Annotated in this window: 26 protein-coding genes; 9 read left to right on the top strand and 17 right to left on the bottom strand. The window is 72.4% G+C overall.

The features are described from left to right. Nucleotides 1-178: 178 nt before the first annotated feature. From AB0G04_RS42455 to AB0G04_RS42445, 3 genes are all read right to left on the bottom strand, one after another. Nucleotides 179-502, bottom strand: coding sequence for a transcriptional regulator (locus AB0G04_RS42455; protein ID WP_360995865.1), 324 nt, complete (start codon nucleotides 500-502; stop codon nucleotides 179-181). Next, nucleotides 499-969 carry a hypothetical protein gene (locus AB0G04_RS42450; protein ID WP_360995862.1) on the bottom strand — a complete coding sequence of 157 codons (471 nt, stop codon included), beginning with the start codon at nucleotides 967-969 and terminating at the stop codon, nucleotides 499-501. The genes AB0G04_RS42455 and AB0G04_RS42450 overlap by 4 nt, the downstream gene beginning before the upstream one ends. A 96-nt stretch (nucleotides 970-1,065) precedes the next feature. Further along, entirely contained in the window at nucleotides 1,066-1,440 is a 375-nt protein-coding gene (locus tag AB0G04_RS42445) for a hypothetical protein (protein ID WP_360995859.1), read from the bottom strand. Between the two features lie 39 nt (nucleotides 1,441-1,479). Between AB0G04_RS42445 and AB0G04_RS42440 the strand changes: the two genes are divergently transcribed. Then, nucleotides 1,480-1,944 carry a GNAT family N-acetyltransferase gene (locus AB0G04_RS42440; protein ID WP_360995856.1) on the top strand — a complete coding sequence of 155 codons (465 nt, stop codon included), beginning with the start codon at nucleotides 1,480-1,482 and terminating at the stop codon, nucleotides 1,942-1,944. A 63-nt stretch (nucleotides 1,945-2,007) separates the two neighbouring features. Here the strand turns inward: AB0G04_RS42440 and AB0G04_RS42435 are convergent, their stop codons facing one another. Genes AB0G04_RS42435 through AB0G04_RS42425 form a run of 3 tightly spaced genes read right to left on the bottom strand, consistent with a single transcriptional unit; the run spans nucleotide 2,008 to nucleotide 5,185 of the window. Beyond that, nucleotides 2,008-3,948: an ATP-binding protein gene (locus tag AB0G04_RS42435; protein WP_360995853.1), complete on the bottom strand. Its 1,941-nt coding sequence runs from the start codon at nucleotides 3,946-3,948 to the stop codon at nucleotides 2,008-2,010. Between the two features lie 8 nt (nucleotides 3,949-3,956). Beyond that, a complete protein-coding gene (locus AB0G04_RS42430) occupies nucleotides 3,957-4,499 on the bottom strand; it encodes a D-alanyl-D-alanine carboxypeptidase family protein (protein WP_360995850.1) in 543 nt (180 codons plus the stop codon). 47 nt (nucleotides 4,500-4,546) lie between these two features. Continuing rightward, a complete protein-coding gene (locus AB0G04_RS42425; protein ID WP_360995868.1) occupies nucleotides 4,547-5,185 on the bottom strand; it encodes a response regulator transcription factor in 639 nt (212 codons plus the stop codon). Between the two features lie 39 nt (nucleotides 5,186-5,224). Between AB0G04_RS42425 and AB0G04_RS42420 the strand changes: the two genes are divergently transcribed. Further along, nucleotides 5,225-5,521 (top strand): hypothetical protein, encoded by a 297-nt coding sequence (locus AB0G04_RS42420; RefSeq protein ID WP_360995848.1) that lies wholly within the window; start codon nucleotides 5,225-5,227, stop codon nucleotides 5,519-5,521. Here the strand turns inward: AB0G04_RS42420 and AB0G04_RS42415 are convergent, their stop codons facing one another. Further along, nucleotides 5,522-6,865 (bottom strand): SMI1/KNR4 family protein, encoded by a 1,344-nt coding sequence (locus AB0G04_RS42415; protein ID WP_360995845.1) that lies wholly within the window; start codon nucleotides 6,863-6,865, stop codon nucleotides 5,522-5,524. A gap of 111 nt (nucleotides 6,866-6,976) precedes the next feature. Between AB0G04_RS42415 and AB0G04_RS42410 the strand changes: the two genes are divergently transcribed. Genes AB0G04_RS42410 through AB0G04_RS42395 form a run of 4 tightly spaced genes read left to right on the top strand, consistent with a single transcriptional unit; the run spans nucleotide 6,977 to nucleotide 9,972 of the window. After that, entirely contained in the window at nucleotides 6,977-7,873 is an 897-nt protein-coding gene (locus AB0G04_RS42410) for an LD-carboxypeptidase (protein WP_360995844.1), read from the top strand. Between the two features lie 24 nt (nucleotides 7,874-7,897). Then, nucleotides 7,898-8,053 (top strand): hypothetical protein, encoded by a 156-nt coding sequence (locus AB0G04_RS42405; RefSeq protein ID WP_360995842.1) that lies wholly within the window; start codon nucleotides 7,898-7,900, stop codon nucleotides 8,051-8,053. A gap of 39 nt (nucleotides 8,054-8,092) precedes the next feature. Further along, nucleotides 8,093-9,526, top strand: a complete 1,434-nt coding sequence (locus tag AB0G04_RS42400; RefSeq protein WP_360995840.1) for an FAD-binding oxidoreductase — start codon at nucleotides 8,093-8,095, stop codon at nucleotides 9,524-9,526. Nucleotides 9,527-9,546: 20 nt separating this feature from the next. Continuing rightward, a complete protein-coding gene (locus AB0G04_RS42395; protein WP_360995837.1) occupies nucleotides 9,547-9,972 on the top strand; it encodes a cupin domain-containing protein in 426 nt (141 codons plus the stop codon). 44 nt (nucleotides 9,973-10,016) lie between these two features. Here AB0G04_RS42395 and AB0G04_RS42390 read toward each other — a convergent pair whose 3' ends face one another. From AB0G04_RS42390 to AB0G04_RS42375, 4 genes are all read right to left on the bottom strand, one after another. Continuing rightward, nucleotides 10,017-11,117: a hypothetical protein gene (locus tag AB0G04_RS42390; protein ID WP_360995834.1), complete on the bottom strand. Its 1,101-nt coding sequence runs from the start codon at nucleotides 11,115-11,117 to the stop codon at nucleotides 10,017-10,019. A 104-nt stretch (nucleotides 11,118-11,221) separates the two neighbouring features. Next, nucleotides 11,222-11,551 (bottom strand): hypothetical protein, encoded by a 330-nt coding sequence (locus tag AB0G04_RS42385; protein WP_360995831.1) that lies wholly within the window; start codon nucleotides 11,549-11,551, stop codon nucleotides 11,222-11,224. A gap of 338 nt (nucleotides 11,552-11,889) precedes the next feature. Beyond that, nucleotides 11,890-13,431, bottom strand: coding sequence for an amidohydrolase family protein (locus AB0G04_RS42380; protein WP_360995828.1), 1,542 nt, complete (start codon nucleotides 13,429-13,431; stop codon nucleotides 11,890-11,892). Nucleotides 13,432-13,815: 384 nt separating this feature from the next. Further along, complete coding sequence (locus AB0G04_RS42375; protein WP_360995826.1) at nucleotides 13,816-14,277, bottom strand: hypothetical protein; 462 nt, start codon at nucleotides 14,275-14,277, stop codon at nucleotides 13,816-13,818. Between the two features lie 153 nt (nucleotides 14,278-14,430). Between AB0G04_RS42375 and AB0G04_RS42370 the strand changes: the two genes are divergently transcribed. Continuing rightward, on the top strand, nucleotides 14,431-15,210 hold the full coding sequence (locus tag AB0G04_RS42370; protein WP_360995823.1) for a hypothetical protein: 780 nt from the start codon (nucleotides 14,431-14,433) through the stop codon (nucleotides 15,208-15,210). A gap of 254 nt (nucleotides 15,211-15,464) precedes the next feature. Continuing rightward, a complete protein-coding gene (locus tag AB0G04_RS42365) occupies nucleotides 15,465-15,956 on the top strand; it encodes a transcriptional regulator (protein WP_360995820.1) in 492 nt (163 codons plus the stop codon). A 142-nt stretch (nucleotides 15,957-16,098) separates the two neighbouring features. Here AB0G04_RS42365 and AB0G04_RS42360 read toward each other — a convergent pair whose 3' ends face one another. Together AB0G04_RS42360 and AB0G04_RS42355 are read right to left on the bottom strand one after the other, a co-directional pair. Then, nucleotides 16,099-17,007 carry a TSUP family transporter gene (locus AB0G04_RS42360; protein ID WP_360995817.1) on the bottom strand — a complete coding sequence of 303 codons (909 nt, stop codon included), beginning with the start codon at nucleotides 17,005-17,007 and terminating at the stop codon, nucleotides 16,099-16,101. Between the two features lie 282 nt (nucleotides 17,008-17,289). Next, nucleotides 17,290-18,057, bottom strand: a complete 768-nt coding sequence (locus tag AB0G04_RS42355) for an RNA ligase family protein (RefSeq protein ID WP_360995815.1) — start codon at nucleotides 18,055-18,057, stop codon at nucleotides 17,290-17,292. Between the two features lie 108 nt (nucleotides 18,058-18,165). Here AB0G04_RS42355 and AB0G04_RS42350 point away from each other — a divergent pair, with 108 nt between their 5' ends. Further along, nucleotides 18,166-18,948 carry an SAM-dependent methyltransferase gene (locus tag AB0G04_RS42350; protein ID WP_360995811.1) on the top strand — a complete coding sequence of 261 codons (783 nt, stop codon included), beginning with the start codon at nucleotides 18,166-18,168 and terminating at the stop codon, nucleotides 18,946-18,948. An 89-nt stretch (nucleotides 18,949-19,037) separates the two neighbouring features. Here the strand turns inward: AB0G04_RS42350 and AB0G04_RS42345 are convergent, their stop codons facing one another. From AB0G04_RS42345 to AB0G04_RS42330, 4 genes are read right to left on the bottom strand one after another with little or no spacing between them, the layout of a single operon-like run. Next, nucleotides 19,038-19,256, bottom strand: coding sequence for an MbtH family NRPS accessory protein (locus AB0G04_RS42345; RefSeq protein WP_360995808.1), 219 nt, complete (start codon nucleotides 19,254-19,256; stop codon nucleotides 19,038-19,040). A 44-nt stretch (nucleotides 19,257-19,300) separates the two neighbouring features. Continuing rightward, on the bottom strand, nucleotides 19,301-20,530 hold the full coding sequence (locus AB0G04_RS42340; protein ID WP_360995805.1) for an MFS transporter: 1,230 nt from the start codon (nucleotides 20,528-20,530) through the stop codon (nucleotides 19,301-19,303). Next, nucleotides 20,527-40,473 (bottom strand): non-ribosomal peptide synthase/polyketide synthase, encoded by a 19,947-nt coding sequence (locus AB0G04_RS42335; protein ID WP_360995802.1) that lies wholly within the window; start codon nucleotides 40,471-40,473, stop codon nucleotides 20,527-20,529. Before AB0G04_RS42335 ends, AB0G04_RS42340 begins: the two co-directional genes overlap by 4 nt. An 11-nt stretch (nucleotides 40,474-40,484) precedes the next feature. Then, entirely contained in the window at nucleotides 40,485-44,777 is a 4,293-nt protein-coding gene (locus AB0G04_RS42330; protein ID WP_360995798.1) for an amino acid adenylation domain-containing protein, read from the bottom strand. Between the last annotated feature and the right edge of the window lie 60 nt (nucleotides 44,778-44,837).

Genomic DNA, 44,837 nt, shown 5'->3' with positions numbered 1-44,837 from the left:
ACACTATCACGTTTACACTTTTTCCATACACGACGCTCTTCCTATCTGTCTCAGGCGCCTCAAGACAGCGGTACGCCACAGCCACCCCCGACCGGCTGTGCAGTACCGCTGCCTCAACCACTCTGAGGCAGCGGTACTGCACAGCCGGGCATGACCGGCGTGACGTACGGGCGGCGGGTCAAGGGACCTGGTCGGGGAGGACGGCCAGGCCGGAGCGGGCGACGATCTCCTGGAGGGCGGCGACGTGGCCGGCGAACGCCTCGTGCCCGTGGGGACTGAGCTTCACCGACGTCCGGGGGCGCTTGCCGATGAAGGCCTTGCGGATCTCCGCATAACCGGCCTCCTCCAGCGTGGTCAGCTGCTTGGACAGCGCCGAGTCGGACATCTCGAGACTGTCCCGGAGGAACCGGAAGTCGGCCCAGTCGGTAGCGGCGAGCAGGCTGACCAGGGACAGTCGCGTCGGCGCGTGGATCAGCTCGTCGAAGCGGGGTTCGATGCTCACCGCGAGCCCGCCAGCGGCCGGGACAGCATCAGCTTGCGCAGGTGGGACATCAGGCGGGGTCCGCCGAAGGTCATGGCGGCGGCGACCGGCAGGATGGCCAGGGTCGCCGGGTACGGCACCGACAGCGCTTCGAGGGCGAACCCCAGCCCGACCCCGACGGCCACGAGACCGGCGGCGAAGCCGAGGATGGTGGCGATGCCGCGGGGGCCGATCAGGGTCTGCCGCACCTGCACGCGGGACTTGCGGACGAGGGCCATGATCACGGCGCCCAATCCTAGGGTGTAGACGAGTGTGGCGACCGCGATCACCCAGCCGATCCGGGTCTCGACGGCGGCCACGAACAGCAGCATGAGCACACTGACGGACACCCAGAACCAGGTGGGCACCAGGTTCGTGTCGACGACCTGTTCGCGGCGGGCTCGCATCTCGGCGAGGGCGAGTTCGGCGTCGATCGGCGGGATCTCCATGGGTTCCTCCTCAAGAAAGCACTTGCCTACTAGGAAAGTACCCCTCCACTTTCCTAGTAGGCAAGTACTTTCCGTGTCAGGAATCAGCGACCGCGGTCAGGAGATCAGCGACCGCGCCACCAGCACCGCCGGCAGCGTGACGACGAGCGCCGCGAGAAACGCCAGGAAGAACCGCAGGCGCAAGGTGCGGCGCAGCTCGTCACGGCGTTTCGCCCTCGTGGCTCGGAGCAGCCTGGACGCCAGGTACAGGTACGAACCGACGAGGGCGAACAGCGCCGGAGTCGCCAGCAGGGCACTGACCAGACCGGAGACTCCGCGCCAGCCCTCGTCACCGCCGCAGCTGACGACCCGGCGGCCGCTCACGCAGCGCGGCAGGCTGATGTCGTGGAGGACATCGGCAACCGCCCAGGTGAGGACCGCAACGGCGACCACGGCGATGGCACTGAACAGGAGAATGCTTCGACGGAACACGATCGTGATCCTGCCTCGGCGGCCGCGTAGAGTCGATGGGTGGACGACGGTGAGTCGGTGCGGCTGCGCCCGGTCGACGTCAGTGACGTCGAGGTCTTCTACCTGCAGGAAAACGACCCCGAGGCGCTGCGCCGGGCGAATTGGACAGCGCGCGACCGGAAAGCCTTCTTCGAGCACTGGGAGCGGCGCGTCCTCGGCGACTCCACCGTCCGGGTACGCGCGATCGTCGCCGGCGACGAACTGGCCGGCAACATCGCGGCCTGGTGGCAGGACGGCCGGCGGCTGATCGGCTTCTGGCTGGGCCGCGAGTTCTGGGGGCGCGGCATCGGCACACGCGCGCTGTCACTGTTCCTCGCGCCCGGCGAGGAGGAGACGCGCCCGCTCTATGCCGAGGCCGCGGTCCACAACGTGGCGTCGGTCAGAGCCCTCAAACGGCACGGCTTCGACGAGCTGGAGGTCGTCGAGGACGGGCCGGACGAGTTCGTGGTGCTGAAACTCGGTTAACGGCTTCGACGAGCTGGAGGTCGTCGAGGACGGGCCGGACGAGTTCGTGGTGCTGAAACTCGGTTAGCGGCGCGGCACCCAGAACTCGACCTCGGTGCCCTGTCCCGGTGCGCTGTGGATGGTGGTGGTGCCGCCCAGGTCGTTGATCCGGCCACGCATCGACTGGGCCACTCCGAGTCGTCCGGCATTCTCGGCCTCGGCGAGGCGCCCGGGAGTGAATCCGGCTCCGTCGTCACGGACGGTCACGCGTACCCCATCGCCTTCGTCCTCCAGCAGGATCCAGACGCGCGCGCCGTCGCCGGCGTGCCGGCGGACGTTGTCGAGGGCGGCAAGTACGGCCGCGACCAGCTCACCGCCGGTTCTGCCGGGCAACACCACCGCGGTGGCCGGCGCCGACAACTGCACTCCCGGCAGGGCGAGAGCCGCGGTCAGATCAACGTCCTCGGATTCGGTACGGGTGAGCGACCCCCCACCCCGCAGCAGGTTCCGCAGCGCCTGCTCCTGCTCGCCGGCGAGTGCCGCCAGTTCGCTGCCCGCCTCGCCGCGCTTGACCATGGCGAGCACCTGGAGCACACCGTCGTGGATGGGCCGGGCCAGCCGCTCGCGTTCGGCCTCGGCCGCCTCCCTGCGGATCTGCTCGGCCCGTTTGCGTTCGGCCCATCGCTCGGCCAGGTAGTGCGCCACCCCGATCCCGGCCACCCCGGCCGCCACGCCGAGCAGCACCTGCGCCGAGGTGGTGATGTTCTGCGCCGGCAGCAGCAGGCCCGAGTACTCACCGGGGCGATCCTGATAGGCGACCTGGACGGTCCGCAGCCCACCGTCCATCAGCACCGCCGCCAGCGGCCCGAGCACCGCCGGAACCGCCCCGCGCGGCGCCAGCGACGGAGCGATCGCACCGAACACCGCCGTGCCCGCGGCCGTGACGAGTACCAGCAGGACCATCCCGGGGACGACACTGCCCTGATCGACGAGCTTCTGCGGATTCCCGGTGGTCGCCGACCAGGCGATGTAGATGGCGACAGCGGCGCCGGCGCTGAGCACCACGCCACCGGCCACCCGCCACCGGGTCGCCGCCACGACCGCTCCGATCGCCACACCGGTGAGAGCGCCGATCCACCGGGCCGGCCCGTGGAACCCCAGTACCGACACGGCCAGCAGCATCGGTGCCGAGACGCCGACCAGCACGGCGCCCGCGGTCAGCGCCCCGGCCAGCGCCCACAGCCCCGCGACGGCGGCGAGCACCGCGGCTGCCCCGAGCCCGGCGACGCCGACCACCGCGGTGGCCGCTCCCGGATGCCGTTGCAGGGCCGACCCGTTGACGTCGAGCAGTTCGGCGAGCCGTTCGGTGTGCAGCAGCGCGAGCGGAATCTCCAGGAAGACCGCCGCACCCGCGGTCAGGATCAGGCGCAGCCGTCGCCAGCCCCACCACGGCTCACCCACCGGGGCCACCGCCTCCGGATCGCCGTACCGCAGCTCCGACAGCGCCGGAACCAGCGCGGCGGCACCGGCCAGGAGCAGGACCACGCGCCACACCGGCAGCGATTCCACCGGCATGAGCCAGGTGGCACCGCGCAGCGCGGCTGCGAACAGCACGGATCCGGCGGCCAGTCCGGCCACGGCCGACCCGGGACCCGGCCGGTGGCGCAGCAGCAGACTCTGGGCGCAGCCGAGAACCCCGGCCACCGCCAGTGGGTACGGCGCGACGGTCACGGCCAGATAGACCACACGCGGGAAGACAAGTGCGGTGATCTCCTGCACGACGAGCGGGGTGACGAGAAGCCCGGCCGTCGCGAGCAGGTACGGCCACCAGCGCACCAGCAGCAGTGCGGCGACGGTGGCGGCGACCGGGGCCGCAGCCATCACCCAGCCGAAGGAGTGGAACTCGGGACGGCCCGGGGTACTGATCAGCGGCATCGGACCGAACGGATCCCGCGGTGATGCCGCCACCACGATCAGCAGGGCTCCCCCGAGTCCGGCCAGCGCGATCCGCCACCGTGCATCCATGGTGGTGATCATGCTTGATCGACTGCGGCGCCGCTGACCCCGGGGTGCGGCAGCCGCCGGGGACGGCCCTCCGGGCGGTACTCGAAATGCCACCACTCGTTGTCGTACACCCGGTAGAGACGGTGTCGCGCCCCGTGTTCCTCCAGCCAGCGGGCGCCCTCACGGGGTCGTACGTCCAGGGCCGTGCCCGCGACGTGCCGCGACTCGTGCGGTGACAGCACCCAGCGGCGGGCCGCCTCGACCGAGCCGCTGCGGCGGATCTCCTCGGCGTACAGCACCGCCTGCCGGGCCGCCGTCCGGTAGCCGGAGGTGAGGCCGATCAGCTCGCCGTACCGCCACAGCGCCCGGGTGCGGGCCGCCTCGAACGCGGCCCGCGCCGACGGGTCCAGTCCGTCCAGGCTCTCGGCGGGGAACCGCAGCGCCAGCGCCCACCGGCAGGCGGTCTGCCGGGCGCGGCCGGGCGTGACCAGGCACGCGACCGGGGCGAGGGCGAAGGCGGTCATCCGGGTGATCGTCCGGTAGACCGGGTCACGGCGGCGTTCTTCAGGCATGAGAAGAACATCGCCGTTCGTGGATCAGCGGGCATGAGTACGCGTACTCAATCGGTGTTGAGTATTCCGTGTTCCATCGCGTAGCGGACCAGCTCGACGCGGTTGTGCAGCTGCAGTTTGCCGAGGGTGTTCTGCACGTGGTTCTGCACCGTGCGGTGGGAGACGACCAGGCGGTCGGCGACCTGCCGGTAGGTGAGTCCCTTCGCGACCAGGCGCAGCACCTCGGTCTCGCGGTCGGTCAGTTGCGGCTGCTCGTCGTCACGCCCGGACGGGGTCGCGGCCAGGCGGCGGTACTCGCCCAGCACCAGGCCGGCCAGCCCGGCGGTGAAGACGGCGTCACCGTCGGCGGTCCGGCGTACCGCGTCCAGGAACTCGTCCCGGCCGGCCGACTTGATGAGGTAGCCATTGGCTCCGGCCTTCACCGCGTCCAGGACGTCCTGCTGCTCGCCGCTGGCGGAGAGCATGAGGATGCGTACGCCCGGAACCGCCGCCAGCAGACCATGGATCACGTCGACGCCCGGCAGGTCGGGCAGCTGCAGGTCGAGGACGACCACCTCCGGCGCGGCAGCCGCGGCCACCCGCAGTGCCTGGGCACCCTCGCCGACCGCCGCAGTGACCAGATAGCCGGCCTCGGTCAGGTCCCGGGCCACGCCGTCACGCCACATCGGGTGGTCGTCGACGACCATCACACGTACGGTCACGCCGTCACGGTATAAGTTCGGGGCATGCATGTCCCGACCGCGGCGATCACCGCCGGTTCCCTGATCGGCGGCTGGCAGATCGCCCGCCGCACCGGTTCCCGTCCGCTCGGCGGCGCCGTCCTGGCCGCCGGGGGCCTGGTGGCCGGTCGCGAGTGGGCCCGGCGCACCGGCCCGATGACGACCGGCGCGCTGGTCGCCACCTATCTCGGCGCGTTCGCCGTCTCGCACCCGCTCGCGAAGCGGATCGGCCCGTGGCCGTCGGTGCTGGCCGTCGCGGCCGTGACCGCGGCCGCGTCGTGGGCCGCCGCGGACCGCTCCTGATCAGGGTCCCTCGAGGACGGTCCGGGTGATCCGGGGCCGGTCCCAGAGAGTCAGCAGCTCGTCGGCCAGGTCCAGGACCGGGATCGGGTGCGGTGTGCCGTTCACGTGGATACCGGCCGCCAGCAGGCTCCGCGGCACGGCACCGGCCGCCAGCAGGACCCGCCACTCCTCCGGCGCGAGCATCAGGAACTCCAGACCGGTCAGCCGGCCGATCTGCCGCGGGTCGGCAAGCGTGCCGGGGTAGGCGCTCAGGGTCCGCAACCGGGGCAGGCCGGCGACCGGTTCGAGGCTGAACGGCTCGCCGTCCCAGAACCCGATCTGCAGCACCTCCAGCTCCGGATGGGCGGCCTCGGCCACGCTGCGGGTGCTGTTGATGTTGACCCAGACCGACGCCGGCGACTCGCCGGTCACGGGCGGGGACGGCCGGGACGGCTTGCGGCCGGTGACCATGCCGGTCAGCGAGTCGGCGTGGAGGGCCGCTCCGGACATGTCCTCGTGGCTGATCAGAATGATCTGGCCGGTGTGCCCGGCGGGCCCGGGTGTCAGATCCACCGCGAAGCTGTCGCCGCCGCCGTTGCCGCCGAAGACGATCCAGCCGGGCGAGCCGACCAGGTCCTGCACGGCGTCGCCGGGGCCGGTCCGCAGGGTCACGCCCGCCGCGAACTGCCACAGTCTCTGCCGGGACGCCGCATCCGCGAAGGCCAGTTCCTCCAGGGGCACCAGTTCACAGCCGAGCACCTCGATGTGATCGCGATCGCCGTCCTCCCAGTGCGCACGGACCACCCGGTACACCGCTTTGAGCTCGTCGGGCAGCGCCAGGCCGAGCCGGGCCTCGGCCGCCGCGATCTCGGCCTCGGTGGCGCCGACGGCGTCCGGCAGCCGTTCCCGCAGGGTGCGCTCCAGCAGTCCGGGGTCGGCCGCCGGATCCGGCCCGCGACCGGGGTACGCCTCCGGGAGGCATCGCCACGGCTGCGGCACCGCGCCCTCGACCAGCAGCAACGCCCCCGGATAGGGCCCCTGCAGTCCGGCCTCCACCGCGGTCCCGGTGTCGAACAGGTGCAACACCGGACGGCCGGGGGTCTCCAGCAGGAAGCCGACGCTCTCCGGCCCCTCGGCGACGAGCACGTCCCGGACCCGCTGCACGGCGTCCCACTCGTCCTGCATGTCCTGGACCAGCATGGCCCGGCCGGCCGGCGGGGACCGGCGCGGCATCGGGACACTCCACGAGCCCACCCCGATCCGCCCGGCCACCCGGCCGCCCGGCTCGGACAGGGCCGCGGCGTTGCCCTCACGCACCACCCTGATCAGCGGCTCCCAGAGGGCGTAGTCGTGGATCGAGGACATCGTCGGCTCCCGGCGTCGGTGAACAGTGCGAGGGATTATCGCGACCCGTACGGTGTCGCGTCGCCCCCGGCCACCGATCACGGCCGGCGGGCGGCGCCTACGCTGCTGCAGATGATCGACGCAGTGGCGGTCCGGCCGCCCCGGCTGCGGGCCGGTGATCTGGTGGCGCTGGTCGCCCCGGCGGGGCCGGTGCCGCAGGAGCAGGCGGCCGGCGCCGAACGGATCCTGGCCGGCTGGGGTCTGCGGACGAGACGTGGGCGGCATTCTCTCGGCCGGCACGGTTTTCTCTCCGGTACGGACGACGAGCGCCTCGACGACCTGAACGCGGCCCTGCGGGACCCGGCGGTGCGGGGCGTGCTGTGCCTGCGTGGCGGTTACGGCAGTCAGCGGATCGTGGACCGGGTCGACTACGACGCGGTCCGCGCCGACCCGAAGGTGATCGTCGGCTTCTCCGACATCACGGCGCTGCACCTGGCCCTGTGGTGCGAGGCGCGGCTGGCCACCGTGCACGGTCCGGTCGGGGTGGCGCTGCGGGACGGCACACCGGCCGCGGAGGCGGTCCGCCGCACCATGATGACGACCGCATCGGTGGTGGTGGCCGCCGTGCCCTCGCCGGGCGGGTTCGCCGGCCGGGCGGAGGGCCTTCTGCTCGGTGGCAACCTGACCCTGCTCGCGGCGAGCTGCGGGACGCGGCACCAGCCACCCACGGCGGGGGCGATCCTGCTGCTGGAGGAGGTCAACGAGGCCGCGTACCGGGTGGACCGGTCGCTCGTTCAGCTGCGGCGCTCGGGCTGGTTCGACGGTCTGGCGGGGGTGGCCGTCGGGCATTTCACGAACTGTCCGGGGGCGGACGGGGTCCTGGCGGAGCATCTGGGCGAGCTCGGTGTCCCGGTGCTGTCCGGCCTGCCGATCGGGCACGATCTGGCACAGATCGCCGTACCCCTGGGGCTGCCCGCCCGGCTCGACACGGCCGCGGGCACTCTCACCGTCGGGGCTCTGGCCCGCTGACCACGCTACGCCGAGGATGGGCTCATGACGGATGAGTGGGTGGTGTGGCGGCAGGACGACAACGGCAACCGGTTCGTGGTGCGGCGGCTGGAGTCACGTGAGGAGGCCGAGGAGCTGGCGGCCGAGCTGGAGGCGCGCGGTCACAAGCAGCTGTACTGGGTGGTGACACCGGATCAGTAAATCCAGAACGGACAGAACCGCATATGTAAGGATAATTACATGCGGTTGTCTCGTCGCTCCCTGCTCAGTGCCGGCCTTCTCGGCGTGGCGGCCCCGACCCCAGGTCCCACCCCGGCACCGGGGCCCGGCGCGGCTGACTGGCGTGCCCTCGCCGACGGACTCGACGGCACCCTGGATCTGCCCGGCAGCGCCTCCTACGAGCAGGCCCGGCGGCTCTTCTCACCCCGGTTCGACCACATCCGCCCGCCCGCGATCGTGCACTGCGCCGGCCCGGCCGACGTCGCCGAAGCGGTCCGGTTCGCGGTCCGGACGGGACTGCCGATCGTGCCGCGCGGCGGTGGCCACTCCTACGTGGGCGCCTCCACCACGACGGCCGGCCTGGTCCTCGACCTGCGGGCACTGAAGGGTGTCGGCCACGACGCGCCGACGCGGACCGCGACGATCGGCGGCGGCACCTCGATTCTCGACGTCTACACCGGTCTCGGCGCGCACGGCGTCTCGATCCCGGCGGGCACCTGCGGGAGCGTCGGCATCAGCGGCCTGACCAGCGGCGGTGGAATCGGCGCGGTCACGTCCGCGTACGGCCTGACCTGCGACAATGTCGTGGCCGCCGATGTGGTCACCGCCGACGGCCGGTACCGGACCGTCGATGCCGCCCGGGAACCCGACCTGTTCTGGGCGCTGCGCGGCGGCGGGGGCGGGCAGTTCGGAGTGGTCACGTCGTGGCGGATCCGGACCCACCCGGCCGGGAACACCGGGACGTTCCAGCTTACGTTCCCGTGGACGGACGCCGCCGCGGTCGCCGCCGGCTGGCAGAACCGGATCGCGACCGCGCCGGACAGCAGGTGGTCGGCCTGCCAGTTCACCGCCGACCGGGTGGGCGCGCTGTCCGTACGCGTCGCCGGGTTCGTCCTCGACGGGGACGCCGCAGCCGAGGTCACCGCGATGACCGCCGCCATCGGCCGGACCCCGGCGAACACCGTCGTGGAGAACAAACCGCACACGCAGATCCTCCGGGAACGTGCCGCCGGTGCCGCCCGCGCCACCCACCTGATCGGCAGCGAGATCTTCCGGCAGCCGCTGCCGGCCGCAGGGATCACCGCCCTGATCGGCGTGGTGCAGGCCCGCGCCGCGAGCAGACGGCCGGGACTCGCCAAACTGAAACGGATGACCGGCGCTCCGGGCCGGGTCGCGGCCGGCACCACCGCATTCCCGTGGCACGGTGCCACAAGCATGCTGCAGTGGCTGGCCGAGCCCGCGGTCGCCGACCCGGCATCGGTCGCCGACGGGTACACCTGGATCGACTCCGGGCATCGGGCCGTGGCGCCCTGGTCGGCCGGGCGATACGTCAACTACCTGGAGCCGGGACCGGTTGATCCGGCGCGATACCACGGCGCTCACCTGGAACGACTGCGCCGGGTACGTGCCGCAGCCGACCCCAACCGGCTGTTCCGCGCCGCATACGCGATCTGACCGCACATAGGATCATGGCCATGGCTTCCGATCTCGTCGAACGTCTCGGTCTGCGGCCGCACCCCGAAGGCGGGTGGTACCGGGAGACCTGGCGCTCCCCGGTCAGCTTCGAACCGGACGGCTACGACGGGCCGCGGCACGCCGCCACCGCGATCTACTTCCTGCTGCACCCGGGTGAGCGGTCGGCATGGCACGTGGTCCGCTCCGCCGAGCTGTGGTTCTGGCACTCCGGCGGACCGCTGCTGCTGCGCCGCGGCGGTGACGGCGAACAGCCCGGCGACGGCGACGAGGTGCTGCTCGGGCCGGACGTGGCGGCCGGCCAGGAGCCGCAGGTGCTGATCCCGCCGGGAGTCTGGCAGGCCGCCGAGCCCGCCGGTGACGAACCGGTCCTGGTCAGCTGTGTGGTGGCGCCCGGCTTCGACTTCGCCGACTTCCGGATGCTCTAGCGCTACCAGCGAATGCTCCAGCGCTGTTTCCGGAGGCTCCAGCGCTACGGAACGGCGACCTTTGCGAACCGCCCCGGCTCGACGGTCAGGAACGTCTTCGCGCCGGGCAGGTGCAGCGGCGTGCCGGCGTACTCGCAACTGTCCGCGACCGCCAGCACGCGGCCGGTCAGCGGCTCGCTGCGCACCGCGACGCCCCACTCGGACAGCGAGAGCAGGCTGGCGCTGTCGGGGCTGAACGCCACGGTCCGCATCATCGGCGTGGTGTACTCGACGACGATCGACCGGTTGGTGCTGAGCTCGACGACGCGTGACCTGCGGTCGTTCGAGACGGCCGCGAGGTACTTCCCGTCGGGGCTGAACGCGAGCGTGCGAACGCCGCCGCCCGGGATGTACGGCTCCGCCTCCGGTTTCCAGTCCTCGGTCCGGAAGATCAGCACCTTGCCGCCCGGGCCGACCGCGGCCAGACGCGTGCCCTCGGCGTCGAAGACCAGCCGGCTGAGACCGTCGAAGTCGATCGAGAATCCGAACCGCTCCTGGATGTCCTTGACGTGACGGCCGGTGCGGACGTCCCGGATGCGCACCAGCTCGTCGCTGCCAGTGGCGACGTACCGCCCGTCCGGGCTGATCGCCACCGCATTGATGATCCGGATCTCATTCTTGCGGCCGGCGACCCCCAGGTCGTTCGGTACCGGCCACGCCCGGACCGTCTTGCCGGTGTCCACGTTCCACACCACGGCCGCCCGCACCGTTCCGGCGAGACTCGCGGCCGGCACCTCGCCGTGCGACACCATCAGCTTGCCGTCCGGGGTGAACACGGGCGAGGTGGTCATCCGGTTCAGATCGAAGGAGCGCCCCTTGCGGCCGGTGGCGACGTCGAACAGCGTCATGGCGTGCACGTCGACCACGAAGCGCCCGTCCGGGCTCGCCACGACCGGGTGGTCCTTCTCGCCGAACTCGGCCGGCACCACGCCCAGAGGCTGCCCGCACGGGTCCTTCTCCAGGCCGCCGGTCAGCCCGAACCAGTCGGTCGTCGCGCCGATCACGATCGTGCCGGCGCCGCAGCAGACGGCCGCCACGGTCACGATCGTGAGGAGCACCCGCCTCCCCCGCGACACCGGCTGCGCCGGCTGTCCCTCGGCAACCATGCGAAACTCCCCGTCTGCCGCGCGGTCACGCACCCATCGAAAACGGTCACCCTAAACCCACCGATTTCGTACGGTCGAAGCGCCCCCGGCAGAGGGTGTGGGACTCAGCGCGACCAGAACCAGCGGCGAGGGCCGCGGCGGCGCCAGGTCATCTCGTCGGCGATCATGGCACGGACGCTGGCGACCGCGATCGTCAACGCCTCCCGCAGGCCCGCGCACGTGCGGCAGTCCGGACCGCCGTCGCACTCGGTGCGGTGGTCGAGGGCGATGTCGGTCACCACCCGGTCCAGGGCGGCGCACGCGTAGGTACCCCGATCGTTCGGGTGCTGCCGGGACAGGATCTCCCGGAACGCGGCTATCTCTTCGTCATCGGTCGCGTACAGGTGTGCCGCACTCTCCACCTGGCGCAACGCGTCCTGAGCCGTCTCGTTCACGTGCAAGGCACTCCCCCAAGGCCCGTGGACGTGTGGACGGTGAACCTACCGCCGCATCGATCCGGCACACATGGGCCGGACAGCCGATCATCTCTGTCGAACACACGACTCCTCCCGGGTGAGCGCGCGAACCGTATCAGCATGCCGCGGCTCCCACCAGGCACGGGACCGGGTCGGCGACCCCCACTCTCCGTAACGTGCGACCGCGGCAGACCCGGATGCCGAGATCGTCACTCGGAGATCGACCCACACTCAGGACGCGTCAGCCCGAGGCAAGCCTTTTGAGTCACCCGGCGGCCACAGTAAGTCAGTGGGCGAATCGGTACCAACAGAGGTGGTCAGGCTGGGAGGCCGGACCGGACCGTGCCGTGACAAGGGCAGCCCCGGAAGGCAACGGGCACCGCGGTAGCCGGCTTCGGCCGTTCGGCCGCGGCCTCGATGTCGGCGAGCATTTGCCGGCGCCGGGACGGGTCGATGTGGCTGCCGCGGACGAAGACGCTGTCGATGCGTGTCGTGTTGCGGATGTCATGCAGCGGGCCGGCGTCGAGCAGCACCAGGTCGGCGAACGCCCCGCGAGTGATCACGCCTTGGTCGTAACGGCCCAGGTAGCGCGCCGGGTTCAGCGTTGCGGCGGCGAGGGCGTCGATGGGTTTCAGGCCCGCCCGTACGAGCAGCGCCAGCTCGTCGTGGAGGCTGAAGCCGGGCATCAGGTACGTGGTGCCGAGGTCGGTTCCGGTCATCAGCGGCACGCCGGCTTCGGCCAGGTCGGCGGTCAGCTCAAGGCGGCGCTGGAAGAGCTCTTGCGACTTGGTGACCGCGGCCTGGGTACGGCCGGGAAGGTACAGGTTGTCCAAGGCCCAGTCCCAGTATCCGATCATGTCGGCGCTGAAGTACCGGTAGCGGGAGTCTTGGCGGCGGATCTGCTCAGGCATGTCATTGGTTTCGTGCAGCACCAGCGTCGGCGTGAAGAACGTGCCGTTGCGAGCGATCCGGTGGAATACCCGCATGGCCTTGCGGCGGTCGTAACTGCGGGCCGCGGCGTACTCGTACGGGTGCATCTTGGTGAACCAGCCGTTGTAGTCGCCTGGACCGATGGGAACCGCGGCGACGGCCCGGCGCAGCCGGTCCTCCTCGCTCGACGTGGCGTACCACACCTCGAATAGGTGCTCGACCGTCCGCATGCCACGATCGCTGGCGTCGGTCAGCGCCACAAAGTCGGGCACGTGGCCGAGGAACGGTAGCCCGAGCTTGGCGGATTCGTCGGCGACGGCGAGGAACGACTCGCGGCTCAGCCGCGTGTAAGTCTTGATGAAGGCGGCTCCGGCGGCGTGTTCCTGCTGTACGGCAGATCGGGCCTGCGCGGGGTTCGCGACCGAGACGTGCACCGACCCGTCGACGTCCAGCCCGTCCCACAGCGAGGGCGCGCCGTCGATGATCCGGCTGCCGATCGACCACTGCGGGCCGAGGCGAGTGCCAGCGACGATCTGCCGCTGCCAGGTCGAGGCCGGACCGCTGCCCGACATCTGCCGGGTGGTGGTGACACCGTTGACCACATACAGCTCAGGATCGGTGTCGTCGATGCCTACGGCATGCGTGTGCATGTCGGCGAGGCCCGGGATGAGGTATTTCCCGGCGCCGTCGAGGACGGTGGCGTCGTGCGGGACCGGCACCCGCGGGGCCGGACCGGCGTCGAGGATGCGGTCACCCCGGATGAGTACGGTGCATCCGCGCCGGCTGCCGCCGACCGCGTCGATCACGGTCACGCCCCGGATCGCGATCAGTCTCCGGGCCGCCGCCCCAGAGCTCGCCCCGGCCGACAGTCCGAGGGCGGCACCCGCGACGCCGAAGGTTGTGCCGGTGAGGATGGTTCGTCGTTGCATGAGCCGCTCCCTGTCTGCGTGCACTCGGTCAGGGATGAGCCTGCCCGCCCGGACCGGCAGAATCAGGGGTGCTGCGTCCCGTGCCCGTGGGAGGGCTGGCACCACCCGCCTGGCCGGAGCCCTCTGGAGCCGTGACGACGCCGAACTAAGCAGGCATGCGCCCTGCCGGTCACCGCGGCGCGGAGAGGCTCCGATCGTGCACGCCGACATCGACCCGGCGGAGAGTGAAGGCGGACGGGTCGAACCCGCTGCCGGCCCTGCGCACCGTGGATGCTCGCACCCGCCCCGGCATGATCAGGAGAGATCATGCCGGGACGAGCATCTACTTCGGAATTCGCCAACAGAGTCCCGTACGGCCCGGGGCTCCTCGAACGCCTCGATCGGTCAGCGGGTGGTGGGCTTGTCGGCGCCCTTGTCCACGGCTGTCCGGCTTTCCTCGATGCTGACGACGAGTGCGTCCGCGTCCTGGCAGATGGTCTCGAACTTCAGCATCGCGGTCCGCAGTTCGGCGAGGTGACCGGCCTCCTCCGGCTCTCCGGCGGCGACCTGGGCCTGCCGCACCGGAACCTCGAGCACCGCGGCGGCGGCCGTGATGATCGTGCTCTTCGACGTCCTGCCGAGGGTCACGATCCGGCTGGCCGTGGCCACGTCGAAGTCGTAGCCACCTTGACCGAGAGTGGCCTGGTGGGAGATGCCGCAGGCCTCGGCGGTCGCCGCGTCCAAGCCGCTGATCGTCACCGCCGGGGCCGCGGTGGCGGCCGGGGCGACAGACTGTCCGCTGGTGGCGCAGCCGGAGATCACCAGAAGGGTGCTGGTGAGGACGGCCGCGGTGCTGGTTCCTCGCATGGCCCGGAGGCTACCCGGCACCTCCGGCCGCCGGGCCGCCCACATGGCGGGATGTGACGAACGTCGTCCGGTTACCGGTAGTGGCGGTTCCCGGCGTCCGTAGCGGCTCATCACGCACCGCTACCCCCGACGGCATGTGGTGGGATGGCGAACGTGACACTCGAAGCGCTGCCCGAGCCGCCCGCCCGCGCGCCCGACCTGACCGACGACTTCACCGGGCCGGGCCTGCGGGACGACCTCTGGATCGACCACTACCTGCCACACTGGAGCACCCCGGAGCGGTCCCGGGCACGCTACGACCTCGACGGTGCCGGACTCCGGCTACGGATCGACGAGGATCAGCCGGACTGGCGGCCCGAGGACGCCCCGCTACGCGTCTCCAACATCCAGACCGGCAACTTCTCCGGCGCCGCCGGGGAGAACCGCGGCACCCACCGGCACCGGCCCGACGGTCTGACCGTCCGCAGTCCCGGCGGCACCCGCCTGCTCTGGACACCGACGGCCGGCCGGATCGACGTGACCGTCACTGCCGGCACCGATCCGGGCAGCATGCTCGCCGTCTGGCTGGTCGGCAGCGAACATCTCAGCCCGCGCGACAGCGGCGAGATCTGCGTCTTCGAGATCGACGCCGAAGCCGTCCGCCGGCACGAACTCACCGCCCGCACCGGCATCAAGGCCCACCACGACGACCGTCTGCGCACCGACATGACCGAGGTCGTGGTGCCGGTGGACGCCGGGCGCCCGCACACGTGGACCGCGATCTGGGGACCGGACGGCACGGTCATCGGCTGCGCGGGCCGGGTGGTCGGCCGGTTCGGCCAGGCGCCCGGCTACCCGCTGATCCTGATGATCGATCTGTTCGAGACGGGTGGCCGCTCCTCCGGGTATCCGAAGACGGCCCGTATCCACGGCATCCGTGCCTGGCACGACTGACCGGCCCGCGCGGTGCCGGGGCAGGAGCCGAGCCGAGCCGGGGCCGGGGCCGGGCGGGGCGGGCTCACCTCCGCGGCGCGGCCCGCGTGGTGCCGGGAGTGCGTTGGACGTACAGGATGATGTGATTTGAGGGGGTTCGGCGGTTGGGGTGATGGACGTGACGCAGTGTGCGCGGACACGTTTGCAGGTGTGGGCGGCATTGTGGTGCTGGAGTTGGCAGGGGGACGGCACTCTCGGCGGAGGCGGGTCGCGGCATGGAGCACGGAGATCTGGTCAGGGCGGCCACCGCTGCGGTGGCGTTCGCGGTGATGCTCGCCGGGCACTACATCGGTGACCACTGGGTGCAGACCAGCGGACAGGCGTACGGCAAAGGCCTCGACCGGGTCGGCTGCGTTCGCAAGGTCGCGGTGTGGCAGTGCACCAAACACGTCATGTCATGGACGGCCACGACCACTCTGTTCCTGCTCGCCGCGGCGTGGTGGCTGCGCCTGCCGCTGCAGCCCGGATGGCTCGTGGCGGGCATCGCACTCAACGCCGTCACGCATTTCGCCGCCGACCTGCGTACCCCGCTGATCCGGCTCGGCCGCCTCCTGGGCCGTGGCGGATACCTCGACCATGTGGGCGTGGTCCGGCCGTCCGGTCCGGCGAACAGTGGCCCCGGCACCGGGCTGTTCGAGCTGGACCAGGCGTGGCACATCGGCTGGCTCGCGGTGTCCGCCCTGCTGATCGCCGGCCCTCCCGTCTGACCGCTCCCCACGCACCCACGGCCCACTGACGCGTGGTGACCTGCGGCGCGGCACCACACGTCACCACGCGAACGGGCGCTCCCTGCAGCGTGGTGACTCCCGACCCGTGGCGGACCGGCAGTCACCACTTCGGGGAGGATGGTCAGAAGACCATGCGGATCACGGCGGTCACGCCGACCGCGACTATCACCCCTCGCAGAACCGCGTCGGGGAGGCGCCGGCCGTAACGGGCGGCGACCACCCCGCCGGCGACCGCGCTGACCGCGATCAGCAGCGCGGGCAGCCACGACACGACTCCGGCGACGACGAAGACCACGGCGGCCACCATGTTGGCCACCCCGGCCAGGATGTTCTTCAGGCCGTTGACCTGCTGCAGGTTCGATGACACGAGCACTCCGAGCAGGCCCAGGAGCAGCACACCGAGCGCAGCGCCGAAATAGCCGCCGTAGACACCGGCCGCGAACACCCCAGCGATCAGCGCGGGACCGGCCGGACGGGCGGTGACCTGACGACGGCCAGCGGGAACGCCAACGGTGTCGGCATCGGCAGGGACGTCGGCAGCGGCAGGGAGGTCGGCAGCGGCAGTGAGGCCGGCATCGGCAGGGACGTCGGCAGCGCTTCCGGGCTCGGGCTCGGTGTCCGGCTGGTGGGCCACGCTGCGGGTGCCCCGGCTGCGCAGCACCCGCACGAGCCAGGGCTGGAGCACGATCAGAATGAGGGCACCGCCGATGAGGACCGGCACCACCGCCCGGAACGTGGCGTCCGGCAGCACCAGCAGCAGCGCCGCTCCGACGACACCGCCGGCCAGAGCGGCCGCACCGAGCGGAAGCAGCAGACGGCGGTGGACCGCGATCTCGGCGCGATAGCCGTACGCCGCCGCGAACGAACCCGGCACCAGGCCGACCGCGTTGGAGGCGTTCGCCACGACCGGCGGGTAGCCGAGCGCCAGCAGGACGGGAAAGGTCACCAGGGTTCCGGAGCCGACCAGCGCGTTGATCGCACCGGCCGCCGCGCCGGCCGCAAGTATCTGGGCGGCCTCGATGGGTTGCACAGGCTCTCGCCTCTCGCACGGGACGGTCGCCGCCGGCAACGGTCGCCGCCGTCCATGGGTTCGTGGTCGTCACCGAGCCTATGAGCAACGATCATGCCGGGACGGCCGCCCGGACCGCGATCCCAGAGCCTGGATGGTGTCAGGATCGCGGTGGGCGGCGGCGGATCGTGAGGACGAGCACCGCCGCCAGGACGGCCGTCACGGTGAACATGCATGCCAGCATGCCGATCAGTTGGATCGGCTTCAATGCGCCCATGCCGTCACCCTACTGTGGATCGCCGGTCACCTCGTGCGGCGTTTCAGGGTGCGCGTGTAGTCCTGGAAACGGGCCTTGGCGATCACCGACCGGCCGGCGGTACGGAGCACCACACCTTCGGCGCCGCCCAGGCCGGAGTCGTCGAGGGCCACGCGGGTACGCGGGAGCCGCTCGGCGAGGAAACCGTGCATGCCCTCGATCGTGGACGGCAGCGAGCCGGCGTCCACCGTGAACAGGCGCGGCGTCAGGTCGAGGCCGGTATCCCGCAGTTGCTCCTCGGTGAACCAGTGCTGCCCGCCGCCCTCGCGCCACGCCGAGATCCGCTGCGGCGCCCAGGTGAGCCGCTCGTCGAGGTCGTCGACGACGGCCACGTCGAAGAGCCGCCAGCCGACGGCGCCACGGGCCGAGTACTGCTTCGCCTGACCGCCGATCCTGCCGCCGTACAGCTCCAGGTAGTAGACCCGGATGTGGCCGGCAGGCGTCCCGGCCAGGCTCTCGGCGAGCGGCCGCAGGGCGGCGACGATGCCGAGGGCCGGGTTGCCGATCAGGTCACCCTGGGCGTACAGGAATTCCTCCCGCGATCCGAGCAGATAGGTGCCGTCCGGCAGCACGACGACCCGTGAGTTGGTGCCGTCGACCTTCTCGGTCCCGATGACGGGGCCGGCGAACGTGACCGGTTCCTCGACGAGGCCGCCGTTGCGGGGGTCGAGCGCGTGGTACGTGGGGATCGACGGATATTTGGTCAGCGAGTTGAGCGCGGCCAGGTCGACCGAGCGGACATCGAAACCGGACATGCCGGCGATGCTCTCAGGCGGGCGTCACGAACCGCGACCCGATTAAGTCCCGGCGACGGAGAGGGTGACGGGCCGCCCCCGGACAGGTCCGGCCGCTATCCTCTGTGGATGGCCGAGATCTTCGACACCGAACGGCCCCATCCGGCCCGCGTCTACGACGTGTTGCTCGGCGGCAAGGACAACTTCGCCGCCGACCGGGCGGCCGCGGCCGAAGGGCTGAAGGCGAACCCGAACGCGGCGACCGCGCCGAAGCAGAACCGGGCGTTCATGCGGCGCACCGTCCGGTTCCTGTCCGCCGCCGGGATGCGCCAGTTCCTCGACATCGGCACCGGCCTGCCCACCTCGCCGAATGTGCACGAGGTGGCGCAGGGAGCCGACCCGTCGGCGCGGATCGTGTATGTCGACAACGACCCGCTCGTGCTGGCCCACGCCCGCGCCCTGCTGACCAGCGCGCCCGAGGGGTGTACCGCCTATCTGGACGCGGACCTGCGCGATCCGGAGAAGATCCTGGCCGAGGCGCGGCAGATCCTCGATTTCGACCGGCCGGTCGCGGTGCTCCTCTTCGCGGTCCTGCACTTCCTGGAGGACGACGCCGATCCGTACGGCATCGTCGCGCGCCTGATGGCCGAGCTGCCGTCCGGCAGTCACCTGGTGATCTCGCACATCACCGCCGACCACGATCCCGAGTCGTGGGCCCGGTTCGCCGAGATCATGCGCCGGCAGGGCATCACCACACGCCTGCGGGACAGGGCCGAGGTCGCCCGGTTCTTCAACGGGCTCGAGCCGGTCGAGCCCGGTGTGGTGCCGATCCGGCAGTGGCGCCCCGAGGAGGAGACCGGGTTCACCGACGCGCAGGTCGCCCTCTACGGCGGGGTGGCCCGCAAGCGCTGAACCCCCGTCACGGCGGGGCGATGGACCCCGCCGTGACCGGAATGCCGCACCCGTATCGAAACGGGCTCCGGCACGTCGTCGGGCGCCGATCAGGCCGGCGTGGCACCGTCCATCTGCTCCCGCAGGCTGCGCGGACGCATGTCGGTCCAGACCTCGTCGACGTAGGCCGAGCACTCGTCCCGGCTGCCCTCCTTGCCGACGCGGTGCCACCCTGCCGGCACCTCCTGGCCCACCGGCCACAGGGAGTACTGCTCCTCGTCGTTGCGGAGCACCTCGTACCGGGCGTCGTCGTCCATGATCGTCTCCATCCGTGTGGGTGTTGCCTGACGGTGTGTGGTGCCTGACGGTGCGGTCATTCGGGCACCGGCTCCGGGGCCGGTTGCTCCCGGAGAAGGCCACGGAGCACGGGGCTGACGGTGGCGAACACCGTCGCCAGCGCCATGCCGGCGGCACAGACGAGCACGGCCGCCGTGCCGGGGACCAGCGCGGTGAGCACCCCGCCGAGCGCCGGCCCGAGCGCTCCGGCGAGCCCGGTGAGCAGCGCGAGCGCGCCGCTGAGCCGGCCCCGCAGCTCGTCGGGGGTGATCAGCACCTGCTGGGTCACGATGGTGGTGTTGGCGGTGGGCGCCAGCAGGGCCATCAGTGCGAACAGGCCGCCGATCACGTACCCGTCGCGGGTCAGTGCGGTCATCGGGACGAGGACGGTGAGCACCCAGAACACCGCGGCGACGGACACGTAGGGGCTGAGGAGCCGATGCAGGTACGGCGCGAGCAGCGCACCGGCCATCCCCCCGGCACCCAGCATGGCGGCCATCAGTCCGATCTCGTCGGGCGCGGCGCCACGGTGCTGCGCCAGGATGATCACCACCAGGTAGAAGGCGCTGAAGAAGAGGTTCAGCACCACGGCGTACAGGGTGGTGGACCGGATGACGCGGTGCTGCCACACCCACCGCAGCCCGGCCACCATCTCCGGTCCCAGCCGGGTCACCGGCTCCGGGGCCCGGGTGCGCGGCGGGACCCGGAGGAAGCTGAGCGTGATGAACGCGATCACATGGGTGAGCACGTCGACGGCGAACGGCAGGGCCCGGGCGACGGCGAAGAGGAAGCCGCCGGCCGCCGTGCCGGCCAGCTGTCCCAGTGAGGTGCGGGCCGCGTTGGCGGCGACCGCGGTGCCCAGCTGTTCCGTCGGCACCAGGGCCGCCAGGGTGGCGTCCTCCGCCGGCTCGAACAGCGCCGTGCACGCGCCGAGCACCGCGGCGACGGCCACCATGTGCGGCACGGTGGCCACTCCCGCCATCACCGCGGCGACCAGGCTCACCAGCGCGACGACCTGTGCCGCTTCGCAGGCCAGCATCATGCCTTTGCGGTTCCAGCGGTCGGCGGCCGCACCGGCTGGTAGCCCCACGACCAGCTGGGCCACCGCGATGGTGCTCAGCACCAGTCCGGACGCCGCCGTGGATCCGCTCATCGCGAGGATCAGCAGAGGAAACGCGATCGTGGTGGCGTTGTGCCCGAACTCGGCGCAGGCCTGACTGAGCCACAGCAGCCGGTAGTCCCGATTGCGGGACAGCCGTGCTGTCACCCCAGCCCCCGGCGGCAGTCGTCGGCGATTCCGCGCAACGCGCCGGCGAACGCCTCGGCCACCGCCGTCACCGCCTCGGTGTCGTACGCCTGGGCCGGGTAGTACCAGGTGAATCCCAGCTCGCCGCCGTACACGGCACCCACCACCTCCAGGCCGTGCGAGCGCCGGTTGCGCGGATCGTGGTCCTGCCCGGGCGCCGGATGGGAGTCGTGGTAAAGCGTGGCCCCGGCCTCCTGCGCCCTGGCATCCCACTGACCCAGGTAGTTGAAGACGGTCACCGGCTCCCGGTCAGCGGCGGCGAGCCGGTCACGCACCTCCTGCCCGCCGAGATGACGCAGCGCCCCGTATCCGAAACCGTTGCCGGGGATGGCCCGCAGCTGCCGGCGAACGGATTTGACCAGAGCCCGCCATTGCGGTTCGCCGCCCGCTGGTACCTCCAGGGTGACCGGGTACATCGTGGTGAACCAGCCGACGGTCCGGGACAGGTCGACGTCGCCGAGGATGTCCTCCCGGCCGTGCCCTTCCAGCTGAATCCGGACCCGGTCCGTTCCCGTCCACCCGGACAGCGCGGCGGCCAGCGCGGCCAGCAGCACGTCGTTGACGCGAGTGCGGTACACGCCCGGGGCCGTGCGGAGCAGTGCGTCGGTGTCGTCGGTGCTCAGCTGCATCGACACGCTCTGTACCGGCTGCGGTGGCGTCTGGACGGACTCCGCGGCCGGACGTGCGTCCGGGTCGGCACCGGCGGTCCAGTAGTCGACCTCGCCGTCGAAGGCGCCACCGGCCACGTGGTCACGCAGGCGGGCCGCCCATTCCTGGACGGAGGTGGTGCGGGCGCCCAGGTCGACCGGCTCGCCGCGGACCAGTTGCTGGTAGGCGGTGTCCAGGTCGTCGAGCAGGATCCGCCACGACACGCCGTCCACCACCAGGTGGTGCGCCAGCAGGAATAGGTACGGCCGGTGGCCGGCGCCACGGCCGAACAGCGTGGCCCGGAACAGCCCGCCCCGGTGCAGGTCGAACGAGGCGTGCAGATCGTCGGCGACCTTCTCCATCTCGGCGTGCCGTTGATCGTCGTCGTCGGCGGCCAGTTCGTACCGGCGCAGCACCGGCCCCGGCTGCGGGGGTGCCAGCTCCTGCCGCCAGCCGCCGTCGTCGTGCCGGAACACCGATCGGAGGGCGTCGTGCTGGACCACCAGCGCATCCAGAGCGGCACCGAGTGCGGTCTCGTCCACCCCGTCGGTCAGTTCCAGCAGTACCGCCTGGTTGAAGTGGTTCGGGTTGACCGTGTGGGTGTCGAAGAACCACCGCTGGATCGGGGTGAGCGTGACCTCCCCGACGACCGGGGCCCGGCCCCCGTCGCCGTCGCCCACCACCGCGACGGCCTCGGCGAGAGCCGCGATGTTCTGCCGGGTGAACAGGTCCCTGGCGGTCAGGTGCAGCCCGGCCTGCCGAGCCCGGGAGACCACCTGGATGCTGAGGATCGAGTCACCGCCGGAGTCGAAGAAGTTGTCGTGCACGCCGACCCGGTCGAGTCCCAGCACGTCGCTCCAGATACCGGCGAGCCTGCGCTCGATGTCGGTGCGGGGCGCGACGTACCCCGCGGCGGTCCCGGCCGTCTCCCGTCCGGGAGCCGGCAGGGCGCGGCGGTCCACTTTGCCGTTGGCCGTGACGGGCAGCCGTTCGAGCGTCACGAACGCGGCGGGGATCAGGTGATCGGGCAGGGTACGGGCCAGGAACGACCGCAACTGCGCGGTGTCCGGCGCCGGGGTGCCCGCGGCGGGAACCACGTACCCGACCAGGCGTTTGACGCCCGGCCGGTCCTCGCGCGCCGCTACCACCGCCTGGACGAGATCAGGATGGGCGGCCAGTGCGGCCTGTACCTCGCCGAGTTCGATCCGGAACCCGCGGATCTTGACCTGGTCGTCGGCGCGGCCGAGGAACTCCAGCTGCCCGGCGGCGGTCCAGCGCACCATGTCGCCGGTGCGGTACATCCGGGCGCCGGGTCCGTCGAAGGGGTTCGCGACGAACCGCTGGGCGGTCAGGCCCGGTCGGCGCAGGTATCCGCGAGCCAGCCCGGACCCCGCGACGTACAGTTCACCGGCGACTCCGGTAGGCACCGGCCGCAGGTGCCGGTCCAGCACGTACACCCGGGTGTTGGCGATGGGACCGCCGATCGGCGGCACCACGCCGTCCACGGGGAGCGGGCCGGTCCAGGTGGCCACCACGGTCGTCTCCGTGGGCCCGTACGCATTGATCATGCGACGTCCGGGCGCCCAGCGGGCCACCAGATCACCCGTGCAGGCGTCCCCGCCGACGATCAGCGTGGCCAGGTCCGGCAGATCGGCATCCGGCAGGGCGGCCAGCGCGGCCGGCGGGATCAGCGCGTGGGTGACCCGCCGGTCGGCCAGCACCTGCTGGAGCTGGTCGCCGACGAGCGGTCCGGGTGGCGGCACCACCAGGGCGGCGCCGGCGGGCAGGGCCATGCAGAGTTCGAGCACCGAGGCGTCGAAGCTGGGCGAGGCGAACTGAAGGACCCGGTCGCCCTCCCGGACGGCGAACTGTTCGATCTCGGCGGCGGAGAACCCGGCGATACCGGCGTGGGTGACGGTCACGCCCTTGGGCCGGCCGGTGGACCCGGAGGTGTAGATGACGTAGGCGGGATGGTCCGGTCGCAGCGGGCTGTGCCGGTCGACGGCGGTGACCCGGTGCGCCGGTTGCGCGGCGAGGGCGGCCACGACCGACGGATCGTCGACGACCACCAGGTTTGCCGACGCCGGTACCCGGTCGGCCAGGGCACGGCTGGTCAGCACGAGCATGGGCCGGGCGTCGCTGAGCATGAACTCGATCCGCTCCGCCGGATAGTCCGGGTCGACGGGCAGGTACGCCGCGCCCGCCCGCCCGGTGGCCAGTTGCGCCACGACGATCTCCACCGAGCGGGGCAGGACCAGCGCGACGATCGACTCGGGCCCGGCTCCCCGCTCGATCAGCAGGTGCGCCAGGCGGTTCACCCGTTCGTCGAGACCGGCGTAGTCGACCGTGCCGTCGTCGTGCAGGAGCGCCGGAGCGCTCGGGGTACGGGCGGCCCGGGCAGCGAACAACTCGTCGAGAGTGGCCGGCGGTACCGGGGTGCCGGTGTCGTTGAGCTCGACCAGCAGACGGTGCCGTTCCGGCGCGGGCAGCATCGGCAGGTGCGCCACCGGCCGGTCCGGGTCGGCCGCGATGCCGGTCAGCAGCTCGGTCAGGTGAGCGGCCATCCGCTCGACGGTGCCGGCGTCGAACAGGTCGGTGTTGTAGGTCAGTGCCACCTCCAGACCGGCGTCGGTCTCCTGGAACTCCATCGTCAGGTCGTAGGCGGCGGCGGTCATCGGCAGCTCGACCGGCTCGGTGCGCAGGCCGGGCAGTTCCGGTGTGCTCCCGGGAAGGTTCTGCAGCACCACCATCACCTGGAACAGCGGGGTACGGCTGGGGTCGCGGACCGGTTGCAGCTCCTCGACGAGCCGCTCGAACGGCACGTCCTGGTGGGCGAACGCGTCCCGCACGGCGCTGCCCACCCCACCCAGCAGATCGGTGAAGTGCTGTTCACCGGTCACCGTGCCGCGCAGCACCACGGTGTTGACGAAGAACCCGACGAGGTGTTCGAGCTCCGCACGGTCGCGGCCGGCGGTGACGGTGCCCACCGCCACGTCGGGCTGCCCGGACCAGCGGCTGAGCAGCACCTGGCAGGCGGCCACCAGGGTGGTGAACAGGGTGCCGCCTTGCTGCTGGCCGAGCGTACGCAACCGCGCGGCGACCTCCGGTCCGACCTGTGCCTCGTGGATCGCGCCTCGCTGGGTGTGCACCGGCGGGCGGGGCCGGTCGGTGGGCAGCTCCAGGGCGGTCACGCCGGCCAGCGTGTTGCGCCAGAAGGAGAGCTGCTCCTCCAGCAGGGCGCCGGTGAGCCGGTCCCGCTGCCAGGCGGCGAAGTCGGCGTACTGCACCGGCAGGGCCGGCAGTCGCGGCGGGCGGCCCTCGAGCCCGGCGGTGTAACACTCCGCGAGCTCGTCCAGCAGGACGCCGGTCGACCACCCGTCGGTGACGATGTGGTGCAGCACCAGCAGCAGCACATGGTCGTCGCCGGCGAGCCGGACGAGTACCGGCCGCAGCACCGTGCCGGCCAGGTCGAACGGGAGCCGCCCGGCCTCGTCGAGCACGTCGCGCAGCCGTTCGTCGCGCTGCCGGGCCGGCACCCCGGTGAGATCGACCCGCTCGCAGACGACCGGGTACGGGTCCCGGATCACCTGTCGGCCGTGCCCGCCGGCGGTGGTGTGGAACGTGGTCCGCAGCGACTCGTGCCGGGCCACCAGCGCGGACAGGGCCGTACCGAGCCGCTCGGTGTCCAGCGTGCCGCGCAGGCGTAGCGCCGTCACCGTGTGGTACTCGCCGCCGCCCGGGTCGAGCTCGTGCAGGAACCAGAGGCGCTGCTGGGCGAAGGACAGGGGCAGCTCGCCGTCGCGGGGCACCGTGGGGATGCCGGCGTCGGCGGGGGCCAGACCCGGGGAGCCCAGCGCGGCGGCGAGCCGGGCCACGGTGGGATGTTCGAACAGCACCCGCGGCGACAGTTGCACACCGAACGCCGAGCGCAGCCGGGACGTGACGCCGATGCTGAGGATGGAGTCACCGCCGAGCGCGAAGAAGTCGTCGTCGGCGCCGACGGCGCTCAGGCCGAGTGCCTCGGCGAAGGCGGCGGCGACCCGGCATTCGGCCTCGCCGCGCGGGGCCACGAAGGCCGTTCCCCGGGTGACAGGTGTCCCCGGCGCGGGCAGCGCCCGCCGGTCCAGTTTGCCGCTGACGGTCAGCGGCAGCCGGTCCAGGCTGACGAACACGGCGGGGACCATGTGCTCGGGCAGCGTCCGGCGCAGGTGGTCCCGCAGCTCCTGATCCTCCGGCACGACGGCGCCGGCGGCCACGACGTACCCGACGAGCCGCGCGCTGCCGGGCTGGTCGGTACGTGCCAGCACGGCGGCGTCCCGCAGCGCCGGATGGGTGGCGAGCGCCGCCTCGATCTCACCCAGTTCGACCCGCAAGCCCCGGATCTTCACCTGATGATCGGTACGCCCGAGGTACTCCAGCAGGCCGTCGGCCGTCCAGCGGGCCACGTCACCGGTGCGGTACATGCGTGTCCCGGCCGGGCCGTACGGATCTGCCGGGAACCGTTCGGCGGTCAGGCCGGGCCGGCGCAGGTAGCCGCGCGCCAGCTGGACCCCGGCGAGGTACAGCTCCCCCGGTACGCCGGGCGGCACCGGATTGAGGAACCGGTCCAGTACGTAGGTGCGGGTGTTCCACACCGGGCGGCCGATCGGCACGGACGTGCCCGTCCAGCCGGGCGGGCATGGGAAGGCCGTCACGTCGACGGAGGCCTCGGTGGGGCCGTACAGGTTGTGCAGCGGCACGTCGAGAATCCGTTGCCAGGCTTCCACCAGGTCACCCGGCAGTGCCTCGCCGCTGCAGATCACCCGGCGCAGCCCGGTGCACCCGGCGGCGGCCGGCTCGGCGACGAACGCCCGGAGCATCGACGGCACGAAGTGGACGGTGGTGACCGCCCGGTCCCGGATGAGCTCCGCCAGGTAGGCGGGGTCCCGATGGCCGTCCGGGCGTGCCACCACCAGGGTGGCACCGGTGATCAGCGGCCAGAAGAACTCCCACACCGACACGTCGAAACCGGCCGGCGTCTTCTGCAGGACCACGTCGTCCGGGCCGAGACCGTATTCGTGCTGCATCCACAGCAGCCGGTTCACGATGCCCTCGTGAGGCACCACCACGCCCTTGGGCCGCCCGGTGGAACCGGACGTGTAGATCACGTAGGCGGGTGACGCGGGCCGTGGCACCGCCAGTGACACCTCTCCGGCCGGGGGCAGCCCGGTCCCGTCGCGTACGGTCTCGGGCCGGTCCAGCACCAGGACCGGGCGCACGTCGTCACGCATGAACGCCGCCCGCTGCGCCGGCAGGTCCGGCTCGATCGGCAGGTAGGCGGCACCGCAACGCACCACCGCCAGGAGGGCGACGACGAGTTCCAGCGATCGGGGCAGCGACACGGCGACGAACCGTTCCGGGCCGGCGCCGGCGGCGGCCAGCCGGGAGGCCAGCCGCTGCACCCAGGCGTCGAGCTCGCCGTACGTCAGTTCGCGGTCCTCGAAGACCAGCGCCGGGGCGTCCGGGGTCCGCGCGGCCTGGTCGGCGAGCAACCCGGTCAGGGTGCCACCGGTCCCGGTCCGCGCGGTGTCGTTGAACCGGGTGAGCACCGTCGCGATGTCCGGCCCGGCGAGCCAGGGCAGCCGGCCCACCGGCCGGTGCGGATCGGCGGCGATCTCCTCCAGTACGGTACGCAGCCGGCCCGCCATCGCGGTCACGGTGCCGCTGTCGAACAGCCGCCCGTCGTAGGCGAGTTCCAGACGCAACGCGTCGTCGAGGTAGGCGGTCACGCTGAGCGCGAAGGTGGTGGTGTCGACGCCGTCGACGTGGGTGACCCGCAGTCCGGCGGCGTCGTCGGGTGCGGCGTCGATGGGATAGTTCTCGAACGCCACCATGCTGGCGAACAGATCCACCCCGGGGGGCAGCTCACTGCAGGTGCGCAGTTCCGGCAGGGGCGCGTGGTCGTACCGGCGTGACTCGCTCTGCTGCAGTTGCAGGCGGCGCAGCCAGTCCGCGGTCTCCATCCGGTCGTCGACCTCGACGCGGGTGGGCACCGTGTTGATGAACATGCCGATCATGGATTCGACACCGGGCAGGTCGGCCTGCCGGCCCGAGACGGTGGTGCCGAAGACGACGTCGCGCTCACCGCTGTAGCGCGACAGCAGCAGCGCCCAAGCGCCCTGCACGACGGTGTTGACGGTCAAGCCGTTGCGGCGCGCGGTGTCGCGCAGCAGCTCCGACTCGGCGGGGTCCAGCCGGACCCGGACGTGCTCGGCGGACTCGGTGTGATGCGCGTCCGTGGGGGCCCGGTCGTACGGCAGCGGTGTCGGTGACCGTAGCCCGGCGAGAACACCGGACCAGTGCCGCCGTGCCTCCCGCGCGTCCTGGGCGTCGAGCCAGGCGAGGTACTCGCGGAACGGCCGCCGCGGGGTGAGCGCGGGCGCCCGGCCGGCCACGATGGCGGTGTACTCCTCCACGACCTCGCTGAAGACCGCGGTGGTGCTCCAGCCGTCCAGGATGATGTGGTGCGAGCTCCAGACCAGCAGCACCTCGTCGTCGGTGAGCCGGACGACGGTCAGGCGCATCAGCGGCGCACGGGTCAGATCGTGGCCGGCGTCGCGGTCAGCGACGCACAGCCGGTCGAGTTCGGCGGCCTGTTCGGCGGCGGGCAGGTGACGCCGGTCCACGTGGGTGACCGGTACGCGTACCCCCGTGTGCACCACCTGCACCGGCCGGGCCAGGCCTTCCCAGGCCACCGACGTGCGCAGCACCGGCGTGCGGTCGGCGACGCGCTGCCAGGCCTCGGCCAGCGCCGCGAGGTCGGTCACCCCGGCCAGCCGGATCCGGGTCTGATCCAGATAGGCGCCGGAGCCGTCGTCCACCAGGCTGTGGAACAGCATGCCGGCCTGCAGCGGGGTGAGCGGGTACACGTCCTCCACGTCGCGGCCGTCGCCGACCAGCCGGTCGACGCCGGCCTGGTCCAGGCCGGCGAGCGGGAAGTCCGACGGACTGCGCCCGCCGGCCTCCGGGCGTGCGCAGTGCTCCACGATCCCGGTCAGCGCGCGCAGCATCGCCTCGGCCAGGTCGCGCACGGTGGCCTCGTCGTACACCTCACTCGCGTACGTCCAGTCGAGGTGCAGCCGGCCGTCGGTGACCGCGCCGGTGACCTCGATCAGGTAGCCGCGTTCGCCGTCCGGGGCGGCGTCCTCCCCGATTCCCGGCCGCCACGCCCGGTACAGGGCACCGTCCTCGTCGCCGCCGAGCTCCCACTGGCCGTGGTAGTTGAAGCAGATCCGTGGCATGGCCTGCTCGCGCAGAATCCCGGCCGGGGAGCCGGGCGCACTCAGATACCGCAGCGCGCCATAGCTGAGACCGCGGTGCGGCACCGCCCGCAGTGTCTCCTTGACGCCGGTCAGCACCGCACCCCACGGGCCGGACGGCACGGTGAGCGGCACCGGGAACTCGGCGGTGAACCAGCCGACGGTCCGGGACAGGTCGACGCCGTCGAACAGTTCCTCACGCCCGTGCCCCTCGAGCGCGATCGCCACCCGGTCCCGGCCGGTCCAGTCCGCCAGCACCCGGCCCAGCGCGCTCAGCAGCACGTCGTTGACCTGCGTGCGGTAGACCGGCGGCACCTGGTGCAGCAGCGCGTCGGTCTCGGCTTGCGGCAGCCGTACCGTCACGGTGCGGGCGGACCCGGTGGTGTTGCCGCCGGCCCGGTCCATCGGCAGGTCGGCGGGCGCCGAGCCGGCCGCGATCCAGTACGGCAGCGCGTCGTCGAAGCCACCGGCGGTGACGTGCGCGGCGAGCCGGTGCGCCCACCGGGTGTACGCCGTGCCGGCCGGCGCGAGCGCGACCGGCCGTCCCGCGGACAGGTCCTGGTAGGCGTGTTGCAGGTCGTCGAGCAGGATCCGCCAGGACACCCCGTCGATCACCGCGTGGTGGACGGCGATGAACAGTTGCGGCAGCCGGCGCGATCCGTGGTCGAACAGCAGGGCCCGCAGTACCGGGCCGGTGAGTGGGTCGAGTCCGCGCTGCGCGTCGACGGCGTGCCGGTGTAGCACCGCCGGGAGGTCGTCGTCACCGGTGCCGGACAGGTCGTGCCGTTCCAGAGGTACCCGCGCCGGCGGTTCCGGCTCCTGCGCCCAGCCGCCGGGGGTCCGGCGCAGCCGCAGCCGCAGCGCGTCGTGGTGGCCGGCCGTCGCCTGCAGGGCGGCGGCGAGCAGGTCCGGGTCCACCTCGGCCGGCAGGTCGACCAGCATCGACATGGCGAAGTGGCCCAGGTGCTCCGGTTGGTGGCCGACGAACCAGTGCTGGATCGGGGTGAGCGGCGCCGGGCCGGCGACGGGTGCGGTGTCCGCTTCCGCAGGTACGTGCGGGGTCGCGACGAGGGCCAGTTCGGCGATGCTCTGGTGCAGGAAGATGTCCTTGGAGCTGATCCGCAGGCCGGCCTGGCGGGCACGGGAGACGGCCTGGATGCTGAGGATGGAGTCGCCGCCGAGGGCGAAGAAGTTGTCGGTGACGCCGACCCGGGGGGTGCCGAGCACGTCGGCCCAGATGCCGGCGAGCAGGCGTTCGGCGTCGGTGCGCGGGGCGGTGTGGCCGGTGGTGGGCTCGTCGCTCAGGCGCGGTTGCGGCAGTGCGCGCCTGTCCACCTTGCCGCTGGTGGTCAGGGGCAGCCGATCCAGCACCATGAAGATGGCGGGAACCATGTGGTCGGGCAGGGTGCGTTTCAGCCAGGACCGCAGTTGTTCGGGTCCCGGGGCATCGGTGCCGGTGGTGACCAGGTAGGCCACCAGTCGCTGGTGGCCGCGGCCGGTGGGCCGTGCGACCACGGCGGCGGCGCTGACCGCGGGGTGGGCGAGCAGGGCGGCCTCGATCTCTCCGGGCTCGATACGGATTCCGCGGATCTTGACCTGCTCGTCGGCCCGGCCGAGGTATTCCAGCAGACCGCTGCCCGTCCATCGCACCAGGTCGCCGGTGCGGTACATCCGGGATCCGGGCGGACCGAAGGGGTCGGCCACGAATCGCTGAGCGGTCAGTGCGGGCCGGTCGAGGTAGCCGCGTGCCACCTGGTCGCCGCCGATGTAGAGCTCTCCGGACGCCCCGGCCGGGACGGGGCGCAGCTCATGATCGAGGACGTACGCCTGCTGGTTGCGGCCCGGGCGTCCGATCACCGGGCGATCGGCCTCGTCGACACGGCAGGACACCGAGTCGACGGCACACTCCGTCGGCCCGTAATAGTTGTAACCGGTGACACCACTGGCAGCGATCTCGCGCCACAGTGCCGGCTCCGTCGCCTCACCGCCCAGCATCACCACTCGCGGGAAGGTGCGGCCGGGGGTGAGCAGGCCCGCGTTGACCAGCTCACGGGCGTACGACGGGGTCACGTCGAGCAGGTCGACCTCGTGCTGGCCGATGTAGTCGACCAGGGCTTCCGGGTCCAGGCGGGTGTCGTCGTCGATGACGTGCAGCCGATGGCCCGCCGCCATGAACAGCAGGCCCTCCCAGGAGGTGTCGAACGAGAACGCCGCCGTCAGCCCCACCGTCAGCGTGCGGCCCGCCACCCGCGCCTCGGGCTCGATCAGCCCGGCCAGGTGGTCGAAGAACAACGTCGACAACTGCCGATGCTCGACCACCACACCCTTCGGCCGGCCCGTCGAACCCGACGTGTAGATCAGATACGCGGCATTGCCGGGCCCGGCCGGAACGGGAGCGGTGTCCGGGCAGGCCCGCAGCGCCTCGGCGGTCGCCGGGTCGTCGAGGGCCAGCACGGGCAGGCCCTCGACGGCGGCGCCCACCGTGAGGACGGCTCGCGCGTCCTGGCAGAGCAGCTTCGCGCGTGCGGCCGGCAGGGTGTGCTCGACGGGCAGGTACACGCCGCCGGCCTTGAGGATCGCCAGGATCGCCACCACGGTGTCGGCGCCGCGCGGCAACGTCACCGCCACCACCTTCTCCGGACCCACCCCCGCCGCGACCAGCAGATGCGCCAGACGATTCGCCCGCGCCTCCACCTCCGCGAACGTCGACGACACCCCCCGGAACACCAGAGCAGTCGCATCCGGCGTACGCCGCACCTGCTCGGCGAACACCTCCGCGAGCGTCACCGACGGCATCACCGCACCCGTGTCGTTCCACTCCACCAGCACCCGCCGCCGCTCGTCCGCGCCGAGCAGGTCCAGGTGCCCGAGCGGACGCCGCGGGTCAGTGCCGATCTCGTCCAGCAGCGTCATCAGCGAGCCGGCCATCCGTTCGACGGTGGCCGCGTCGAACAGGTCGGTGTTGTACTCCACCGCCCCGGCCAGCGTGCCGTCGCGTTCCTCGAACTCGAACGACAGGTCGTGGGTGGCCGCGACGACCGGTGGCGGGAGTTCGGTGACGTCCAGGCCGGTGAGCCGGGGCTGCTCGGCGGGCAGGTTCTGCAGCACCACCATCACGTCGAACAGCGGGTTGCGGCTGGTGTCGCGGGTCGGCTGCACCTCGTCGACGAGCCGCTCGAACGGCACGTCCTGATGGGCGAAGGCGTCGAGCACGGTACGGCGTGCCCGGGTGAGGAAGTCGGTGAACACTTCACCGGACGGCACCGCCGAGCGCAGCACCACCGTGTTGACGAAGAAGCCGACGACCCGGTCGAGGCCGTCGTGTTCCCGCCCGGAGGTGACCGTGCCCAGCGCCACGTCGTCCTGTCGGCACCAGCGGCTCAGCAGCACCTGGCAGGCGGCGACCAGTGTCATGAACAGTGTGCAGTCGTGGTCTCGGCCCACGCGGTGCAGCCGGGCGGTCAGGTCAGCGGGCAGCCGGAACTCGAGAGAGGCGCCGGCCGAGGTACGTACCTGCGGGCGGGGCCGGTCGAGGGGCAGTTCCAGCGGGGTGATCCCGGCGAGCCGGTCCCGCCAGTAGCCCAGTTGCGCGTCGGCGGCCGGCCCGGTCAGCTGGTCGCGTTGCCACACCGCGAAGTCGGCGTACTGCACCGGCAGCGGCGGCAGCTCGGCGGGCCGGCCCGCCAGGGTCGCGTCGTACAGTTCGCCGAGCTCGTCGGCGAGGATTCCCCCGGACCACCCGTCGGTGACGATGTGGTGCAGGACCAGCAGCAACACGTGCTCGCCGGGTCCGGTGGTGATCAGGACGACGCGCAGCACCGGCCCGGTGGCGAGGTCGACGGGCCGGTTCGCCTCAGCGGCGAGCCGGGCGGGAAGCGTCTCCGGTCGTGCGGTCAGGTCGTACGTCTCCGGCACCACCGGGTACGGCTCGCCGACGATCTGCACACCGCGGCCGTCGACGGTGCCGAAGGTCGTCCGTAACGACTCGTGCCGGGCCACCAGCGCGGTCAGGGCCGTGGCGAGGGCGTCGGTGTCCAGCGGCCCGCGCAGCCGCAGCGCCAGCGGGCTCAGGTATTCGGTGCCGCCCGGCTCGAACTGGTCGAGGAACCAGAGCCGCTGCTGCGCGAACGACAGCGGCATCGGGCCGGTCCGGGGCACCGGTGTCACGGGGGCCACCGCCGGCCGGCCGGCCGCGCCGTCGAGCAGGGCGGCCAGGGCGGCCAGGTCCGGGGCGTCGAACACGGCGCGCGGCGAGACGCGTACGCCGGAATCCTCCCGTAGCCGGGAGGTGACCCGCATGCTGAGGATGGAGTCGCCGCCGAGGTCGAAGAAGTTGTCGGTGGCACCGACCTGTTCCACCCCGAGCACTTCGGCCCAGATCCGGGCGACCAGGCGTTCCGCGGCGGTGCGGGGTGGCACCGTCACGCCGCCGGGGACGCCACGGAAGTCGGGTTCCGGCAGCGACCGGCGGTCGAGTTTGCCGCTGCTGGTCGTGGGCAGCCGGTCGACGGCGACGAACGCCGCGGGCAGCAGGTGCTCCGGCAGCGACCGGCCGAGCCACGCCCGCAGATCGGCGTTCGCCGGCAGCCCGGCGCCGGTGGCGGGGACGAGGTAGCCGACCAGCCGGCGCACCGATCCCGGCGCCTCGTGCGCCACCACGGCGGCGGCGCTGACGGCCGGGTGGGCGAGCAGTACGGCCTCGATCTCACCCGGCTCGATCCGGATCCCCCGGATCTTGACCTGCTCGTCGGCCCGGCCCAGATACTCCAGCAGGCCCGTACCCGTCCACCGCACCAGATCACCGGTGCGATACATCCGCGATCCCGGCACACCGAACGGATCCGCCACGAACCGCTGCGCCGTCAACCCCGGCCGATCCAGATAGCCACGAGCCACCTGATCACCGGCGATGTACAACTCCCCGCACGCCCCGGCCGGGACCACATGCAACTCCCGGTCCAGCACATACACCCGCTGGTTACGACCCGGACGCCCGATCACCGGCCGATCCGCCTCATCGATCCGGCACGACACCGAATCGACCGCACACTCGGTCGGCCCGTAGAAGTTGTAGCCCGTCACACCACTCGCGGCGATCTCCCGCCACAACGCCGGCTCCGCCGCCTCACCACCGAGCATCACCACCCGCGGAAACTCCCGGCCCGCCGTCAGCAAACCGGCATTGACCAGCTCACGGCCGTACGACGGCGTCACATCCAGCACATCCACACCCTGCTCGGCGACGTACCGCACCAACGCCTCCGGGTCCAGGCGCGTGTCGTCATCGATCACATGCAACCGGTGACCCGCCGCCATGAACAGCAGGCCCTCCCACGACGTGTCGAACGAGAACGCCGCCGTCAACCCCACCGTCAGCACCCGGCCCGCCGCCCGCGCCTCCGGCTCGATCAACCCTTCCAGATGATCGAAGAACAACGTCGACAACTGACGATGCTCCACCACCACCCCCTTCGGCCGGCCCGTCGAACCCGACGTGTAGATCAGATACGCGGCATTGCCCGGCCGCACCGGCGCACGCCGTACCGTCTCAGCGAGCTCGGTCTCCGGGCACAGACGCAGCACCGCCTCGGTCTCCGGCTCACCGGGACAGAGCGCGGGCAGGTCGGCGACCTTCGAGGGCACGGTGCCGAGCACCAGCGTGACGCCGGCGTCGCGGCACAGCAGCGCGATCCGATCGGGCGGGAGCGCCCTGTCCACCGGCAGGTACACGCCGCCGGCCTTGAGGATCGCCAGGATCGCCACCACCGTGTCGGCGCCGCGCGGCAACGTCACCGCCACCACCTTCTCCGGCCCCACCCCCGCCGCGACCAGCAGATGCGCCAGACGATTCGCCCGCGCCTCCACCTCCGCAAACGTCGACGACACCCCCCGGAACACCAGAGCAGTCGCATCCGGCGTACGCCGCACCTGCTCGGCGAACACCTCCGCGAACGTCACCGACGGCATCACCGCACCCGTGTCGTTCCACTCCACCAGCACCCGGCGCCGCTCGTCCGCGGTCGTCCAGTCGAGGTCACCGACGGCGCGGCGCGGGTCCTCAGCCACCGCCAGCAGCAGCGTCCGCAGCCGGGTGACCAGGTCCCGGGCGGTGCTGTCGTCGAACAACTGGGGGTCGTACGCCAGCTCCAGCCCCAGCCCGCCGGCGAGGTGGGCGCTCAGGGCAAGGGGGAAGTTGGTGGTGTCGGTGCTGTGCACCTCGTGCAGCCGCAGTTCGCCGGAGGCCACCGCGTCCGCGTCGTAGGGGTAGTTCTCGAAGACCACCACACTGTCGAACAGGTTCACCCCGGCCGGCAGGCCGGTGCAGGCGCGCAGCTGGGACAACGCGACCCAGTCGTGGCGGCGGGCCTCGCTCTGTGCCGCCTGCAGGTCGCCGAGCCACGCCGCGGCCGGCTGCCGCCCGGCGACGGTGACCCGGGTGGGCACCGTGTTGATGAACATGCCGATCATCGACTCGACACCGGGCAGGTCCGCGGGACGGCCCGAGACGGTGGTGCCGAACACCACGTCGCGTTCACCGCTGTACCGCGACAGCAGCAGGGCCCACGCGCCCTGCACGACGGTATTGACGGTGAGCCCGTGCTGCTGGGCGGCGCGTTGCAGGGCGGTGGACTCCGCCTCGGCCAGCCGGACCCGCACGGTGCCGGCCGACTCGGCACGGTGCGCCTGCACCGGCCGGCGGTCGTACGGCAGAGGCGTCGGCGAACTCAGCCCCGCCAGGGCGCCACGCCAGTAGCGATGCGCCTCGTCCTCGTCCTGCCCGGCCAGCCAGGCGAGGTAGTCCCGGAACGGGCGGCGGGGCTCGGGCCGGTGCGGGCGGTCCCGGACGAGGGCCGCGTACTCCCGCGCAACCTCGGTGAAGACCTGGCCGACACTCCATCCGTCGAGCAGTACGTGGTGCGAGGTCCAGAGCAGGAACACCTCGTCGTCGGCGGTACGGGCGACGGCCAGGCGCATCAGCGGCGCCCGGGTGAGCTCCAGCCCGGCAGCCCGGTCGGCAGCCAGCAGGTCACGGCCGGCCCGGTCGCGCTCGCTCTCGGACAGTTTCCGCCAGTCGTGGTGGGCGACAGGCAGCTCGACGCGGCGGTGCACGACCTGCAGCGGCCGCTCGACGCCCTCCCAGACCACCGCGGTACGCAGGGCGGGAGTCCGGTCGACGACCCGTTGCCAGGCCGCGGCCAGCGCGTGCGGGTCGGTCACCCCGCCCAGCCGCATCCGGGTCTGGTCGGCGTACACACCGGAGCCGGCGTCGACGAGACTGTGGAACACCATGCCGGCCTGCAACGGGGTGAGCGGGTACACGTCCTCGACGTCCCGGCCGTCGCCGGCGATCCGGTCCACACCGGCCTGGTCGAGCCCGGCGAGTGGGAAGTCAGCCGGGGAACGGCCACCGGCCCGCGGTTCGCGGCAGTGCGCGACGATACCGCGCAGCGCGTCGAGCATCGCCCCGGCCAGGCGGCGCACGGTGTCCTCGTCGTGCGTCGCGCCGTCGTACTGCCAGTTCAGGCGCAGCTCGCCGGCCTCCACCAGACCGGTGATGTCGAGCCGGTACGCGAGCGGCACGTCCGGGTCGAGGTCGGGGCCGACACCGTCGTGGCGGCCGCGGATCAGCCCCGTGCCGGAGGCCGGGTCGTCCCAGCGGCCGTGATAGTTGAAACAGACCTGCGGCAGGCCGCGTCCGTGCAGGGCGGTCGCCGACGGGGCCAGGTGCTGCAGCGCCTCATAGCTGAGCCCGCGGTGCGGCACCGCCCGCAGCGCCTCCTTGACCGCGAGCAGGGTACGGCCCCAGTCCCCGCCCGAGGGAAGGTCGACGGTGACCGGGAACTGGGTGGTGAACCAGCCGACGGTCCGGGACAGGTCGACGCCGTCGAACAGTTCCTCACGCCCGTGCCCCTCGAGCGCGATCGCCACCCGGTCCCGGCCGGTCCAGTCCGCCAGCACCCGGCCCAGCGCGCTCAGCAGCACGTCATTGACCTGCGTGCGGTAGACCGGCGGCACCTGGTGCAGCAGCGCGTCGGTCTCGGCTTGCGACAGCCGTACCGTGAGCGTGCGGGGCATGGGCCGCGCGCCGGTGCCGTCGTGGTCCGCCGGGAGCGGCTCCGGCTCGGGACTCGCCGCCCAGTACGGCAGGGTGTCGTCGAAGCCGCCCGCGGCGGCGTGCGCGGCGAGCCGGTGCGCCCACTGGGTGAACGCGGTGCCGACGGCCGGCAGCGTGACCGGCTGCGCGGCCATGATCTGCCGGTAGCCGGTCTCCAGATCCTCCAGCAGGATGCGCCAGGACACCCCGTCGACGACCAGGTGGTGGGCGACAAGCAGCAGGCACGGCGGCCGGCCGGCGCCGTGGAACAGCACCGCGCCGAACATCCGGCCACCGTCGGGGTCGAGGTCGGCGCGCACCGCGGTGGCTGCCGCGAGCTGCTGCCCGGTGGGGTCGTCGCCGGTGAGCTCGACGGTGCGGAGCCGGACCGGGGCGGGGTCGGCGACACAGGTCTGGGTCCGGCGGCCGTCGCCGTCACCGACGGCCAGGCGGAGCGCCTCGTGGTGGCCGGCGACGGCCTGCAACGCCTGTTCGAGGGCGGTCCGGTCGGTGTCCGGTGCCAATTCGAGGGTGATCGACATGGTGAAGTGGCGCAGCGGCCCGTACGTGTCGAACAGCCAGTGCTGGATGGGGGTGAACGGTGCCGGCCCGGTGATGGCCGGGGTGTCGGCGGGTGCCGGCGCGGTGCCGGTCACCGAGGCGAGCTCCGCGATGCTCTGGTGCAGGAACACGTCGCGGGAGGTGAGGCGCAGACCGGCCTGCCGCGCCCGGGAGACCACCTGGATGCTGAGGATGGAGTCGCCGCCGAGGGCGAAGAAGTTGTCGGTGACACCGACCCGGGCGGCGCCGAGCACCTGTTCCCAGATCTCGGCGAGGCACCGTTCGACGTCGGTGCGCGGGGCGACGTAGGCCGACTGCTCGTCGGTGGGGGCGGGCGGCTCCGGCAGGGCACGCCGGTCCAGTTTTCCGCTGCCGGTGGTGGGCAGCCGATCCAGGGCGACGAACACCGACGGCACCATGTGGTCGGGCAGCGTGCGGCGCAGTGCGGCGCGCAGCGCGGTGGCGTCCGCGGTTCCGTCGGCGGATACCAGGTAGGCGACCAGCCGCCGGTGCCCAGCGGCGTCCTCGCGGGCCACCACGGCCGCCGCGGTGACACCGGGTTCGGCGACCAGCGCGGCCTCGACCTCACCCGGCTCGATCCGGAAGCCTCGGATCTTGACCTGGTCGTCGGTACGCCCCAGGTAGTCGAGCAGGCCGTCGGCGGTCCAGCGGGCCCGGTCACCGGTGCGGTACATCCGGGAGCCGGCCGGGCCGAACGGGTCGGCGACGAACCGCTCCGCGGTCAGTCCGGCCCGGCCCAGGTAGCCGCGGGCGACCTGCGCACCGGCCAGGTACAGCTCCCCGGCCACGCCGGGCGGCACCGGTGCCAGCCGGTCGTCGAGCACGTAGGCGCGCAGGTTGCCCAGCGGGCGCCCGATCACCGGCCGGGACGCGTCGGTGATCCGGCAGGACACCGCGTCCACCGTGCATTCGGTGGGTCCGTAGAAGTTGTACGCCGTGGTTGCCGGTGCCTCGGCCAGCCGCCGCCACAGCGCCTCGTCGAGCGCCTCGCCGCCGAGCACCAGCACCGCCGGGTGGTGCTCGCCGTCGTCGAACAGCCCGGCCGGCAGCAGCTGCCGCAGATACGACGGTGTCACGTCGAGGAAGTCGATCTGCCGCTGCCGGACGTAGCCGATCAGAGCCGCCGGATCGAGGCGGGTCTGGTCGTCGATGAGGTGCAGCTCGTGCCCGTCGGCGAGCAGCAGCGGCCCCTCCCAGGAGGTGTCGAAGGCGAACGACGCGGTCAGGGTGGCCCGCATCCGCCGGCCGACGGCCGCGCTGAGGTGGTCCCGGTGGTGGTGGAACAGGTTGGCGAGCTGCCGATGCTCGACCGTCACGCCCTTGGGCCGCCCGGTCGATCCGGATGTGTAGATCACGTACGCCGCGTTCCCGGGTGTCGCCGGTGCCGCCGGGCCGGTGCCGTCCGGCAGCGCCGCCGCTTCCCGGTCGACGGCCGGGTCGGTCAGGTCGATGCACACCACACCGTCCGGGACCGTCAGAGGGCCGGCGGTCAGCATCAGCACGGGCCGGGCGTCGTCGAGCACGAAGGCGAGCCGGTCGGCGGGCAGCTCCGGATCGAGCGGGAGATACACAGCGCCGGCCTTCATCACCGCGAGCAGCGCCACCAGGGCCTGCGATGTACGCGGCACCGCCACCGCCACCAGCCGTTCCGGTGCCGCACCGTGCCGCCGCAGCAGGCGGGACAGCCGGGCGGCGCGCGCATCGAGTTCCCGGTAGGTCATCGTGGCGTCCCGGCTGACGAGCGCGGTCGCGTCGGGGGTACGCCGTACCTGTGCCGCGAACAGCTCGCCGAAGGTGGCCGCCGGCCAGTCGGCGCCGGTGTCGTTCCATCGGTGCAGCACCTGGTCACGTTCGTCGTCGCTGATCAGTCCCAGCCGTCCGACGGGGCAGTTGGGGTCGGTGCCGAAGGCCTCGAGCAGGGTGAGCAGGTGACCGGTCAGCCGGACGATCGTCTCCGCGTCGAACAGGTCGGTGTTGTACTCGACGAATCCGGCCAGCGTCCCGTCGCGTTCCTCGAACTCCACCGACAGGTCGAAGGTCGCGGCGCGCCGGGCCAGGGACACCTCGTCGACGTCGAGCCCGGCCATCCGGGGCCGGGGCCGGTTCCCGCCCTGCAACAGCACCATCACGTCGAACAGCGGGTTACGGCTCACGTCCCGGGGCGCCCCGGCCACCTCGACCAGGCGTTCGAACGCGAGGTCGCCGTGCGCGACGGCGTCCAGGGTGGTGGCGCGCACGCGGCCGAGGAACTCGGCGACGGTGTCGGCCGGATCGACGTGCGAGCGCAGGACCACGGTGTTGACGAAGAACCCGACGAGGCGTTCCAGTTCGGGCCGGTCGCGCCCGGACACCACGGTGCCCAGGGCCACGTCGTCCTGGCCGGCATAGCGGGCGAACAGCAGGGTGCAGACCGCGGTGAGGGCGGTGAAGAGGGTGGTGTCGTGCGCGCGGGCCAGGGCGGTGAGCCGGCCGGTGACGGCGGCGGGCACGGTGAAGTCGTGCACGGCGCCGTTCGAGGTACGGACCGCGGGGCGGGGCCGGTCCGTGGGCAGGTCAAGCGGTTGCAGGCCGGCGAGCTGCCGGGTCCAGTAGTCGGCGTGCCGGCCGGCGGCCGCGCCGGACGCCCGGGCCCGCTGCCAGACCGCGAAGTCGGCGTACTGCACGGGCAGTTCGGGCAGGGTCGCCGGGCCTCCGGTGCGGATCTGCTCGTAGAGCGTGCCCAGGTCGTCGACGAGCACACCCATGGACCAGCCGTCGGTGACGATGTGGTGCGCGGACAGGAGCAGGACCTGGTCGTCCGGTGCGAGGCGGTGCAGGGTCGCCCGGAACAGCGGACCGGTACGCAGGTCGAAGGGTGCCGAGTACGCCGCGAAGAGGACGTCGTCGAGCGTGCCGGGGTCGCTGAGGTCGGTGACCGGTACGGTCACGGGCGCCGGCGGGTGCACGACCTGCACCGCCCGGCCGTCGATGTCGTCGAAGGTGGTGCGCAGCGACTCGTGCCGGGCGACCAGTGCCTCGATCGCGGCGGTGAGCGCGGCCGTGTCGAGGGGTCCGCGCAGTCGCAGCGCCAGGGCACTGTTGTACTCGGAGTCGCCCGGGGTGAACCTGTCCAGGAACCACAGCCGCTGCTGGGCGAAGGACAGCGGGAGTGGTTCGTCGCGCCGGGCGGCCGGGACAGTCCGGATGGACGAGTCCGGCGCGGACCCGGCGAGCCGCTGGCGCAGCACGCGCTGAAGGTGTTCCGGAAGGGCGGCGATACGGCTCTGCTGCTCGGACGGCATCCGGTACTCCTTCATCGGGGGTCGCTCTCGCTGCCGGCCAGGCTCTCGAGCTCGCGCAGGATGTGTTCCTGCACGATCTCGGCGAGCTCGGCGACGGTGCGGGCGGTGAGGACGTCGTGTGGGCTGACCGGGACGCCGAAGGCGGCGGCGGTCCGGGAGGCGACGAGCATGCCGGCGATGGAGTCGCCGCCGAGGTCGAGGAAGCTGTCGTGCACACCGATCCGATCGGTGCCGAGGACCGCCCCGAAGATGCCGGCGATGGCCGCCTCGGTGTCGTCGCGTGGGGGCACGTACTCGACGGCGGGCGGGGCGGCCCACACGGGGGCCGGCAGGGCGGCCCGGTCGAGCTTGCCGTTCGGGCTCAACGGCAGCCGGCCGAGCGGCACGAACGCCGCCGGGACCAGGGCCGCGGGAAGTTCGGCGGCGAGCCATGCGGCCCATGCCGCAGCGGCCGGCTCACCGTCGCCGGTGGGTACGACGTACGCCACCAGCCGGTCGTCGCGGGCCACGACCGCCGCCTCGGCGACGCCCGGGTGCCTGCGCAGGGCCACCTCGATCTCGCCCAGCTCGATCCGTACGCCACGGATCTTGACCTGGTCGTCGGTGCGGCCGAGGAAGGTGAGGACGCCGTCGCCGGTCCAGCTGGCCAGGTCGCCGGTGTGATACATCCGCGAGCCGGGCGGGCCGTACGGGTCGGCGACGAACCGCCCGGCGGTCAGCCCCGGACGGCGCAGGTACCCACGGGCCAGCTGCACCCCGGCGAGGTACAGATCGCCCGGGACGCCCGGCGGCACCGGTTGCAGGTCCCCGTCGAGCACGTAGGTGCGGGTGTTCCACACCGGCCGGCCGATCGGCACCGGCAGGTCGGTGTCCTCGGGCCGGCACCGGTGGTAGGTGACGTCCACGGAGGCTTCGGTGGGGCCGTACAGGTTGTGCAGCCCGGCCGGGAGCAGCGTCTGGAACGCGGCGGCCAGGTCACCGGGCAGCGCCTCACCGCTGCAGATCACCCGGCGCAGGCCGGTGCACCCGGCGGCGGCCGGCTCCGCGACGAACGCCCGCAACATCGACGGCACGAAGTGGACGGTGGTGACGCCCTCGTCGCGGATGAGCCCGGCCAGGTAGGCCGGGTCGCGGTGCCCTTCCGGCCGGGCGACGACGAGCCGGGCCCCGGTGATCAGCGGCCAGAAGAACTCCCACACCGACACGTCGAAGCCGGCCGGCGTCTTCTGCAGGACCACGTCGTCCGGGCCGAGACCGTATTCGTGCTGCATCCACAGCAGGCGATTCACGATGCCGCGGTGCGACACTGCAACGCCCTTGGGCCGGCCCGTGGAACCGGACGTGTAGATGACGTACGCCGGATGGTCGGGATGCGGCGCCGCGATGCGGTCGAGGGCGGGTGCCGGGTCGGCGCCGTGCGCGTCGAGGACCGCCTCCGGCCGGTCGAGCACCAGCATCGGGTGGGCGTCGTCGAGCATGAGGGTGGTCCGGGCGGCCGGCAGCCCCGGGTCGACGGGCAGATAGGCGGCACCGGTCTTGAGCACCGCGACCAGCGCGACCACCAGTTCCGCCGAGCGCGGCAACGACACCGCGACACACTGCTCCGGCCCGGCGCCGTCCGCGGCGAGCCGGTGGGCCAGCCGGTTCGACCAGCGGTCCAGTTCGGCGTACGACAGGGTGTCGGCGCCGAAGGTGACCGCCGGGGCTTGTGGGGTACGCCGCACCTGTTCGGCCAGCAGGTCGACCAGGGTCGCCGGCGTGACCGGGTGCGCGGTGTCGTTGAAGGTGCGCAACATCCGTTCGCGCTCCGCGCCGGTGATCATCGGGAGCCGCCCGACCGGCCGGTGCGGGTCGTCCGCGACGGCGGCCAGCAGGTGCCGCAGATGCGTGGCGATGCGGTGGGCGGTCGCCTCGTCGAAACAGTCGGGGTCGTAGCAGAGCACCAGGGACAGCTGCTCGCCCGGATAGGCCATCAGGCTGAGCGGTAAGCTGGTGGTCTCCACCGCGTCGAGGTCACGCAGGCGCAGCCCGTGCGCCACGGCGGCGGCGTCGTCGATCGGATAGTTCTCGAACACCACGATGCTGTCGAACAGCGCGGCGTCCGGTGGCAGGTCACTGAAACCACGCAGGCGGGTCAGCGGGGTGTGCTCGTACTGGCGGGCCTCGGTCTGTGCCGACTGCAGGTCTTGCAGCCACCGAACGGTGTCGGCGGTGCCGTCCACATCGGCGCGTACCGGCAGCGTGTTGATGAACATGCCGGTCATCGCGTCGGCGCCGGCCAGCGTGGGCGGGCGCCCGGAGACGGTGGCGCCGAAGCAGACGTCGCGCAGGCCGCTGTAGCGCGACAGCAGGATCGCCCAGGCGCCCTGCACGAGCGTGTTGACGGTGAGCCGGTTCGCGCGGGCCGTCTCGTGCAGCCGCAGCGACTGCCCGGCGTCGAGTTCGACGGCACAGCGACGCGCCGAACGGCCCCGGTGCGCGTGGGCGGGCGCCCGGTCGTACGGCAGCGGAGTCGGGGTGGTGAAGCCGGCCAGGGCCGTGCGCCAGTAGCGTTCCATCGGCGCGTCGTCCTGACCGGACAGCCAGGCCAGGTAGTCCCGGAACGGGCGCCGGGCCGGCAGGGTGGCCGGTTGCCCCGAGCGCAGAGCGGCGTGGGTGGCGAACACGTCGGCGAGTACCTGGAAGACGCTCCAGCCGTCGAGCAGCAGATGGTGGAAGGTCCACAGCGCCTGGACCTCGGTGGCGGAGAGGCGGGCCAGGGTCAGGCGCATCAGCGGTGGCCGGGTCAGGTCGAGGCCGGCGGCTCGATCGTCGTCGAGCAGGCGTTGCAGCCGATCGCGGCGCCCGGCCTCGGTCAGGCCCGTCCAGTCGAGCTGGGTGACCGGGAGCTGGACCCGGTGGTGCACCACCTGGACGGGTTCGGTCAGGTCGGCCCAGGCGACCGCGCTGCGCAGGATCGGGGTGCGGTCCACGACGTGCTGCCACGCGCGGGCCAGCAGCCGCGGATCGGCGACCCCGTCCAGCACGAACGTGGTCTGTTGCAGGTAGACGCCGTCGCCGGCCGGGTCGAGGCCGTGGAACAGCATGCCGCCCTGCATGGCGGTCAGCGGGTAGATGTCGGCGACCTGCGCGCCGGTGCCGGCGAGCCGGTCGACGTCGGCCTGGCCGAGGCGCGCCAGCGGGAAGTCCGACGGGGTGCGGCCACCCGAGGCGGGGCCGGTGCAGTGCTCGACGATCGCGCGCAGGGCCGCACACATCCGGTCGGCAAGGTCCGCGACGGTGTCGTGCCGGTGCCGGTTGCGGCCGTACGACCAGGTCAGCTCGAGCCGGCCGGCGGTGACCCGGCCCAGCACCTGCAGCAGGTGGGTGCGTGGCGCGGCCGGGTCGTCATCCAGGGCGAGCTCGTGCGCGACGCCGCGGCAGAGGCCGTCACCGCCGGCCGGCATCTGCGTGCGGCCCAGATAGTTGAAACTGATCCGTGGTCCGCCGGGCCCGCCACGGTGGCCGGCCAGGTGACGCAGGGCGCCGTGGCCGATCCCGCGCCGGGGCACGGCCCGCAGCTGCTCCTTGACCGCTTTGAGCACCGTGTCCCAGGCCGGATCGGTGGGCAGTTCCAGAGCGACCGGGTGGATCGTGGTGAACCAGCCGACCGTCCGGGAGAGGTCGACGCCGTCGAAAATCTCCTCACGGCCGTGGCCCTCCAGGTCCACGGCGGTGCACCGGCGGCCGGTCCAGGCGTACAGGGTCGCGGCCAGTGCGCTGAGCAGCACGTCGTTGACCTGGGTGCGGTAGGCGCGAGGAACCTCGTTGAGCAGCGCGTTGGTCTCGTCGGTGGTGAGCCGGACGGTAACGGTGGCGGTGTCGGCGACCGTGTCCGGACCGTCCGCGTCGGTGGGCAGGTCGGTCGCGGCCGCATCGGCGATCTGCCAGTGCCGGCGTTCGCTGTCGAAGCCCCCGCCCTCGGTGTACGCGGCCAGACGTCGCGACCAGTCCAGGAACGGCGTGGTCGGCTCGGGCAGTCGCACCGGTTCGGCCGCCGCCGCCTGCCGGTACGCCTGCTGGAGGTCGGCGACGATCACCCGCCAGGAGACGGCGTCCACGACCAGGTGATGAACGGCCAGCAGCAGCACCGGTCCGGGGGTCGCGCCGTTGAACAGAGTGGCACGCAACAGTGGTCCGCCGGCCAGGTCCAGAGGTCCGTGGGCCTCGCGGGCGGCGTCGATCAGGGCGGCCATGCCCGGCTCGGCGGGTGCGGCGCGCCGCAGCATCGGCAGGACGCCGGACCGGAGGCCCGGGACACGCAAGAGGCGGGCCCGACCCCGGGACCCCGGGGGGCAAACCCCGGGGGGGCGCCACCCACCCGC

Source organism: Actinoplanes sp. NPDC023801, assembly GCF_040639655.1.
In the GTDB taxonomy this organism is placed as follows: domain Bacteria; phylum Actinomycetota; class Actinomycetes; order Mycobacteriales; family Micromonosporaceae; genus Actinoplanes.
The sequence above is the reverse complement of the archived record's forward strand: the minus strand, read 5'-3'. Positions and strand labels throughout refer to the sequence as shown.

What these genes read in the sequence shown, in the direction of transcription:
- AB0G04_RS42415 (WP_360995845.1), bottom strand. Translation starts at nt 6,865, where the DNA reads ATGTCCTCGATCCACGACTACGCCCTCTGGGAGCCGCTGATCAGGGTG.
- AB0G04_RS42375 (WP_360995826.1), bottom strand. Translation starts at nt 14,277, where the DNA reads ATGCGAGGAACCAGCACCGCGGCCGTCCTCACCAGCACCCTTCTGGTG.
- AB0G04_RS42365 (WP_360995820.1), top strand. Translation starts at nt 15,465, where the DNA reads ATGGAGCACGGAGATCTGGTCAGGGCGGCCACCGCTGCGGTGGCGTTC.
- AB0G04_RS42380 (WP_360995828.1), bottom strand. Translation starts at nt 13,431, where the DNA reads ATGCAACGACGAACCATCCTCACCGGCACAACCTTCGGCGTCGCGGGT.
- AB0G04_RS42390 (WP_360995834.1), bottom strand. Translation starts at nt 11,117, where the DNA reads ATGGTTGCCGAGGGACAGCCGGCGCAGCCGGTGTCGCGGGGGAGGCGG.
- AB0G04_RS42450 (WP_360995862.1), bottom strand. Translation starts at nt 969, where the DNA reads ATGGAGATCCCGCCGATCGACGCCGAACTCGCCCTCGCCGAGATGCGA.
- AB0G04_RS42335 (WP_360995802.1), bottom strand. Translation starts at nt 40,473, where the DNA reads ATGCCGTCCGAGCAGCAGAGCCGTATCGCCGCCCTTCCGGAACACCTT.
- AB0G04_RS42395 (WP_360995837.1), top strand. Translation starts at nt 9,547, where the DNA reads ATGGCTTCCGATCTCGTCGAACGTCTCGGTCTGCGGCCGCACCCCGAA.
- AB0G04_RS42405 (WP_360995842.1), top strand. Translation starts at nt 7,898, where the DNA reads ATGACGGATGAGTGGGTGGTGTGGCGGCAGGACGACAACGGCAACCGG.
- AB0G04_RS42350 (WP_360995811.1), top strand. Translation starts at nt 18,166, where the DNA reads ATGGCCGAGATCTTCGACACCGAACGGCCCCATCCGGCCCGCGTCTAC.
- AB0G04_RS42400 (WP_360995840.1), top strand. Translation starts at nt 8,093, where the DNA reads ATGCGGTTGTCTCGTCGCTCCCTGCTCAGTGCCGGCCTTCTCGGCGTG.
- AB0G04_RS42435 (WP_360995853.1), bottom strand. Translation starts at nt 3,948, where the DNA reads ATGGATGCACGGTGGCGGATCGCGCTGGCCGGACTCGGGGGAGCCCTG.
- AB0G04_RS42430 (WP_360995850.1), bottom strand. Translation starts at nt 4,499, where the DNA reads ATGCCTGAAGAACGCCGCCGTGACCCGGTCTACCGGACGATCACCCGG.
- AB0G04_RS42420 (WP_360995848.1), top strand. Translation starts at nt 5,225, where the DNA reads ATGCATGTCCCGACCGCGGCGATCACCGCCGGTTCCCTGATCGGCGGC.
- AB0G04_RS42345 (WP_360995808.1), bottom strand. Translation starts at nt 19,256, where the DNA reads ATGGAGACGATCATGGACGACGACGCCCGGTACGAGGTGCTCCGCAAC.
- AB0G04_RS42425 (WP_360995868.1), bottom strand. Translation starts at nt 5,185, where the DNA reads ATGGTCGTCGACGACCACCCGATGTGGCGTGACGGCGTGGCCCGGGAC.
- AB0G04_RS42355 (WP_360995815.1), bottom strand. Translation starts at nt 18,057, where the DNA reads ATGTCCGGTTTCGATGTCCGCTCGGTCGACCTGGCCGCGCTCAACTCG.
- AB0G04_RS42410 (WP_360995844.1), top strand. Translation starts at nt 6,977, where the DNA reads ATGATCGACGCAGTGGCGGTCCGGCCGCCCCGGCTGCGGGCCGGTGAT.